42 protein-coding genes and 1 riboswitch (1 of these 43 running past the window's edge) are annotated in these 57671 nt (G+C 68.9%); of the genes, 23 read left to right on the forward strand and 19 right to left on the reverse strand.

All coding sequences use genetic code 11. The annotated features are described in order from the left end of the window. Window positions 1–178: 178 nt before the first annotated feature. The 4 genes from G1H11_RS17750 to G1H11_RS17765 form a co-directional block, all read right to left on the reverse strand. Window positions 179–2182: an acetoacetate--CoA ligase gene (locus G1H11_RS17750; protein ID WP_163819941.1), complete on the reverse strand. Its 2004-nt coding sequence runs from the start codon at window positions 2180–2182 to the stop codon at window positions 179–181. Between the two features lie 60 nt (window positions 2183–2242). Next, entirely contained in the window at window positions 2243–3322 is a 1080-nt protein-coding gene (locus G1H11_RS17755) for a glycosyltransferase family protein (protein WP_163819942.1), read from the reverse strand. A 60-nt stretch (window positions 3323–3382) separates the two neighbouring features. Further along, window positions 3383–4645: a nucleotide sugar dehydrogenase gene (locus G1H11_RS17760; RefSeq protein WP_163819943.1), complete on the reverse strand. Its 1263-nt coding sequence runs from the start codon at window positions 4643–4645 to the stop codon at window positions 3383–3385. A 111-nt stretch (window positions 4646–4756) separates the two neighbouring features. After that, window positions 4757–7000 (reverse strand): ATP-grasp domain-containing protein, encoded by a 2244-nt coding sequence (locus tag G1H11_RS17765; RefSeq protein WP_163819944.1) that lies wholly within the window; start codon window positions 6998–7000, stop codon window positions 4757–4759. Window positions 7001–7173: 173 nt separating this feature from the next. On the opposite strand from G1H11_RS17765, the gene G1H11_RS17770 reads away from it, so the two are divergent. From G1H11_RS17770 to G1H11_RS17800, 7 genes are all read left to right on the forward strand, one after another. After that, the gene (locus tag G1H11_RS17770) at window positions 7174–8850 is read left to right on the forward strand and encodes an asparagine synthase-related protein (RefSeq protein ID WP_163819945.1); all 1677 of its coding nucleotides are present in this window, start codon (window positions 7174–7176) and stop codon (window positions 8848–8850) included. After that, the gene (locus G1H11_RS17775; protein WP_163819946.1) at window positions 8847–9308 is read left to right on the forward strand and encodes a hypothetical protein; all 462 of its coding nucleotides are present in this window, start codon (window positions 8847–8849) and stop codon (window positions 9306–9308) included. Before G1H11_RS17770 ends, G1H11_RS17775 begins: the two co-directional genes overlap by 4 nt. 146 nt (window positions 9309–9454) lie before the next feature. Then, window positions 9455–11719 (forward strand): glycosyltransferase, encoded by a 2265-nt coding sequence (locus G1H11_RS17780; protein ID WP_163819947.1) that lies wholly within the window; start codon window positions 9455–9457, stop codon window positions 11717–11719. A gap of 16 nt (window positions 11720–11735) precedes the next feature. After that, window positions 11736–12932, forward strand: coding sequence for a sugar-transfer associated ATP-grasp domain-containing protein (locus G1H11_RS17785; RefSeq protein ID WP_163819948.1), 1197 nt, complete (start codon window positions 11736–11738; stop codon window positions 12930–12932). Between the two features lie 30 nt (window positions 12933–12962). Further along, entirely contained in the window at window positions 12963–13664 is a 702-nt protein-coding gene (cuyB, locus tag G1H11_RS17790; RefSeq protein ID WP_163819949.1) for a cysteate racemase, read from the forward strand. Window positions 13665–13819: 155 nt separating this feature from the next. Then, window positions 13820–16411: an acylphosphatase gene (locus G1H11_RS17795; RefSeq protein WP_163819950.1), complete on the forward strand. Its 2592-nt coding sequence runs from the start codon at window positions 13820–13822 to the stop codon at window positions 16409–16411. Then, on the forward strand, window positions 16401–17672 hold the full coding sequence (locus G1H11_RS17800; RefSeq protein WP_163819951.1) for an ATP-binding protein: 1272 nt from the start codon (window positions 16401–16403) through the stop codon (window positions 17670–17672). Before G1H11_RS17795 ends, G1H11_RS17800 begins: the two co-directional genes overlap by 11 nt. A 70-nt stretch (window positions 17673–17742) precedes the next feature. Here G1H11_RS17800 and G1H11_RS17805 read toward each other — a convergent pair whose 3' ends face one another. Beyond that, window positions 17743–21357 carry a CapA family protein gene (locus G1H11_RS17805; protein WP_163819952.1) on the reverse strand — a complete coding sequence of 1205 codons (3615 nt, stop codon included), beginning with the start codon at window positions 21355–21357 and terminating at the stop codon, window positions 17743–17745. 269 nt (window positions 21358–21626) lie between these two features. Continuing rightward, on the reverse strand, window positions 21627–22442 hold the full coding sequence (locus tag G1H11_RS17810) for a hypothetical protein (protein WP_163819953.1): 816 nt from the start codon (window positions 22440–22442) through the stop codon (window positions 21627–21629). Between the two features lie 357 nt (window positions 22443–22799). Between G1H11_RS17810 and G1H11_RS17815 the strand changes: the two genes are divergently transcribed. Together G1H11_RS17815 and G1H11_RS17820 are read left to right on the forward strand one after the other, a co-directional pair. Further along, on the forward strand, window positions 22800–24743 hold the full coding sequence (locus G1H11_RS17815; RefSeq protein WP_163819954.1) for an acylphosphatase: 1944 nt from the start codon (window positions 22800–22802) through the stop codon (window positions 24741–24743). A gap of 46 nt (window positions 24744–24789) precedes the next feature. Further along, complete coding sequence (locus G1H11_RS17820) at window positions 24790–25683, forward strand: ABC transporter substrate-binding protein (protein ID WP_163819955.1); 894 nt, start codon at window positions 24790–24792, stop codon at window positions 25681–25683. Between the two features lie 42 nt (window positions 25684–25725). On the opposite strand, the gene G1H11_RS17825 is transcribed toward G1H11_RS17820, so the two are convergent. The 8 genes from G1H11_RS17825 to G1H11_RS17860 all read right to left on the reverse strand — a co-directional run bounded on the left by G1H11_RS17825 (window position 25726) and on the right by G1H11_RS17860 (window position 37164). Continuing rightward, window positions 25726–26274, reverse strand: coding sequence for a hypothetical protein (locus tag G1H11_RS17825; RefSeq protein ID WP_163819956.1), 549 nt, complete (start codon window positions 26272–26274; stop codon window positions 25726–25728). Between the two features lie 69 nt (window positions 26275–26343). Continuing rightward, window positions 26344–28623 carry a glycosyltransferase family protein gene (locus G1H11_RS17830; protein WP_163819957.1) on the reverse strand — a complete coding sequence of 760 codons (2280 nt, stop codon included), beginning with the start codon at window positions 28621–28623 and terminating at the stop codon, window positions 26344–26346. A 36-nt stretch (window positions 28624–28659) separates the two neighbouring features. Next, window positions 28660–29388 (reverse strand): TIGR03089 family protein, encoded by a 729-nt coding sequence (locus G1H11_RS17835; RefSeq protein WP_216843882.1) that lies wholly within the window; start codon window positions 29386–29388, stop codon window positions 28660–28662. A 58-nt stretch (window positions 29389–29446) separates the two neighbouring features. Beyond that, window positions 29447–30814 carry a coenzyme F420-0:L-glutamate ligase gene (locus tag G1H11_RS17840; protein WP_163819959.1) on the reverse strand — a complete coding sequence of 456 codons (1368 nt, stop codon included), beginning with the start codon at window positions 30812–30814 and terminating at the stop codon, window positions 29447–29449. Window positions 30815–30884: 70 nt separating this feature from the next. Further along, window positions 30885–31850: a 2-phospho-L-lactate transferase gene (gene cofD / locus G1H11_RS17845; protein WP_163820097.1), complete on the reverse strand. Its 966-nt coding sequence runs from the start codon at window positions 31848–31850 to the stop codon at window positions 30885–30887. An 82-nt stretch (window positions 31851–31932) separates the two neighbouring features. Continuing rightward, window positions 31933–33945, reverse strand: a complete 2013-nt coding sequence (gene betT / locus G1H11_RS17850; RefSeq protein ID WP_343074885.1) for a choline BCCT transporter BetT — start codon at window positions 33943–33945, stop codon at window positions 31933–31935. Between the two features lie 58 nt (window positions 33946–34003). Next, window positions 34004–35659 carry a choline dehydrogenase gene (betA, locus tag G1H11_RS17855; protein ID WP_163819961.1) on the reverse strand — a complete coding sequence of 552 codons (1656 nt, stop codon included), beginning with the start codon at window positions 35657–35659 and terminating at the stop codon, window positions 34004–34006. After that, window positions 35656–37164 (reverse strand): aldehyde dehydrogenase family protein, encoded by a 1509-nt coding sequence (locus G1H11_RS17860; RefSeq protein ID WP_163819962.1) that lies wholly within the window; start codon window positions 37162–37164, stop codon window positions 35656–35658. Before G1H11_RS17860 ends, betA begins: the two co-directional genes overlap by 4 nt. A gap of 132 nt (window positions 37165–37296) precedes the next feature. Here G1H11_RS17860 and G1H11_RS27150 point away from each other — a divergent pair, with 132 nt between their 5' ends. The 4 genes from G1H11_RS27150 (at window position 37297) to G1H11_RS17880 (ending at window position 43861) form a co-directional block, all read left to right on the forward strand. Beyond that, window positions 37297–37911, forward strand: coding sequence for a TetR/AcrR family transcriptional regulator (locus tag G1H11_RS27150; protein ID WP_216843884.1), 615 nt, complete (start codon window positions 37297–37299; stop codon window positions 37909–37911). A 177-nt stretch (window positions 37912–38088) separates the two neighbouring features. Beyond that, window positions 38089–38355 carry a WhiB family transcriptional regulator gene (locus G1H11_RS17870; protein WP_163819963.1) on the forward strand — a complete coding sequence of 89 codons (267 nt, stop codon included), beginning with the start codon at window positions 38089–38091 and terminating at the stop codon, window positions 38353–38355. Window positions 38356–38498: 143 nt separating this feature from the next. Further along, a complete protein-coding gene (locus G1H11_RS17875; RefSeq protein ID WP_163819964.1) occupies window positions 38499–42344 on the forward strand; it encodes a glycosyltransferase in 3846 nt (1281 codons plus the stop codon). Further along, window positions 42344–43861: a DUF5719 family protein gene (locus G1H11_RS17880; RefSeq protein WP_163819965.1), complete on the forward strand. Its 1518-nt coding sequence runs from the start codon at window positions 42344–42346 to the stop codon at window positions 43859–43861. Before G1H11_RS17875 ends, G1H11_RS17880 begins: the two co-directional genes overlap by 1 nt. 149 nt (window positions 43862–44010) lie before the next feature. Here G1H11_RS17880 and G1H11_RS17885 read toward each other — a convergent pair whose 3' ends face one another. Continuing rightward, window positions 44011–44466 (reverse strand): metallopeptidase family protein, encoded by a 456-nt coding sequence (locus G1H11_RS17885; RefSeq protein ID WP_343074881.1) that lies wholly within the window; start codon window positions 44464–44466, stop codon window positions 44011–44013. 130 nt (window positions 44467–44596) lie between these two features. On the opposite strand from G1H11_RS17885, the gene G1H11_RS17890 reads away from it, so the two are divergent. Next, a complete protein-coding gene (locus tag G1H11_RS17890; protein ID WP_343074882.1) occupies window positions 44597–44947 on the forward strand; it encodes a DUF3499 domain-containing protein in 351 nt (116 codons plus the stop codon). Window positions 44948–44949: 2 nt separating this feature from the next. Here G1H11_RS17890 and G1H11_RS17895 read toward each other — a convergent pair whose 3' ends face one another. Genes G1H11_RS17895 through G1H11_RS17905 form a run of 3 tightly spaced genes read right to left on the reverse strand, consistent with a single transcriptional unit; the run spans window position 44950 to window position 48001 of the window. Beyond that, window positions 44950–45759 carry an energy-coupling factor transporter transmembrane component T family protein gene (locus G1H11_RS17895; protein WP_216843885.1) on the reverse strand — a complete coding sequence of 270 codons (810 nt, stop codon included), beginning with the start codon at window positions 45757–45759 and terminating at the stop codon, window positions 44950–44952. Beyond that, entirely contained in the window at window positions 45756–47375 is a 1620-nt protein-coding gene (locus G1H11_RS17900; RefSeq protein ID WP_343074883.1) for an ABC transporter ATP-binding protein, read from the reverse strand. Before G1H11_RS17900 ends, G1H11_RS17895 begins: the two co-directional genes overlap by 4 nt. 2 nt (window positions 47376–47377) lie before the next feature. Continuing rightward, window positions 47378–48001 carry an ECF transporter S component gene (locus G1H11_RS17905; protein WP_216843886.1) on the reverse strand — a complete coding sequence of 208 codons (624 nt, stop codon included), beginning with the start codon at window positions 47999–48001 and terminating at the stop codon, window positions 47378–47380. A gap of 114 nt (window positions 48002–48115) precedes the next feature. Continuing rightward, a riboswitch (TPP riboswitch) is annotated at window positions 48116–48223 on the reverse strand. A gap of 235 nt (window positions 48224–48458) precedes the next feature. On the opposite strand from G1H11_RS17905, the gene G1H11_RS17910 reads away from it, so the two are divergent. The 8 genes from G1H11_RS17910 (at window position 48459) to G1H11_RS17945 (ending at window position 55308) form a co-directional block, all read left to right on the forward strand. Continuing rightward, window positions 48459–49223, forward strand: coding sequence for a hypothetical protein (locus G1H11_RS17910; RefSeq protein WP_163819967.1), 765 nt, complete (start codon window positions 48459–48461; stop codon window positions 49221–49223). A gap of 115 nt (window positions 49224–49338) precedes the next feature. Beyond that, window positions 49339–50043 (forward strand): 1-acyl-sn-glycerol-3-phosphate acyltransferase, encoded by a 705-nt coding sequence (locus G1H11_RS17915; RefSeq protein ID WP_163819968.1) that lies wholly within the window; start codon window positions 49339–49341, stop codon window positions 50041–50043. A 269-nt stretch (window positions 50044–50312) separates the two neighbouring features. Next, a complete protein-coding gene (locus G1H11_RS17920; RefSeq protein WP_216843887.1) occupies window positions 50313–50747 on the forward strand; it encodes an HNH endonuclease in 435 nt (144 codons plus the stop codon). Window positions 50748–51317: 570 nt separating this feature from the next. Further along, the gene (locus G1H11_RS17925; RefSeq protein ID WP_174257747.1) at window positions 51318–51788 is read left to right on the forward strand and encodes a YflT domain-containing protein; all 471 of its coding nucleotides are present in this window, start codon (window positions 51318–51320) and stop codon (window positions 51786–51788) included. A 16-nt stretch (window positions 51789–51804) separates the two neighbouring features. Next, window positions 51805–52506 carry a DUF6758 family protein gene (locus G1H11_RS17930; RefSeq protein WP_174257748.1) on the forward strand — a complete coding sequence of 234 codons (702 nt, stop codon included), beginning with the start codon at window positions 51805–51807 and terminating at the stop codon, window positions 52504–52506. Between the two features lie 35 nt (window positions 52507–52541). Then, window positions 52542–53402, forward strand: coding sequence for a PHP domain-containing protein (locus tag G1H11_RS17935; protein ID WP_163819971.1), 861 nt, complete (start codon window positions 52542–52544; stop codon window positions 53400–53402). A gap of 29 nt (window positions 53403–53431) precedes the next feature. Then, window positions 53432–54271 carry a RecB family exonuclease gene (locus tag G1H11_RS17940; protein WP_163820104.1) on the forward strand — a complete coding sequence of 280 codons (840 nt, stop codon included), beginning with the start codon at window positions 53432–53434 and terminating at the stop codon, window positions 54269–54271. 170 nt (window positions 54272–54441) lie between these two features. Beyond that, window positions 54442–55308, forward strand: coding sequence for a L,D-transpeptidase (locus G1H11_RS17945; RefSeq protein WP_163819972.1), 867 nt, complete (start codon window positions 54442–54444; stop codon window positions 55306–55308). Window positions 55309–55434: 126 nt separating this feature from the next. Here the strand turns inward: G1H11_RS17945 and G1H11_RS17950 are convergent, their stop codons facing one another. Beyond that, window positions 55435–56931: a DEAD/DEAH box helicase gene (locus G1H11_RS17950; protein ID WP_163819973.1), complete on the reverse strand. Its 1497-nt coding sequence runs from the start codon at window positions 56929–56931 to the stop codon at window positions 55435–55437. Window positions 56932–57183: 252 nt separating this feature from the next. On the opposite strand from G1H11_RS17950, the gene G1H11_RS17955 reads away from it, so the two are divergent. Then, a protein-coding gene (locus G1H11_RS17955) for a ferritin-like fold-containing protein (protein WP_163820105.1) crosses the window boundary here: on the forward strand, window positions 57184–57671 show its 5' portion. 178 nt of this gene lie beyond the right edge of the window; only the first 488 of its 666 coding nucleotides appear in the window; the start codon lies at window positions 57184–57186; its stop codon lies beyond the right edge, outside the window.

Consider the following 57671-nt stretch of genomic DNA (forward strand, 5'->3'; position numbering starts at 1 on the left):
ACCCTCACGCCCTCATCGCCCTGGCCATGCTCTCCCTCGGCGGCTACCGCCCAGCCCTCCCGGGCCGCTAACCCACGGAAACGTCAGGAGAGCCCTAAATGATCATGTAAACCATGTTTTCTCGTGCTTCACCATGCCTGCAGCCCTGGTGAAGCACGAGAAAACATGGTTTACATGATCATTTAGGTGGGGGCTGGAGGGAACGGGCGAGGGCGACGAACTCCTCGATGGACTCGGGATTGCGCAGGGCCTCCCGGCTGACCGCAGTTCGCGGATCGCCGCCGGAGAGGATCTTCTTGACCGGTACCTCGCACTTCTTGCCGTTCAGGGTCCGCGGGATGTCGCCGACGACGACGAACCGGTCCGGCACGTGACGCGGCGACAGCCCGGCGCGCAGCGCGTGTCGCAGCCCGTCCTCGACCTCCGCCGGCCGTGCACCGTCTTCCAGGGCGAGGAAGCACAGCAGCTCGCCCTCCGTGTCCGCGCCGCCGGACGTGTCTATCACCAGGGAGTCGCGGACTCCGGGATCCGACTCGACCACCCGGTAGAACTCGGCGGTCCCCATCCGCACACCACCTCGGTTGAGAGTGGAGTCGCTGCGGCCGTGGATCACCGCGGAGCCGCGGTGGGTGATCGTGATCCAGTCGCCATGCCGCCAGACGCCCGGGAAGTCGGCGAAGTAGGCCTCGCGTAGCCGGGAGCCGTCGTCGTCGTTCCAGAAGGACACCGGCATCGACGGCATCGGCCGAGTCAGCACCAGCTCACCCACCTGGCCGACGACTGGGTGGCCGGATTCGTCGTACGCCGCGACCGCCGCCCCGAGCGACGGCCGGGACAGCTCTCCGAGCCATACGGGTACGTCAGGCGACGGGCCGATGAAGCCGGTACACAGATCCGTCCCGCCGGAGAAGCTGGCGATCTGCACGGAGGAGCCGAGGTTGGACTCCAGCCAGCGGAAGCCGTCGATGGACAGCGGAGCACCCGTCGAGCCGACGGTCCGGACCGACGACAGCCGCTGCCGGTCCAGGGTGAGACCGGCCTTCAGGCAGGCCTGGATGAACGGGGCCGAGGTGCCGAATACGGTGACCTGCTCGTCGGCGGCGACGTCCCACAGCGCGCTCATGCCCGGGTAGGCCGGACTGCCGTCGTAGAGCACCACCGTGCAGCCGACCAGGAGCCCGGAGACGACGAAGTTCCACATCATCCAGCCGGTGGTGGTGAACCACAGGAAGCGGTCACCGGGGCCGGCGTCGAAATGCAGCGCCAGAGCCTTGATGTGCTCCAGCGTGATGCCGCCGTGTCCGTGGACGATTCCCTTGGGAAGCCCCGTGGTGCCCGACGAATACAGGATCCACAGCGGATGGTCGAACGGTACCGCCTCGAATTCCAGGGTGGCGCCGTGATGGGAGTCGATCAGGTCCGGCCATGGGATCCGGTTCGCCGACGCGGGCGGGACCTCTGGGGCGTCGTCGCCTGTGCTTCGGAGGTAGTCGATGACGACGGTGCCCCGCAGCGTGGGCAGATTGGACTCGAGCTGGGCCGTCGTCGCGTGGACGTGATGGGTCTTCCCGTTGTAGACGTAACCGTCGATGGAGACGAGAACGGTGGGGTCGAGCTGCGCGAACCGGTCGGTGACGGCGCGGACGCCGAAGTCCGGAGAGCAGGACGACCAGATGGCGCCCAGGCTCGCCGTGGCGAGGAACGCGATCAGAGCTTCCGGTGAGTTCGGAACGAGGGCGACGACGCGGTCGCCGCGGCCGACACCCAGCGAACGCAGGCCCGCTCGGACAGCTGCCACCTTGCTCCGTAATTCACCGTGGGTGACGTGCTGGGCCTGGCCGTCCTCGCGGCGGAACACGACCGCCAGATCGTGGTCGTGCTTGCCGGGGGCCGGGCGAAGGGCGTGCTCGGCGTAGTTGAGAGTGCTGCCCGGAAACCAGCTGGCTCCCGGCACGGTGAGATCGCCGACGACCTCGGCCGGCTGCTCGTGGAACGCGACGCCGAAGTGCTCGGCGAGGGCGCCCCAGAAGGCCGCCGGCTCGTTGACCGACCATCGCCAGAGCTCGTCGTAATCAGCGGCGTCGACAATCCCGTGGGAGCGCAACCAGGCACGGAATCGACCCATCCCGCTCGAGGTGCTCTGCTCTGCTGTCGGCTTCCACACGACCTCGGGTTCGGTCATGGGCCAAATCTAGTGCAGGGCACGGCATGGGGCACCAGGGCCGGACACCGGCCGTGCCGCTCAGCCGGCGCCCGCGATGCCCTCCAGGGTGCGCACGAACAGCTCGGCGTCGGCGTCCCAGCTGTAGTGCTCGGTGACGGCCTTGCGCCCGGCGGCGGCCATCTGGTCGCGTTCGGCCCGGTCGGTGTCGAGACGGCGCACCGCGGCCTCCATCGCGTCCACGTCGCCGAACGGCACGACGACGCCGCAGCCGTGCCGCTGGACCAGATCGGCCGGAGCCGGATTTGGCGTGGTGACGATGGGCAGTCCGTAGGCCATGTACTCGAAGAGCTTCGTGCCCGGGGAGTGGGCGTAGTTCGGCTGATCATGCAGGAGGTTGAGCCCGGCCAGTGCGCCGGGAAGTGCGGCGAGCGCCTGGTCGTTGGGGACGAATCCGTGCCACCGGACGTGCCCGGCGCCGTGGGCGGCCCGAATCTGGTCAGCGCAGTCGGCGTCGGCGTTGCCGATCAGGTGCACCTCGATGTCCGGGGCGAGCCGCCGCCCGAGCTCGGCCAGCTCCGAGGCGCCTCGCGCCTGGGTGATGCGGCCGAGGTACACCACCCGGCCACCCGACTCGACGTCGAGGTCTTCGGGCTCGACGACGCTGTTCCGGATCACCGGATGGGCTTTGCGGAACCGCCGCACGTAACCCTCCTCGGCCAGGAGAAGGGTCATCCGGTGCTCGGCGCGCCGTTCGACGGCACCGATCAGGGCCGCGGCCACCGGCCGGACCGGCCGTGGCAGCCACGGCTTCATCCGGACCGCGGCCACCGTGTCCTCGTGAACATCCCAGACCAGGCCGGGGTGGCTGAGACCCGCGGCCGCGAACAGCAGTTCGGGGTCGTGCATGAGGATCACGTCGAAGTCCGCGGCGCGCCGGCGTAGGAGCGCGCGGGCGGCGCGTAACGCTCGAAGCCGGTGCATCCCGCGGGCACGCGGGATGTCGATCGACCTGATGTCGGCGGGGATCGCCCGGTCGTAGCCGCTGAACGGGGCCGCGAACGTGACCTCGTGCCCGGCGTCGCGCAGGGCGGCGATCTGCTTGTGCCGGATACGAGTGTCTTCGGGGTCGTGCACGACGGTCAGCACCAGGACGTTCACGAGAGCGAGCCTATCTGTTTCCGGTCCCAATGATCATGGAGAGGAAGGAGAGAGGCGGCGTCAGAGGTGCTCGACGTGGTCGGAGACGGGCGTGATGCCTCGGGTATCGAAGACCCGGCCGGCCTTCTTGGCGATCATCTCGCCGTCGTACTGGCTGTGGCCCTGCAGGACGACGGTGATGTCGGCCGCGGCGATCGCGGCGTCCAGATCCGGAACCCGCTCCAGGTCACCGTTGTCGACGCGCCAGGTCGCCACGTGCGGATCGTGGAAGACGACGTCGGCGCCGAGAGCCATCAGCCGGCGGGCAACCGGCACCGCCGGGGACTCGCGCTGGTCGGCGATGTCCTGCTTGTAGGTCACGCCGAGGAGCAGCACGGTGGAGCCGTTGACGGCCTTGCCGTCCCGGTTGAGCATGTTCTGGATGCGCTGTGCCGTGTAGGTGGGCATGGTCGCGTTGATCTCCTGCGCCAGCTCCACGAAGCGGAACGGGTAGCCCAGCCGGGCGCGTACGTTGTGGCTGAGATAGTTCGGGTCGATCGGGATGCAGTGCCCGCCTACGCCCGGGCCCGGATAGAACGGCTGGAAGCCGAACGGCTTGCTGGACGCGAGCCGGATGACGTCCCAGAGGTCGATGTCCAGCTCGTGGCAGAACATCGCCATCTCGTTCACCAAGGCGATGTTGATGTGACGGTAGGTGTTCTCCAGCAGCTTGGCGGTCTCGGCCTCGCGGGTGCCCCGCGCCTCGACGACGGTGTCGACGAAGTGCCGGTAGAACTGCGCCGCCCGGGCCGTGCACGCAGGCGTCTGACCTCCCACGACCTTCGGAGTGTTGCGCATGCCGAAGGTGGGGTTCCCCGGGTCGATCCGCTCCGGAGAGAAGGCGAGATGGAAGTCCGCACCGGCGACGAGCCCGCCGCGCTCGAGAATGGGCCGGACCACCTCGTCCGTGGTGCCCGGGTACGTGGTGGATTCGAGAATGACGAGCATGCCGGGCCGGAGGTGGGCAGCGATCGTCTCGCAGGCCGAGATCACGGCGCGCAGGTCCGGCCCGCCCTCGTCGGACAGCGGCGTCGGCACACAGACGACGACCGTGGACGCGGAGGCGATGCCAGCGGCGTCGGTGGTAGCCGTGAAGCCGGCGGCCAGCATCGACTCCACATCGGAGTCCTCGAGGTCGTCGACGTGGGAGCGGCCGGCATTCAAGCCGTCGACGACGTCCGGGTTGAGATCGAACCCGAGCACCGTGAGCCCGGACCGGCTCGCTTCCTGGGCCAGCGGCAAGCCGACGTATCCCAGGCCGATCACCGCGAGATCTGCGGCCATGCCTGCCTCCTTGTGCTTCGAAGAGCGCGCGCGCTCTTGACGTCGTCGTCCACTATGCCCGACTCGAGGGCAGAGAGCACGACCCGGCCTGGCCGGTAACGACCGCACACACTACTGTGCGGGCCGCCCCTCTATCGGCAGCACATAACGCTGGCAGCCGAGCAGCTGTTCCGCGGCGGCGTCGTATGCCGGCCCGGCGGACCCGTAGCCCGGGTACGCGAACTCGGCGAGAATGGGGTCGGTGTCGAAGCCGGAGACGGCCCAGGTCTGGCTCTCGCCCGGAGTGGCCGGCGCCTGCACCGCGAATGTGACCGCGGCCAGCGGCACCGTCCCGATGAATCCCAGCAGCACCCTCGCCGCGGGCGCCAGTTCGGGGTACGGGCAGCCGCTGAAACCGAAGGTGTCGGCCCCGACGGACATGAGCGGGGTCCGGGCCAGCCGGATCACGGTCCCGGCGGCCGGAACGTCGTCCTTGCGGAGACCCTTGCGGGCCAGCCCGTCCTCCGACAGCAGCGATGCCTTGACCGGGAAGTGACGCAGGTACGGGTGGGCCGCCCGGCCGGCGAGCTTCTGGTCGATCAGCTCGCCCAGCGACGACGTGCCGTCCCCGGTCACCACCGGGGGGCTGATCACGACCGATGACACCAGCTCACCACCGGCCAGCAGCAGCTTGCACTCCGCGCCCGCGGGCGCTTGCTGGACCGTGACGGCCGTGGTCCCCTGGGGTAGCCGGGACCAGGCCTGGTCCAGGTCGGCCGCGGTGGTGAACCGGATGGTACGGGCGTCGCCCTGGGTGTCTCGTCGAGCTCGCATCCGCCACGGTCCTGGATGCTCGCTGACGAGGGCACGCACGTCGTGCAGTGTTGCGGTATCGAACCGCTGGCGCACGAGAGCGGGCAGGCCGGCTGCCCTCAGCAGGCCACGGAGCACCGCCGACGCCGTCGATGCCGCGTCGGCGAACATGGTCCGGCCGCTCCGCTCGAAGATCTCTTCCCGATCCCCACGACGTGCGTAGACGAGTTTCCCCTGGTATTGGACATCGTCGAAGCCGCCTCGCAACAGCCGAGGCCGCAGCTCGCGCTGGTCGAGACCGCGGGGCGAGCCGGCTCTGGCGGCGTCACCGGGCCACGGCGTGCCGGAAATTTCGGACGACGACGCGGCCTGGTCGACGAGCTTCTCCGGAGCCGGGGCCGACACCGCGATCCGCTGCTCGGCGGCCGGGGTGGGATCGAGCCGGAAGGGACTGGCGCGCAGGTCGTCGCCGGCCCGGAAGAAGTAGCCTTCGACGGCCTCGTCGCCGGTGTCCACGGGCTCCCCGAACAGCGGGAAGATGTGGATCGGCATCTCGTTGTTGAGGTTGACCTCACAGACGATGCAGCGCTGCTCCTCCGGTGGGGCGTCGAACCGTTCCAGGAGGATGTCGATCCCGGCGTGATACGCGCTGGGCAGGCAGGCAGCCGCCCGCTCGGCCAGCCGGAGGATGCCGGGGTGCACCACGTCCACCAGCTCGTAGCTGTCACCACCCGACGAGAGATTCGCCTTGAAGTGCAGGAAGACGCGTTGTCCGGCCTCCGGGACGCTGTCCGGCGTCATTCCGCGCAGCTCGAGATGGTGCTCGGTGAAGGGGTTGATCTGGATGGGGCAGTGCCGCAGGTACGCGTTGCCGGCCCGGACCTCGTTCTTGCGCTCGATCAGTTGACGGATGCTCGACGTGCCGTCACCGACGACGTTGGCGGGGACCCGCAGCATCGCCGCGACCGCGCGTCCGGCGATGGTCATGATCCGCAGGTCGATCCCCGCGACCATCTCCTCGACAAGGACGCGTCGCGCCATGGCGAACGCCTCTTCCGCGGCCGGCTTCAGTTCGGCATCATCCCGGATGTCGACCGTGACCCCTCTGCCGCCGCTGCCGTTGATCGGCTTCACGACCGCGGGAGCACCGACTCGCCGGAAACTCTCGAGCGCGCCGTCCAAGCAGTCGACCACCTCGCCACGCGCGACGGGCAGGCCCTGATCGACCAGGATGCGCTTGGTGATGAGCTTGTTGTTGGTGACGATCCGGTCGAGCCCGGTCAGCCGCGAACTCATGTTCTGGAAGAAGCCCACGGCGAGATCGCCGTGCCGGATGATCTGAGTCTGGGGTGAGATCCGGATGGACTCCAGGCCCCGGCGGTCGGCTGCGCTGCGGAGCATGGCCGCGTCGAGAGCGCGCTTTCCTACCTTGTGCTCAAGTTCGTAGGAGCGGGGCTGGAGGTGTTCGAGTTTCGCGAGCGCCGCGTTGATCAGCGATTCGACGTCTGCGGGCGCGGCGGAGGGGCCGGAGCCCGCGCCGTGGTGCTGGGTAAGTGGGGGCATCTGCTTCTACTCGAGGGGGTCAGCGGATCAGGTCTGTGATGTATCTGTGACCCTACTCCTAGCCGACGCCATCAGCGGCAGGCGGTGACTCCTGGTGCAGCGCACGGTCACATTCGCGGGTGAAAGGTGGGGTTTGCGCGCGATCCGCCGGCAGGCAGGAGAGGATGGGGCACATGCAGGTCGAACGATCCAGACGGGCCATCGGAATGTGCGGACGGGCCGGCCCGGGTGACGCCACCCGGGTCGACACCATGTCCGAGCTCCTCGGCGGGGTGCGGTCACTGTTCGAGGGCACTATGGGGGCGTTGCGTGCCGACGCCGGCGCCGTGCGGTGGCCGGGCACTCGTCGTTCCGCCGTCTCCTGGTCGCCTACCCCTCTGCCGGCGAACCTCCCGCCCGACGCGGCGGCGGCGGCCGAGCACCATGACGCGTTCTCTCTGGTGACTGACCCCACCTCGGCCCGGATGTACGCCGGCGTCTCCGGTGCCGTGCCGGTCTACGCCGACATGGATGCCGGAACGAGCGACGGTGTGTTCTTCTGCACACGCCTCGAGCCGCTGGCCCGGACCCGCGGCGCATCCCTCCGCCCCGACTGGCACGCGTGGGCACACATCCTGGCGGCGGGGGGTCCCCTGGAGGGCAGGACGACGTTCGCCGGAATCCATCGGCTGCAGCCGTGGAGCCGGGTGAGTGTCGAGGCGGGCGGCCGGCCCGCGATGACGGCTTCGGGCTGGCCGTGGCTGGAGGTCGCTCAGTCCGGAAGCGCGTCGGTCGACGCGGTGGGCGACGCGTTGGCCCATGTCATCGCCGAGCTGAGTTCACGTTCCGCGGTGGCGTCCCTGCTGAGCGGCGGCTGGGACTCCCGCATCCTGGCTGCCCTGGCGGCCCGGTCCGCGGCGTCTCCGGGAGCCACGGGCGACCCGCTGGTGGCCTGGACCACCTCCTCCGACACCGGCACGGTGATGGAGGAGCTCGTGGCGGCGAAGGTCGCGGAGCACCTCGGCGTGCGGCATCGGGTGCTACCGCCACGTCACGAGGCGTTCGCCGAAGACCTGGACTATTTCGCCCGCTCGGCGGATTATCAGACCTCTTTCCATGTCTGGCTGGTGCCGCTCGCCCGGGCCTTGGTCGGCTCGTCGGCGACCGTTCTCGACGGACTCGGCGGCGGCCTGTTCGTCGGAGGTGCCTTTCCCGACGACGAGTCGGGCCGCCCGGCGGTCGATCAGCGGTTCGACCGGCTGGCCCGCTACCTGAAGGGTGCGGAGGAGATCTTGGCGCCCGGGGTCGTGGCGCAGGTCCGGGAGCGCACGTGGGCGGCCTTCGAGCAGGTCGCCGAGCCGCTCGCCAAGCATCCGTTCGGCAGCACGTTCACGGCGTACCTGACCCGGACGTTGCCGGGCATCAGCCTGGCGCCCTACGGCCTGATGGCGTCGTCCGCGCCCGTGGCGACGCCGTTCGTCAACAACGCCGTGGTGACCGCGGCATTGGCGATTCCGCCGGAGCTGCATCGCGCGGGCCGGCTCTACCCGCAACTCATCCGGCGCACGGACGCCTACCTGGCCGAGCTTCCGACCGCTGCGGATCTGACGCCGCGCGAGCGGCAGCTGCCCAGGCGGGTCTCCTCGGAGGCGGCCGCGCGGCACCTGCGGGATCTGGTGACGCGTGAGCCGGTCCGCGAACTGCTGGCTCCGGGACTCGCCGGCGCCGACATCGGGGTGTGGCGACGGCATCTCGACAACACCCGGCATCAGCATCTGATCCGCGGTCTGGCCACGCTCTCCCTCTGGCTGGACCACTATGCGGACGTGCTGAGCAGTGCCGATGTCGACGAGTTGATGGGGCGAGGATGAGCGACAGGTACGTGCTGGTCGAGGACGCGATCGCGGACCGGCGCGAAGGCAGGGACCCGGTGGCGGGAGCGTGCGTCGTCGTGCCCGGATCCGCCGCTGGTGGACCGGCCGAGCTCGTGGGCGCGATCGTCGATGTGCTGATCGAGGCCGAGCGCGCCGGCGCGGCCTGCGTGCTGCTCGCCGGGGAGAAGCGTGACCTCGATACGGCGGTGGCCGCCGTGTGCCGTTACGTCGTCGCGGACCGGCCGGAGGTCCTCGAGGAGGCGCGGCAGCTGTTCGGCCCGGACCGGGTCCAGCAGGTGGAGTCGGTCGCCGTGGACCAGATCCGGTCCTGGATCCGGCAAATTCCGGTGAGCAGCGCGGAGTCGGTAAGGTTACGTCGGCGTGTCGGAGCCGTCGCCGGACAGCTCAAGTCGGCACGATCGATATATGGAAGGATGCGCCGTCGGAGAACGTGAGAGATGGACGGCGTGCGACGTCGGGGCTGACCGGTCCGTACGCGGCATCGGGCGAGCGCACGGGCGGGCGCACGGGCCCCTGACCGGGCGTGCGCCACGCCGGCCACCTCTCCGGCTGATGTCGTATGAGTAGCGGAAAAGGTCTGATGACGAGTAGAACGATGCAGTTCGACGTCTTGATGGCGACCGACTGCCGGTTCCCGGGCGGCAACACGTCAAGCGTGGTCGAGGAGATCGAGGCGCAATACCGGGCCGGCTATCGGACCGGCATCCTGCACCTGCCGTCACCTGTGCTGAACAAGCCGCGCTCGTTCGCACCCAAGTTGCGCAAGGTGCTCGACGAAGGAAAGGCGGAACTCGTCGTCGGCGCCGACCGGGTCGAGGCCGGCTTGCTTCTCGTCCGGCATCCGACCGTGTTCACCGAACCGCCGCGCGACCTGCCCGCCCTCGATGCCGAGCACGTGATCCTCGCCGTGAATCAGGTGGCAGCGGACGATCGCGGTGTCGAGCCGTACTACGACATCCCGCACGTGCACCGCCAGATCGAGCGCGTCGTCGGGAAGCAAGCCACCTGGGCGCCGATCGGTCCCCGGGTGCGCGAGTCCTTGGAAGAGCACGCCGCTTCCGTGCCGGTCCTCGCGTGGGACTGGGAGAACGTGATCGACGTGAACAGCTGGGAGGTGCCGAGGTCCGGTTTCGTCTCGGACCGGCCGGTGATCGGACGGCACAGCCGCGGGCACTGGACGAAGTGGCCGGACACCAAGCAGGACATCCTGGCCGCGTATCCGGCTGACCCCCACTACACGGTCCGGATTCTCGGCGGGACCGACGCGCCCGGGCAGATCCTCGAGCGGATCCCGGCGAACTGGGTGAACCTGCCGTTCAACTCCGTTCCGGCCAAGGAATTCCTCGCCACCATCGACTTCTTCGTGTACTTCCACCATCCCGGGTTGATCGAGGCGTTCGGCCGGGTGGTGCTCGAAGCGCTCTCCGCCGGCACGGTCGTCATCGCGCCGCCGTATCTGGAGCCGCTGTTCGGCGACGCCTGCCTGTACGGCACGCCTGCCGACGTCAGATCACACGTCGACCGGCTCTACGCCGACTGGGGCGCGTACATCGACCGGTCGCAGACCGGCGTCGAGCTGGCGCGTAAACGCTTCAGCTACGAGACGCACGTGGAGCGGGTGGCGAAGCTGATCGGCGAGCCTTCGTTCGACGCGTCGGCCGGCGGTGGCACCACCTCATCGCGGACCCGCCGCGTGGCATCGGGCGTGAGCGCGCCGGCACTGAGTCAAACGGACGAAGAACCCTCGACGGGCGGCCGGACCCTCCTCCTGGACCTGCGCTGGGACACCGGCGACGAGCCACTGCTCGCCCAGGTGATCGCCGAGGCGAGGACGGACGCGGCCGGGCCTACCGCCGTGGTGGTGCCGGCGTGGCGAGCTGGCCAGGTCGGTGATCAGGCAAACGGCGCCGGTGCCGGGCGACGCGGCGGCCGGTCGCGCCGCAAGCCTGAGAAGCAGATTCTCGTCGAGACCTTTCCGTGGGTCCTCGCCGAGCTGTCCGCCGCGGAACGACGGCGTTACGTCGCCTTGCGCTTGTCCGGACTCCTCGCCACGCACCGCCCGGAGCGAGTCGTCATCCTGGACGGTGGCGGCCGGGACGCGCGCAGGGTCGCCGATGCCGTGATCGGCTCCGGAATCGACGTGCTGCTCGTCCACCGCGACTCCGCGACCGCCGGTGAGCTCGGGACGGCTCCTGAATGGGTGCTCCCGGAGCGATGGACCGTGTCCCGTGCCGTCGTCACGACCGCCGCGACCGCCCCTTCCGCTCGAACCGGCTGGGCGGCCTGGCGTCGCAAGGCGCCGTTGTGGACCCGGACACGGGCCCGGCGCACCATGAGCGCGCTGCGGCGCGGCCGGGTGCGCGCCCTGGAGCGGGTGGCGCCGTCGTCGGGCCTGATGCTGTTCGAGGTCGCAGATGCCGAGCTCGCCCTCCCGGTGCGGGCGCCGGTCAGCCACCCGCTGCCGGAGCGGCTCCCGATAGCGCTGGTCGTCGTCACCGGCGCCGACGTCGAGGCCGGGCCCACATTGCAGGCGGTGGCCGAACGAGCCCAGATGACCACAGCGTTCCGGCCGGCGGTCCTGGCGCCCGCGGACTGGGTGGGTGAGGCGACGAGCCTCGGGATCACCCTCGAGACGCTGATCCCCGAGGCGAACTGGTCCACCGTCTATGGTGGTGGGTGGAATGAGTACGTGCGCGGCCGGGTGAACGAGACCTGTCAGGTGATACACCCCACCACCGTGGTGTTCGCCGAGAGAACCATCCATCCGGCCGGTACGGCGGGGGACAACGGCGCGTCCGCGCTACTGGACGTCATGGAGGCGGCCAGAACTCGCCGGCGTGCGTGAGAACTGAAGGAACACCATGCGCAAGGTAGGCACAGCGGTGACCTGGGGGAGCGGCCGCCTGCGGGTGGCTGCCCGCTGGGGTCGCCGTCTCCCCAAGCGGACCCGGCGGCGGTATCGTGCGGGCCGATTGCAGCTCACCGCCATCCGCAAGCTCGTCAAGAAGGAACGCGAGTGGGACGCGCCGCTGCGGATGCGGCGCCCACGGTGGTGGCTCCGGGGCTTCCTGTCGCGCAGCGCCATCCTGTACGACCTCGACCACAACGACCCGGCGCAGTACGTCTCCGACCTGCAGCGGGTCTATCGAACCAAGCGCATGGTGCACGAGCGTCTGCAGGACGTCATCAACAACAAGCTCACGACCCACCTGCTGCTCGGCACCATGGACATCCCGTCGGCCACGCTCCTGGGCGTGTATTGGCGAGGAGCGGTCCACCGCTTCCCGCACGAGGAACGCGTCGAGCTGCCCGAGTACTTCCGCCGGCTTCCCGCCGGTCAGCAGATCTTCATGAAGGTCCTGGCGGGCGCCGAGGGCAAGAACATCTTCGCGGTCAAGCGCCTCGACGAGGACAGCTGGGGTGTCAACGGTGTGCCCAAAGACCTCGACGGCGCGGTGGCTGTCTTCCACGCCCAGAACCGGCCTCTGATCGTCGAGGAGGGACTGGCACAGCACGCCAAGCAGAGCGCGCTCTACCCGCACACAGTCAACACCATCCGGGCGCTGACCATGATCGATGTCACCAAGGGGCACGAGCCGTTCATCGTGATGGCGGTGCAGCGGATCGGCTGCCGGCGCTCGGAGCCCGCGGACAACTGGAGCCGCGGCGGGCTCAGCGCCCGGGTCGACCTGGACACCGGCCAGCTCGGCCGGGCTACCAGGCTCCCGGACCACGACACGGTGGAATGGTTCGACGCTCACCCTGACACCGGTGCCCCGATCACCGGGGTCGAAGTGCCGTACTGGAGCCAGATCCGGGACCTCGTGCTGCACTCCGCCCGCGTGCTGTCCTTCATGGAGTACATCGGATGGGACATCGTCGTCACGCCGGACGGTCCCGTAGTGCTGGAGGCGAACATCAACACCGGCATGAACGTGCTCCAGGCACACCAGCCGTTGTTCACCGACGCCCGGGCACGGGCGTACTACGCTGAGCGGGGGGTCACCACAGACCTCGCCCTCGATCCGCCGGCCGTCGAGATCGACGAGCCCATCTGAGATGCGCCGCCGTGAGGTAACGTTCGCATCATGATGTCGCCGCTGCTCGGGGTCCTCGGTGGGATGGGGCCTGCCGCCACCGCGGACTTCCTTGCCAAGCTCGCCGCGCACACCCCTGCCCAGCGAGACCAGGATCATCTGGCGACCATCGTGTACTCCGACCCCACCACGCCGGACCGCTCCGACGCGATCCTCGCCGGCGGCGAGAACCCGCTTCCGGCTATGTTCCGCGGCATCGCCTTTCTCGACGAGGCCGGCTGTGACCTGATCGCCATCCCCTGCAACACCGCTCACCACTGGTATGACGATCTCGCCTCGGCGACGACCGTCCCCGTGGTCCACATCGTGGATGCCGTAGCGGCGCAGGTGGAACGTGAAGCACCCGAGGCCAAGACCCTGGGCCTGATGGCCACCGACGGCACGGTGCGAGCCGGCATCTATGACAAGGTTTTGGCGCCCAGCGGCCGCAACGTGATCGACCTCACTGAGCTGGGGCCGGACAACCCCGTGATGGCCGGCATCCGCGCCGTGAAGGCAGGAGCCTTGGACGGTGCCCGCGACATCCTCACCAACGCGATGCGGGAACTGGTCGCCCGCGGTGCAGAGGGCATCGTCTATGGCTGCACGGACGTGTCCGCGGTCCTGGAGATCCCGGCCAGCGGCGTGAGCGTCCCGGTGTGGGATGCTGCCGACGCGCTCGCTATCGCCTGCGTGAACCGCCTTCGTGGGTGAACCCCCGGCATCTGATCGTCACCACGCGGAAACCGGTGGGTGGTCCAAGTGTGTTCGTGCGGAGGGATCCATCTACAATCGCCGCTGGCGCACCATGACGCGACGCCGGCGGCGCGCGCCGGCGGCGCATGACGAGTAACCACGAGAGGCACCGCATGGACCACACCGGGCGAGCGTTGACGGTGATCCGCGCTCACGCGATCGCGTACCGGACGCCCAACGGCGGCAACGGTCAGTCCAAGCAACCTGTCCGGGGCAACTACCTCGTCAAGCTCGAGGCGACCGCTGCCGACGGCGCCGCGCTCATCGGGCTTGGCGAGGCGCAGCCACGCGGGGGCGAGACCGGCGATCGCGGCAGTGCGTCGTGGGACTTCCTGCTGGCCTGTGTCAGCACACTGGAGAACCGGACCATCGACCTGGCGGACCGGAACGCGGCGCTTACGTCTGTGCGTTCGATCGTCGAGGAGCTTCACGCGCGTGCCTCGGCCACCGGTGCGGAGCTGTCCAGACCGACCTCGCTGCGCTCGACCGTACGGGGGTGGGCCAAGCAGCTGGCCGGTCGTTCCGGGCGAATCGATGACGTGATGCCGTTCCGTGGAACCCTGTTCGGCATTGAGACCGCACTTCTGGACGTTGCCGCTCGGGGCCTGGAGGTCTCGGTCGCGGAGCTCCTCGGCATTCACGGGGAGAAGGTAGCCACGTCATCACCGCTGGTCGCCATGTCGGCGCGCGCTGAGAACAATGTGGCGACGCTGGAAGAAGCCGTTGCGGAGCACGGCGGCGTGGACGAGCGCCCGCTCTGGGTAGACCTGCGTGGATCCATGACGCCACCGGCGGCGTCGGAGTTCATCCGCCTGGTGGCCGACGCGGCGGGAGATCGGCGACTGCCCCGGCGGATCATCGTTGAGCAGCCGGTCCGGAACCGCAATCGCCACCTCTTGGCTGGCCTGCAGAAGAAGGCCGACGCTGCGGCGGCCTCCGCGAATCTGCCCGGGGTCGAGATCCAGGTCATGGCAGGAGCCAGTGTGTCGAGCCGGCAAGGGCTGGATCGGCTGCTTGGCCGCGGCGGGGTGGGCGCGCTGAACGTGCGGCCGGCTGCCGTGGGCGGACTGATGGCGGCTGCCGACATCGTGGAGGCTGCTGTGACCGCACAGCCGGGCATCCGTGTCCACCTGAGCCAGGTTGACGCCGCGGGCGAGGTCGCGAGCGCGGCGTTGCACAACCTGGCGATGGCCGTCTCGCGGGTCGATTACCTCTTCACCGGCGACGACGCCGCCGAGTACATCACGGCCCCGACAGGCCCTGGTCTGGGGGCCGGGATGCCGTACGAGACCATGGTGGATCGCATCACCGAGTACGAGACGTTTCCGCCCCGAAACGCCCAGGAGGCGGTGCCGGGCCGCACCCCCAACGTGTACAGCGAGGTGCCGTTCCTGCAGCCGCTCGGGCCGAACGGAACAAAGGGGCACCTCCTGGAACGGGAAGCGCTGGCACTCGGCCTGTCGACCATACGGTTCTCCAAGGGTGCCTTTGTCGCCACCGACAACGTCCACGATCCGCTGGTGTTCAAGTGGAGCCGTTCCCCGCTGTCGAGCGCGGTGTCGCTCGCTCTGTGCACGCACAAGGAAGCGACGCGGATGCGGCTGCGCCGGGCGGGTGTTCCGGTCCCCCGGGGCCGGACGTTCACCAACGGCGACTACGGCGCGGCGCGTGCCTTCGCCGAGCGCATCGGCTACCCCGTGGTGGTGAAGCCGGCCATGGGCGTGCGCGGCATCGGCGTGGTGGCGAACATCCAGGACGAGCGGGAGCTGGATCTGGCTTTCCGGCAGCTGGAGGACAGCAAGCTCGGCAGCCAGGACTTCATCGTCGAGAAGCACGTCACCGGCCGGGACTACCGGATCGTCGTCATCGGCGACGAGGTGATCGCCGCGATCCTGCGGGAACCTGCCTCCGTGGTGGGCGACGGACAGCATTCGGTCGCGGAGTTGCTGGTCCGCAAGAACCTGGTCCGCCGGCTCAACCCGCACCTGTGGGGCCGTCCGATCAAGTACGACGACGCCGCTCGGTACCAGCTGGAGCGCGCGGGCCTGACCCTGAACTCGGTGCCGGCTGCCGGCCAGCAGGTGATGCTGTCGAACTCGTGCAGCCTGTCCCAGGGCGGGGACTCGATCGACGTGCTGGATGAACTGCATCCGTCGATCAAGGACGCGTGTGTCCAGGCTGTGAAGGCTGTGCCTGGACTCGCGTTCTGTGGCGTCGACTTCCTGCTCGAGGACCACACGCAGCCCATCGGCGAGCAACAGGCCGGCATCTGTGAGCTCAACGCCCACGCTGCCATCGGCAATTGCGAATATCCCCTGTACGGGACACCGCGGGAGGTGGCTCGGACCTTCATCCACGAGTGTGTCGACCGGTACAAGCTGGTGGCCAGTGACACGCGTGCCGAGAACCTGGCGCTGCGCCTGACCATCAAGGGCAAGGTGACCGGTGTCGGCTACCGGGGGTGGATGCGCAAACGCGCCGAAGGGTTCGGGGTGACCGGCTGGGTCCGCAATGTCAACGCCCGGACCGTCGAGGCTGTGCTCGTGGGTCCCACGGCGGCGACGAGCGCCTTGGCGGCGGCCTGTGTGCTCGGCCCGAAGAACGCGCTGCCGACGTCGGTGAGCACAGTCCACATCGCCCCACCGGACGTCACCGGTTTCGCCATCGTCGACCGCGCGCCGCAGGAGCTGACCCATGTCGGTTGATTCCGTCGAGTCCACATCCGAAACGCCGCTGGGCCGGCTCACCCCGGACGTCCGGGACGGCTTCGAGGTCCATCAGGCGGCGCTGCGCCGGGGAATGAACGTCCTGCTTTTCCCTCGCCAGGTGATGATGGCCAGCACTCCTGACGGAGATCGCGAGCTGACCTTCATTCACGGCATCCCCCAGTCCTCCACACTCGGCGCCGTGACCTACGCCCAGGACAAACGGATGCGGCGAGCACTGCTCGAACGTGCGGGCATTCCGGTGCCGAAGGGCGCCACCTTCTCGGTAGGCCGAGGCGTCAACGATGCCAAGAGTTTCGCGCGGCGCACCGGCTACCCCGTGGTGGTGAAGCCGGCGATGGGTGACAACGCCATCGAGACGTTCGCGGGAGTACATGACGAGGACCAGCTCGACGCCGCGATCGACTACCTGCGAACCCCGCCCGCCGAGCGAGCGACATTCAGCCGGGCCGCTTACGCGCTGACCGAGTTGCGCGAGCCGGGTGAGGAGGACGGCCGGGTGGTGGTTCCCCCCGGCTATCGGTTCCTCATCGAGGAACATGTGCCCGGCGAGTACCTCCGGTTCCTGGTGGTCCGCGGCCTGGTGCGCTCTGTGGTGCATTGTTTCGGCCAGCCTGGCAGCGCCGCCGTGCGCGGGGCCCGGGATATTTCCGCCGACGTGCACCCGACGCTCCAGCAGCTGGCCATCGACGCCACCCGGGCGCTGCCCGGGTTGAGCGTCGCTGCCGTGGACATGGTGGTCGCCGATCATCAGCGTCCCGCCGCGGAACAACGGCTCGCCATCGTGGAACTGTCCGAGCGCCCAGGCCTGGTGGCGCAGGCAGCAGTGTCTGAGCAGCTCAGCCAGCAGATGGGTGACGTCATACTCAACCTGCATGCCGAGGAGACAGGTGTCGGCCTCGGCGACGTGCGGGACGAGGTGTGCGTGGAGATCCACGCGGAGGCCATCCCGGACCTCGACGGCGCGGTCGAGGCCGTCGCCGCCGCGGCCCGCAGCCTCGGCCTGACAGGTATGGCGAAAGTGACCGACCGGATCGAGGGCGTGGCCGACGGCGTCCTGCAAGGTGCGCCGCACGACATCGCCTGGCTCGCCGAGGCTCTTCTCGACGGTAAGCTCGACGGTCACCGCGCGATGCTCGTCGAGGCTCGGCAGCGCCCGCTGGGCGAGGCGCACCAAGCCGCCGGCGGATCCGCCGGCGAGCCCGCCGAAGCAACCGCCGCCGAGCACGGCAAGGCCTGACAACGGGCTACGGCAGCGCCTGTGTCCGGACACCGGACAAACCGTCAGGCCCCGGGTGCCGCCCGCCCGCTTAGGGCAGGTTGTGGATGACGTGCTCGATGATCATCCCGGCGACATCGCGGGAGACGCCGACGCTGGGCTGATGGTGACCCCGTAGGCCCGGGGTCGTATTGAGCTCGATGAAGTGGTGGTTCCCATCAGCTGCTGGGACACTGATATCCGCGATCATCAGATCGACTCCGCACACGGCGATGTCCGGAATGAGGCTGGTGGCCTTCTCCACCACTGTGAGGTAAGACGGATGGACGTCGTCCGTGCAGTCGACGATCTCTGCCGCCGCATGCCGGTTGGACAGGGAACTGAGAAACACGCGATCGCCGTGGGCCGGAGCGGTCTGGTCGCTCAGGCCGTGGCGTTGGAGGAACTCGAGCTCATCAGGCCCCAGCCGGAGCCGAGAATGCCGATCAGCACCGCGACGGCGCAGGTCGGCGTTCTTGGCCGCGACGAGCTCTCGCACCGAGGACGTTCCGTCTCCAACCACGTGAGCAGGCACACCGCGCCTGGCGGCCACGACCTTGCTACCGATGTAGAGGAACCGCAGGACTTCTCCGGTCACACACTCCTCGACGAGAACCGTCTCGTAGCCGTTCGCTGCGATCGCGGCGAACGCGGCTGTGAGCTCATTGCGGCGCTGGATGTTGAGGTAGATGTTCTTGCCCTTGTTTCCGTTCGCCGGCTTGACGCACAGACCCTGAGGGGAATCGTGGATGACTGCGTCGAAGTAGAGCTTCGCCCCGGCGATGTCCCTCGACGCGAACGCCATCCCCCGTGGCACGCTGAACCCGTGCCGGCGCAGGATGGCCGCCGTGACGTCCTTGCGTTTGCAGATCCGCACCGCCCGGCCGTCGATTCCCGTTCCCGGCAGTCCATCCGCACGTGTGGTCGCAACGGTGCCCGAACGGACGAAGTACGTGCGATCCTTCACCGTGAATCGCATCACCGTGCGGGTCGTATCCGGGGAACTCGCCGGCCCAGGCACACGCATGATCTGGAAAGGCAGATCCTTGGCCGCAACCGCGTGGGCGAGCAGCGCGGTGGTGCTTCCTCGGGAGAAGACGTCGATGTCGTTGGGGAGCATCTCCACCATGGACGCGACGTCGGACCGGCTGGCGTCCGTAGCCGTCCCTGATGCTCCGGTCTCCGTGACCGCGGCGCCGGGCGCGTGGCCGAGGGCAGCGGAATAGTCGAATGCGATATGGAATCCGCGCGCGTCGCGAGCGGGACGTGCCTGTTCGGCGAAGGACCCATCGAGATCCATCGCGAGCAGAGCGTCCCACATCGACGTGAACTCGCCCTCCGACAATGGCTGGACACGGAAGCCGGTCTTCTTGTTGTCACTCGCGATCGGGTAAAGGCGCAGGCCGACGTCCCAGGTGCCGTTTTTCCATGCCAGGTTCACTCGCGCCACAAGACCGTACGGAGGAACGTCGTACTGCTCGAAACGGCCTGACCAGTTGAAGACGAAGTTTCCAAGCGAGTAGATGCTGGCGTGATGCTTGGCAAAGGTGAGCTGCTGCAGCATGTGGGCGCCGTGACCGACGACGAGATTGGCTCCGGCCTGTACGAACCGCTGGTTTGCGCGCTGCGCGGATTCCTTCACCCAGTGGTAGTTGCCGCCCCAGTGCGGGTACACGATGATCAAGGAGGAGGGATCCGACGATCGCAGCTCGTGGACGGCTCCCGCGACATCATCCACGGACATCGGATTCACACCAGGCCGTGATTCGCCTGCGTAGAACTGGTACTCGTCGCGGAGCTTCCGTTGGACCTCGCACGCGGCGATCAGGTGAACGCGACGTTCTGTTCCACCGAGGGTGAACGCAAAGGTCAATGGTTCCGCGGCCTCGGCAAGTGAGGCCCCTGCGCCGAAGGCGTCGATTCCACCGTCCTTGAGGTGCCCGATGGTGCGCGCAAGATTGTCGGCGCCGAAATCCATGGTGTGGTTGTTCGCCAAGCCCACCGCGTTGACGCCGAGACCCTTCAATACCCGGACCGCGCGGTCCGGCGAATCCCAGCCAAGGAAACGCTTCTTTCCCTCGAATGGACTGATCGGCGAGTCCGCTAGCACCGTTTCCAGATTGAGGATGAACGCGTCGGTGTCAGAGATGAGTGGTTGAAGCAGCTCAAAGAAGGAGAAGGGATCGCCATTGAGGCGGTCCAGTAGTGCGCCGCCCTTGGCGTTGATGTGGACGTCTCCGAGGCTCGTGTCACCTGCGAGGACCAGCGTCAGGGAAGCGTCGTCGTCTGCGGATTCGGCTTGCTGGGAGATCATGCTGTACTCGGACGAGGCGCGACGCGGTGTGATTGTGCTCGTCGCGGAGGTTTCCGCATTGGTGCCTGCCGTGTCGAAGCTCGCTTCGACATAGGGTTTGACGTTCTCCAGCACGAGGTCCGTACCCAGGCCGGGACGTACCTGGGCGGCGATGATGTTGCTATCTCTGGCGACGTACCGTGCCTTCGGTTCGGTGATGCGCTGCTCGACATTGGTCGGAGGCACTGCCGTGAGGTAATCGATCCGCGGGAGAGCCCTGGCGAGATTGTGCAGGGCCCACGCGGTAGCGTCGCTCGTGCCGACCATTCCGCCGATGCAGACATGGATGTCGGGATCCGCGGCGACGGCCGCTTCGGCGAGATCGAGGCTCGCGAGGAGGCCCCCGGCCTTGGGTGCCTTGATATTCAAAGCTCGGCAGCCGCCGGCGGCGTTGACACGTTCCAGATCCGTGACGTCCCACATGCCCTCGTCCGGCATGATCCGGAGGTCGAGCGGCTGTTCACCGCTCGCCTCGCGGGACGCGGCGTCGGCGTGGCGCTGAAGGAGAGGAAGGTCGGTCACCTGTGATTTCGGCAGGATCCCCTCGAGCACAAGCGATGCCGGCAGCCGGCCGGCCGCCATCCGGTCGACCATTCCGTCGATGAAGGCCATTGCCTGGGAGACATCGAGCGCCTCGTTGATATCCATCCAGATCGGTTTGTCACGCTTCGCCGAGCGATTCGCGTCAGTGACCGTCTCGAGTAGCGACCAATCGTGCTCCAGATCCCCGATGCCTTTCACTCGGGTCATCGGGAACCGGCTCTGTTTGATCACCTTACCGGCGACGTCATCCAGGGACGTGCTAGACGAAATGGTCGAGATGCTGACGCCGATCTCGTCGCGACGTTTTCCGAGCAGCTCGGCGATCTGGAGATTCAATGACCTGGCGACCACGTCAAGGAGTGCGACCTCAATGCCCAGCATGGTCCCGCGGAACGGCCGATCGCGATTCGTGTCGTCCGCGTGTTCGGCTGCGAGGACATCCAGCTCGGCCATGAGGCCGCGGATGGCGGCGAGAGCGACATGGCGGTCCTTGGCAGGAATGCTCCTGCGGTGCAGACGCTGAAGTGCAGGCACGAGGAACGACCATGCCGAGTTGCCCCGGCGGTCGCCGTCCCCCGTCAGTACATGCCGCGGCTGGCACTCGCCGTAGCCGGTGAAACGTTGCCCACCATGCTCAGCAGAGATGGCGACGACGATGTTGGTGGAGGCCTTCGTGACCCCACGAGCAGTCCCGTAGGCACGCTTGAGCGGCATTCGGTACCGATGAGCTTGGATACGGGAGATGCGCAGCTCCGTCACGACGCTCGTCAAGCTGGGGCTCCTTCGTCGGTCAACCAGTGTCTGACGTACCGGGCAGAGGGCAACCCCTGAATCGCGAGGCCGTCATCGCGCTCCGCCTGGCACCGCGAGAGGCAACCTGTTCCCAGTCGACCCAAGGTACTCGATGAACTCTGCGGATCATCCGGAGGGCTGGTCGTCATGGCCGCACCGAGAAGCGCTCACCAGTGGGCACCAGAAGGATGCGCACCCGCGGGATGGACGCGGATGTCGGTGCAGGACACCAGCGGTAAGGTGCCGAGCTACACGGTCAGGGGGAACATGGCGTCGAGGATGCGGGCTGCCGGCTCACGAGGCTTGCCGTGCCAGGGGAAGTGGTGCATGGAGATCATCGGTGCGAGGTTGGTCTCGAGGATGCACACGCCGTCGTGGCCGTCGTCACGGGGCAACAGGACGTCGAATCCCGCCAGCCGCACGCCCGGCAGCGCACGGGTGGCCAGCCGCACCACTTCGGCCTCGTCCGGCTGGAGTTCGTCGGTCGCGTCCATGGCGTCGCCCCCGCTGGAGATGTTCGACGTGCCGCGCAGGAAGACCTGCTGGCCTGCCTCCGGCACCGACGTGGGGCTCAGCCCACTCTCGGCCAGGTGTGCCACGGACGTGTCGTCTAAGGTCAGCATCTTGTGAATACGGTTACGACTGGACTTGCGTAGCTCGTTCTTCCGATCGACCAGTGTCTCCACCGTGGCGTGACCGTCGCCCACGACATGCGCCGGCACCCGCTTCGTGACGGCGACGATCTCACCGTCTACCGTCGTCACCCGATGCTCCACGCCTCGGCAGAACACTTCGATAAGAACGCCGCCGAACCTCTGCGCTACAGCGACGAACGCGCGATCGAATGCGGCTCGCTCCGTGATGTTGACGTACACCGCGTCGCCCTGGCTGCCATTGTGGGGCTTGACCACCACCGGAAGAACAGGTTCAGCCCATGCCCAGGCCCGATCGAGATCGTCACCATGGAAGTAGGTGTTCTCCGGCGCGGGGACGCCCCGGGCACGGAGCAGCCGGCTGGTAATCTCCTTTTGTCTACTGCACCGGACCGCCAAGCGCGTATTCAAGTTCGACCACCCGTTGTGGAAAAGCCATGCCTCCTTTCCCTTTCGCAGCCGGACCCGTCCGCGGCGGTCAGGGGCAACGTCGATGTGGCGCGCCAGCGCATGGGAAACGATTAGGGCATTGTTGGTGCGACCTCGAATGCCGTGCTCGCGCATATACGCCAGAGCCATGTCGACGTCCATCATTGCCCCACCCCCACATCGTCGTATCGAGGGACAATACTGGACACGACGGGCGGAAAGAAAGAAGGTGCTCGTCCCTTCTGCCTACCGGCGCCATTCGGGTGACCTGGACAAAGTGCAGGCACTACTCTTGCGGGCAGGTTTGCCCTTCTGCTGGACGCCTGAGAGGAACACTTGATGCGGCTCGCCGAGGTTCTGCTGACCGAGGTGGGGGATCGGGACGACCCGGGGCCGCGGTCCAGCCGGCCGGACTGGCTGAGCGTCGTGGTCTACCTGCGGGCCACTCACAAGGGTGAGGAGTACGTGGCCGGTAGTGCTCACACGCTTCCACCGGGCGTGGCTTCGCCGTGGAACCACCCGAGTATCGCGAACGGTCTCGCCGAGGCGGCAGAGGCGCTGTGCGGCACCGGTGTGGACAGCGAGGGCGAAGCATCGCAGGGCCAGGTCGGGCACCTGTTGAGCCGTTTCGACATGAACGTCACAGCGACGACGCGGTCCCAGGAAGCAGCGCTGGCGAGCGTGCGTGAGGCTGTGGAGGCGTGCCTCCTCGATCTGGTCTCACGTGCCGACCACGGCCTCGTGGGCGCCCCGGCCGGTGAGTCCCGATCCGGCCCGGGGTTGGAACTCCACGGTCCCGGCCGCCGTACGGTCTCCCTGGCGCGCGACGCCGCCGACGAGATCGACCGCGGATGGTCACCCGCGCCCGGCGAGCAGGCGAGGACGTCCGTGCCCAGCCTTCCCCGGATCGTGGCGCGGATGGGCCGCTGCGCGTGGGCGCGGCTCGATTCTTGGCCTGACCCGTGGGGGACAGCGGTAGCACATAACGAGTTTGATCTTCCCGGAACGGAGACGTTCGGGAAGAACTCGCTCGACAGCTACCTGCTGGAACGCGAGGCTCGCCGTCTCGGGCTGAACACGGTGCGGTTCCGAAGCGTCAACTTCCACGCCGAGGATCAGGCTGGGCGCTCTATCGGCTTCCACTGCACCACCGGGCCATCGACCAGCCGATTCACCGCCAAGGTGTGCGGCGACAAGCAGGTAACCCGGACGCTACTGGCGCGTGCCGGCGTGAGTGTCCCCGCAGGGCAGGTCTTCTCCGGCACGGAGTGGTTACAGGCGCGTGAGTTCGCCGCGTCGTTGGGATGGCCGGTGGTCGTCAAGCCGGCCGACGGCAAGGGCGGGGTCGGGGTCACGTCCGGCGTTCGCGACGAGGCCTCCCTGGAACGGGCGTTCGCCGAGCTGGCCCGGAACGGGCACCGCCGGATCGTCGTCGAGAAACACGTCGAGGGAGCTGACTACCGCTTCCTGGTCGTGGGTGACCGAGTCGTGTCGGTGATCCAGCGCGCCGCTGGCGCGGTGGTCGGAGACGGCCGGTCCAGCGTGGCTGAATTGGTATTGGCGAAGAACGACACCAGGCTGCGCAATCCGCACCTGCGCACCCGGCTCCTCGGGCTCGATGCCCTCGCGCTGGATCTCCTCCGCGGGGACGGCAAGACGCCGGACTCGATTCCGGAGAAGGGCGAGCGCGTCGTCCTCACCACGGCGGGGAACATCTCGCGCGGCGGCGACAGCGTCGAGGTCCTGGACGAGACCCATCCGTCGCTGTTGGACCTGGCCGTGCGGGCCGTGGCCGCGGTGCCCGGGCTCGACCACGCCGGTGCGGACATCCTCGTCTCGGATCACCGCCGCCCCCTCGATGAGCAGAGCGCCGCGATCTGTGAGTTGAACTCGCTGCCGGCCACCACGTCGCATCACTTCCCGGCCGTGGGACCGTCCCGGAACGTCTCACACGCGCTCGTGGAGTTCTACGCCCAGCGGTACGGTCTGGCCACAGCGATGCGGCCGGAGACGGTGTCGGTGGCCGTGCTGATCAGCGGCCGGGTACACGATGTGAGATACCGGCAGTGGTTCGCCGGGCAAGCGCGGCAGCTCGGGCTCAGTGGCTGGGTGCGCAGCGGCGACCGAACGGACCTGGTGGTGGCCGAAGCGACTGGTGGGCTGGATCAGGTGTCCGCGCTGAGCTTGCAGGCGATCTTCGGCCCGCGCGCCGCGCGTCCGGAACTGGTCGAAACCCGCCTCATCTCCGAACAGCACGACGGGTACTTCGAGGTTCTGCGCTGATCCCCACGCGCTGTTCTGGTCTCCTTACCGGGTTACGGTGGAACGTGTGCGGATCATCTCGCTCCTGCCATCGGCCACCGAGATTCTGTTCGCGCTCGGCGCGGGAGACGACGTTGTGGGCGTCACCTTCGAATGTGACTATCCGCCGGAGGCGCGCACGAGGCGGATCGTGTCCACCAGCGCGCTACCGGAAGGGCTTGACGATCCGGCGGCGATCGACCGGGCCGTGAACGAGCGGATGTCCGCCGGAGAGGACCTCTATCACCTCGACCAGGGTGCGCTCGCCGGCCTCGACGCCGACCTGGTCGTCACCCAGGACCTGTGCGCGGTCTGTGCCGTCGACGTCTCCACCGTCCACAACGCCCTGGACTACCTCGCCTGTGCGGCGGACGTCCTCACGACTGACCCGCGCACGCTGGACGAGGTCCTGGAGTCCGTCGTCACGGTGGGCGCCGCCGTTGGCAGAGATGGGGAGGCCGAGCGCGTGGTCGCTGGATTGCGACGACGCCTCGCCGCTGCGCGTGAACGCGTCGTCGGCCGAGCTCCGGTCCGGGCACTGGTACTGGAGTGGACCGACCCACCTTTCGCGCCCGGGCACTGGGTACCGGAGATGGTGGCGGCCGCGGGCGGCATCTCGGTGCTGGGCCGCTCCGGGGAGCGATCCTTCCGGGCCAGCTGGGCGGAGATCGCCGACAGCGCACCCGAGGTGGTCGTGTCGGCGCCGTGCGGATTCGGGCTCGACCCGTCGGCCGGCCTGGCGCGCGAGATGGTGGCGTCCGGCGTCCTCCCGGACGGACCGCCGGTGTGGGCGGTCGACGCCAACGCCTCCTTCGCCCGTCCCGGTCCACGACTGATCGACGGCGTCGAGACGCTCGCGGCGATCTTCCATCCCGATACCGGTGATGTGGTCGATCCGAGGATGGCGCGACGCATCAGGTGATGCTCAGCGGGCATCGACGCCTATACACACGAACTGGCAGGCTCAGGCGTATGCGCAGCTGGAGAGCAGAAGCCGGTCCGTGTGACCCAGGCCCTCGCCGCCCACCGTGATGGTGGCCGAACTCCGGTAGGTGGCGATGATCTTGCCGAGCCGGAGGCGCGCGTACTCGTCCCATGGCTGGTGCTCGTCGGCCCACGCGTGCTCGGCGGTGATCAGCTCGGCCGGGTAGCCATACCGGCGCACCGCGGCGAACTGCGGAGTGTCCAGGACGATCACCGGCCGGAACGCTGCGGTGAGCAACTGTAGCTGGGCGACGTCGTCGACAATCGGCTCGATCCGGTCCGCGGGGACGCCCAGCAGGAGAATGACGGCCACGGGGAGCCGTTCGGTGCCGACGCCGCCGATGAGATTTCCGGGCGCGACGTCGAGCGGTGCGACCTGTGATCCATCGACGTCGAAGACCCGCTTCACCAGCGATCGCGCACTCGGGCTCTGCCGAATTCGGGGCAGGATGGCCCGGCGGGCATAGCGGTAGCCCGGTAGCCGCCGGACATATCGGCCGGCCTTGCGCACATGGGGGTTGGTCGCCACGGGACCACGATAGCGGTCGTCGGCAATCCTGCGCGTGGGGTTGGCGGCGAGCGCGGCGTTCCGTAGGCGCTAGCCGGCCAGCCGGACGACGCGCGCCGCGCCCTCGGCTGCGCCGTTGCCGGGATCGAGCTCGCGCAGCCTGGCCAGCATGTCCGAACCGTGGCTGAGCAGGTCCGCGAGCAGCGGCTTGGCGGCGTCGACGGTCACCGCAGGCAGCTGGTGGCCCAGGCCCTGCTCTGCGGCGAACCGGGCGCGGGCCTCCTGATCGTCCAGAGCCGTCGCCCGGTTCGGGACGAACAGCGTCGGCACCCGGAAGCGGAGAAGTTCGTGGAACGAGTTGTACCCACAGGCGCTGATAGCCAGGTCGAAGGCCCGATAGTGCCTGGAGAGCGGGAACCGGCGGACCACGTGGACGTCGCGGTGCCCGCCGCCGCCGGCGGCGATCTCCGGACGAGTGACGCACACCTGCACACCGAGACTCCACAGCGCCGCGATGGAGGCGCCGACGTCTCCGCTCGTGTCGTTGATGTTCCCGGCGCCGAGCGACACCAGCGCCATCGGCGCGTCCGGGTCGAGCCCGAGTTCTGCCCGCGCAGTGGCGCGATCGTCGAGCTGGTCGAGGTCGAGCAGGGTCACCGGCCCGAGCCGTGCCGCCTCCGCCTTGGCCGTGGCGCCCCGGTCCTCGGAGGCAGCGAAATCGCCGGGCTCCATGACCAGGTCGAACCACTCGGACTTCACCAGCCGGTCCGCACCCTGACCGGCTTTCCACATTCCGCGCCTGGACCACACCCAGCGCACGTCCGGGAACGCCTGGCGAACGGCCGGGATGCCTTCATACGGCCAGGTGCCGTCGAAGACGACCACGGAGGGCCGGATCCGTTCAATCGCCTGTGAGACCGTCGCGGCGAAGTACGCGTGCCACCGCCCGGGAGCGAGACCCGTCGCGGTCATCGACGGCAGGTACTCGTACTGATAGCCGAAGGTCTCGACGACGGCCGCCGCCTGGGACAGGGAGAGGAAGTACGGCTCGAGCTCGGTGTCGGCGCGGGAGGCGTAGGAGAGCAGCCGGGTGAGGTGGCCCATGCCCGAGCCGTTGCTGGAGATGAACAACGCCCGGGGCGCGGCGGTGTCCGGGGGGACACCGGGCACGTCGGCGAATACGGAGGACGCCTGCCCGCCGGAGCCCTCCGTGTCTGCACCGGTGCTTGCCTCGACGGCTGTGACTGGCGTGCCGGTATACGGAGAAGACGCCTCGACGGCCGGTGGCGAAGCCTCGGCGCCCGCCGCCGGTGCTCCGATCAGTTGGGTCAGCCGGGTGATGTGCGCTTCATAGCCGAACCGGGAACGGACCTGTTGCTTGGCCTGTGCCACGTGCGCGTCGTATGCGGCGCGGTCGGCAAAGAGGTCATCGACCACACGCCGAACATCACGCGGCTCGGCATAGACGGCTGCGGGACCGAAGAGCGACTCGAAATGAGGGGGGATCACCGCCGGAATACCGCTCGCCACCGCCTCGAGGATGGTCCGCCCGAAGGCCTCGACCCATTTCGGGTCGTGGTAGTAGACGAAGAAGTCCAGGCCGGACAGGAACTCGTGCGGCGACATCGCACCGAAATCGTGCACCTCCCAGGTGGGCGGTAGCTCTCCGAGCAGCGCCTCGGCCGGCTCGGCACCACCCAGGATCCGGACGATCCAGGAGCCGTCGACCGGATAGACGGCGCGCAACGTCTCGGCGTCGCTCGGCCACTTCTGCGGAGATGACCGGCTGTGCCGCCCGACGACGGGGCGGTCGTCGTGCCAGCCGTCACGCTCCACGGCCCAGGCGTCGACGTCGATGACGTTCACCCAGTCCGAGTCCAGCAGCGAGCCCTGAGGGACCCGGGAGCCGATGGCCGCGCGCACCTGAGGCCCGATGGGCGCCCACAGCGGTTCCGGCCCGAACTGCCGCCGGGCAACCTCACTCACCAGTTCTGGCTGGTAGTGCTCATGACCGTCGATGTCATGCGGTGCGGCGTTGGCGACGATGACGACATGGTCGGCCTCGATCTCCGGCAGCTGACGCGCGGCGTCCTGGAGAACAGCCGGATGCCGGATGACCACCACGCCGGCCCGGATCGGGTCGCGCCGTACCAGGAGCTCGGCGTGGCCCAGCTCGACCTCGTTCGTGATCTGCGGATTGATCGGGCAGACCTTGGCCACCAGCGGCCCGTTCACGTGGACCAGGCCGGTGGAGTATCCGGCCGCGTGCTGGGCTTTGACCTCCTCGGCGATGCTGTGCGACGTGCCGCCGGCGAAACGCAGGTCGGATACGTCGAGCACATCTACGGTGCGGGCGTCGGTGGAGGACACGGGAGACGATAATGCCATGAGTGTCCCGTGGTCGCGTCATGCCACCGCGGTGACTCGCTCCGCCGCCAGGCGCTCATCCCGCCCGCTGCGTCGTTCGTTGCGCACCAGCACCGCCGAACCGCCGGTGACCAGCGGCACCAGGAGCGCGTCCAGCAGGGCGTCCGGAAGCTCGTCGGCGGTTACCAGAAGGCGCGGCCGATCGCCCACCCCGAGTTCTTCGGCTCGCGCCCGGGCACGAGCCACCAGTTCGCCGAGATCCAGCTCCTGACCTGCCATCTCGTAGGCCGGCGTGTGGGCGGGCGGTGGGGCGTACGGGCTGAAGACGTCCGGATGGGCGGGCACCTCGACGGCGTAGTCGAGCACGCCGATCGGCAACGGTTCGGTGAAGCGGCCGCCGAGAGGACGCAGGGACAGGGCCACCACTTCACCGACGCCGGCCACGGCTGCCTCCTGCAAGGTGTCGGGTCCGGTCACCAGGACAGCGGCATCGTCGGTGGAGTCCACGACGCTCGCCCCGAGCGCCCAGCACGCGCCCGCCCACACCAGCGACTGCCAATGCGGCGGCAACAGCAGGCCGACGCGGTCCCCGGCATCGGCGGACAGGTCGTCGCGCAACAACCCCGACGTCTTGGCGACCCAGTTGTCGAACGTGGTGACCGAGAGCTCAACCCGCTCACCGGTGGCGTCGTCGTAGAACGTGACCAGGGGCCGGCTGCCGTCCCGGGCGAGTTCGCCGCGCAGCAGTTCATGGGGGGTCGAAACCATGACACCGAGGCTACGTGTCGGGTTTGGTGGCCGGGACATCTCCCTCCCCCGGTAGGCGCTAGCGTTCGATGGTGAACTCGTCCACCGGCAGCGCCGGGTGAGCGGCGCCCGGGGCAGCGGGCCTGCCCACGGCGACGGCGCCTACCGGCATCCAGCCGGGCGGCAGGTCCAGCGTGGCGGACGCGGCGTCCGTCAACGCCGGATCCGGGAAGATCCACACGGCTCCGAGCCCATCAGCAGCCAGCGCGATCAGCATGTTCTCCACGGCAGCGCCGGCAGCCAGGATCATGGCCGGGTCGGCGTCGGCCTGGAAAACGGCGTTCGATCCCATCCGGTCGCGGGCGGCGGCGTCGTCGTTCGCCAGGCACGGAATCACCACGCAGGCGGCGGCTGGCAACGCAGGTTCGGTAGCGCCGGCGGGTTGCCGCCCGGCCAGCGCGGCGGCCAGCGACGTGCGTGCGCTGTCCGATTCCAGGATCACGAACCGGACGGGCGGTTGATCGGCGGCGCCGGGACTGGGAGCGGTCAATGCGGCGCCGATCGCCCGCCTGATCATCGCCGGATCGACTGGATCCGCCGTGAAGGAGCGCACCGTGCGGCGGTTGGCCACGGCCTCGCGCATGGACTCCGGAGTGCCGAGCCGGAACCGGTCCTCCGCCGACGGCCGGACCAGGACGGAGGCGCCGGGATCGGGGATGCCGCCACCGCCGGTGCCAGCCTGCGCACCGGCCGCACCGGTGAGAGGAAGGACAAGGTGGGACAGGCCCCGCACCACCGCTACGGGCACCCCCGAGAGCTTGGTGCGCACCAGTTCCGTGGCCCCAGCGATCTCGTCGGCCACGGCCACCATCGTGACGCCCAGGTCGTTTCCGTACGGGTCCGCGCGTCCGCGCAGGTCGTCGAGGGTGACGACGCCGGCCGCGCCGATCGCGAGGTCGACGACGCCGTTGCGCCACACCCTGCCCGCTGTATCCGTGACGATCACTCCGACCCGCACGCCCAGGCGGTTCCGGATGCCGTCGCGAAGCCGGCGCGCCGACGTGTCCGGGTCCTCCGGCAGTAGCACGATGGTGCCTGGGGTGACGTTCGACGCGTCGACACCGGCCGCGGCCATCACGAAACCGTGCCGTGTCTCCACCACCCTGGTCCGTCCCCGGGGCGTCGCCCACTCCGAGACGGTGCGCACGGCCTCGGCGTCGATGGCCTCGTCCCGGTCCACGCCGGTCCTGATCCGGCCCTCGGCCTTGCTGACGATCTTGCTCGTGACCACGAGGATGTCACCGTCCGCGAGCCCGGCGCCGGCGTCATCGCCGGATGTGGCGGCGTCGTGCAACGCGGCAGCGACAAGGCCGGCCAGGTCGTCGCCCGGGCGCACCTCGGGCAGGCCGGGGATACCCCACACCTCGAACCGGGCGGGCGGGCTCATGCGTATCTCCTTGTGTTGGCTTCATCGTCGCCGGATTACTACCCCTATAGGGGGTGCAACTCGGCAATGATCAAGGCGAGTGGCCGACGAGATCCAAGGCTTCGCGGGCCATCGCGGCGGTGGCCTCGAGATCGGTCATCAGCAGCGGCACCGCGCGGCAGAGTATCCCGTTCTTCTCGATGCCCTGGACAGCGCCGGCGTCGGCGGTGTCGACGAGCCAGCCGTCCAGGATGTCGGCGAAGAGGCCGGCCACGCCCGCGGCACTGACGTCGACGCCGATGGTGCGCAGGACGGCGTCGGCCATGCCCCGCACGGGTGCGCCGCCGATGACCGGGGACACGCCAACCACCGGCGCGTCCGACGCCCGCACGGCGTCGCGTACGCCGGCGACGGAGAGGATCGGCCCGATGCTCACCACCGGATTGGACGGCGGCAGCACGATCACGTCGGCCGAGTGGATGGCGTCCAGTACGCCGGGAGCTGGGGCGGCCGACTCGATCCCGGCGAGCACGATCCGCTCGGCCGGAACCGCGGCATGCAGCCGCACCCACCACTCCTGGAAATGGATCGCCCGCGGCTCGCCGCTGTCGGCGATCACGACGTGGGTCTCCACCCGGTCGTCGGTCATGGGCAGCAGGCGGACACCCGGACCCGGTGTCCCGCGCAGCCAGCGGTCGCACAGGGCCTCGGTCACCGCGGAGAGCGGATAGCCGGCGCCGAGCATCTGCGTGCGTACCAGGTGGGTGGCGATGTCACGGTCGCCGAGCGTGAACCATTGCGGGTGAGCACCGTAGGCTGCGAGCTCCTCCGCGACCGTGAACGACTCGTCGGCCCGCCCCCAGCCCTGCTCCTCGTGGGCGCCGCCGCCGAGGGTGTACATGACGGTGTCCAGGTCGGGGCTCACATGCAAGCCATGCAGGATGATGTCGTCGGCAGTGTTGCCGATCACGGTGACCTCGGCGTCGGGTACGGCATGCAGGAGGCCGCGGAGGAACCGCGACCCCCCGATGCCGCCGGCCAGTGCGGCGATTCTCAGCACGGCTCGACGCTACCCTACGGTCCTCCCATGATCATCATCGACGATTCGCCGGGTGATGGCACCCGCTCACCGCCGGTGATCACGGGGAGGTGGGGGAGCCGTGGAGGCGGAGGAATTCCAGGTGCCGCTCGTACTGGTCGAGGATGTCGCCGATGAGCTGGTCCTTGCTGTAGCCCATCACGTCGTACCCCTGGCTACCGTCGATGAGGTACACCTCGTACCGGACGTAGGTCTCGGTGGTGCTGAGGTGCCGCGGGGCGAACGACGGGGTGGGGCTCTCCTTGGGCCAGATCCGGTAGGTGAACTCCTCCTCGTCGCCCATCCGGACGGTGAGGGTGAGGTAGGCGAGGCCGAGTTCGGGGGCCACGTCCTCCTCCACGACCGCGTTCGCCCCCTGGGATCGCAGCTCGTCTGCCACCTCGGTAAACGCGGGACGAGCCGAATCCGTGACGAACGTGGCGGCTGCTTTCCGGTCGGGGAAACTCATAGCCCTCGCCAGGCGTTGCCGCCAGCTGCGGTGCACGCCGCGCGGCTCCACCGTGGTGCGTTCCGACAGGGACGACGGCATGCTGGTCCGGATCGCGTCCTCGCGGAAGCGCTCGATCCGCAGCGCCCGGTACAACCCCCACATGATGAGGAACATCACGAACGAGAACGGCAGCCCCATGATGATGGTGGCGCTGGTCAGGGCGTCCACACCGCCGACGAGCAGCATCGCAAGGGTCAGCAGGCCGGTGGCGGCCGCCCAGAAGATGCGCACCCAGCGGGAGGCGTCCGTGGTGGGCGAGGCCAGCCGGGAGGTGAAGTTGCCCATCACCAGCGCGCCGGAGTCCGCCGATGTCACGTAGAACAGGAGGCCGACGAACGTGGCCAGCCCGGCGCTGAACGTGACACCGGGGTACTGGTCGAGGAGTGTGTAGAAGCCCTGTTCGGGCGCGTTCGCCGCGATCTCGCCGAACTCGGCGTTGCCGGCGCGCACGATGCTCAGCGCGGAGTTGCCGAAGATCGACAGGAAGGAGAGCGTGAACAGGAACGGCACCACGAGCGTGGCGGCGACGAACTGGCGGATGGTGCGCCCGCGGGAGATCCGCGCCAGGAACAGCCCGACGAACGGCGCCCACGCGATCCACCACGCCCAGAAGAAGAGCGTCCAGTCGTTGAGCCAGTCCACCGGCGGGTCGTAGGCGAACGTGTTCAGGGTCATGCCTGGGAACCGGCTCACGTAGTCGCCGATGTTCAGTACCAGCCCGTTGAGCAGCTCGATCGGGTCCTCCTGGACGGCCACGTAGATCATCAGGGCGATCGCGAGCACGATGTTGAGCTCGGACAGGCGCCGGATGCCCTTGTCGATTCCGGCCACCGCGGAGACCGTGGCCATGGCGACGGCGACGGCGATCAGAGCGATCTGCGCGGCCGTACCCACCGGCACGTCGAACATGAAGTTCAGGCCGAAGTTGAGCTGGACGACGCCGATGCCGAGGGAGACGGCGATGCCGAAGATGGTCCCGAGCACAGCCGCCAGATCCACCGCGTCGCCGATCCCTCCGTGGATCCGCTTGCCGAAGATGGGGAAGAGCGCGGACCGGATCGACAGGGGCAGGCGGTGCCGGAAGGCGAAGTACCCGAGCGCCATGCCCATCAGCGCGTACATCGCCCAGCCGGTGATTCCGTAGTGGAACAGCGTCCACACGATGCCCTGGCGGGCCGCCTCGATGGTCTCAGGATCGCCTTCCGGCGGCGCGAGGTAGTGGCTGACCGGCCCGGCTACCGAGAAGAACATCAGATCGATGCCGATACCGGCGGCGAAGAGCATCGCTCCCCAGGCGAACAGGCTGTAGTCCGGGGTCGAGTGTTGCGGCCCGAGTTTGATCTTCCCGTACCGTGACGCCGCGATGAACACCACGAACACGAGGAAGAGGGTCGCCGCGAGGAAGTAGTACCAGCCGAAGCCGTGGGAGATCCATCCGACGACGGTGCCGATGGTGTCGGACGCGCCCTCGGGAGTGATCATCGCCCACACGGAGAACGCGATGATCAGCGCCGACGAGCCGAAGAAGACGACGCGGTTGATGCGGTTGCGCGGTGCTGCGATCTCGGGCTCGGCCGAATCCGCCTGGCCTTCTTCTCGTTCTTGGTTGACCGCCACGGGTTCACCCCTCCTGTGAGTGCCGGTAGAAGCCGGTCGTGGAAGCGGGCAGCGGAGTGTTGCCGAGAATGAGGTCCGCGGCCTTCTCGGCGAGCATGATCACGGGTGCGTAGATGTTGCCGTTGGTGAGATAGGGCATCGCCGAGGCGTCGACCACCCGGAGCGCCTCGACGCCATGTACGCGCATCGACGTCGGGTCCACGACGGACATCTCGTCCACGCCCATGCGTGCCGAGCACGACGGGTGATACGCGGTCTCGGCGTCGCGGGCTACCCAGTCCAGGATCTCATCGTCGGACTGGACCGACGGGCCCGGCGAGAGTTCTCCGCCGTCGAACGGGCGCATCGCGGGCTGGGCGAGGATCTCCCTGGCCACCCGGATGGCCTCGACCCATTCCCGCCGGTCGTTCTCCGTGGACAGGTAGTTGAACCGCAGCGCTGGATGGCGCCGGGGGTTCGCCGAGGTGATCTTCACACTGCCCCGGACGTCGGAGTACATGGGCCCGATGTGCACCTGGTAGCCGTGCTCGGCGTTCACCGGCGTGCCGTCGTAGCGCACGGCGATCGGCAGGAAGTGGAACATCAGATTCGGGTACTTGACGGTGTCGTTGCCGCGCACGAACCCGCCGGCCTCGAAGTGGTTCGTCGCCGCCGGACCGGAACGGCTGAGAATCCACTGCAACCCGATCTTGGGGCGGTTGCGCAGCTTCAGCGCCGGGTTGAACGAGATGGGCTGCGTGCAGGCGTGCTGGATGTACACCTCGAGGTGGTCCTGCAGGTTCTCTCCGACGCCCGGCAGGTGGTGCACCATGTCGATGCCGAGCGGCGTGAGCTCGTCGGCGTTCCCGACGCCCGACAGCTGAAGGAGCTGTGGTGTGTTGATCGCGCCGCCGGCGAGGACGACCTCGCCACCGTAGACGTCGTGCTGCCGGCCGCCCGGGCGGCTGTAGCGCACCCCGACGGCCTGATTGCCACGGAACAGGACCCGGCTGACCGGTGCAAGGCAGCGGACGGTGAGATTGGGGCGACGCTTCACCGGATGCAGGTACGCCCGCGCGGCCGACCAGCGCCGGCCCTTCTTGATGGTGCGGTCGAACCGGGCGAAGCCCTCCTGCTGGTAGCCGTTGACATCGCTGGTCAGCGGATACCCCGCCTCCTTGGCGGCGTCGAGGAAGGCGCCGAAGAGCGGGTTGGTCCCCGGACCCCGTTCCAGCCACAGCGGTCCGCCCTGGCCGCGCCACTCGTCGCCCCCGGCGGTGCAGTTCTCCATCCGCTTGAAGTAGGGCAGGCAGTGCGCGTAGTCCCAGGTCTCCATGCCCGGGTCGGAGGCCCAGCGCTCCAGGTCGAGCGGATTGCCGCGCTGGAAGATCATCCCGTTGATGGAGCTCGAGCCGCCGAGGACCTTGCCCCGGCCATGCGAGACCCGGCGCCCGCCCATGTACGGCTCGGGCTCGGAGACGTACCGCCAGTCGTAGAGGGGATTGCCGATCACCATGGTGAGCGCGGCCGGCATGTGGATGAAGATGTCCCAGATCCAGTCGGGTCTTCCTGCCTCGAGGACCAGGACCTTGACCGAGGGATCGGAGCTGAGCCGGTTCGCCAGCACGCACCCGGCCGATCCGCCGCCCACGATGATGTAGTCGTACCGCTCCGTGCTCATCGGGGACCTCCGGCGTCGGCATCATCGGTGAGACCCGTGGTGAACCAGCGCATGGGCGTGGGCCTGATGTTGTGGTAGATGTGCTTGGCCTCTCGATACTCGTTCAGGCCGGACGGGCCGAGCTCGCGGCCGATGCCGGACTTGCCGAAACCGCCCCACTCGGCTTGCGGGACGTAGGGGTGGTAGTCGTTGATCCACACGGTGCCGTGGCGGAGGGCGCCGGCTACCCGCTGGGCGACCGAGGCGTCGCTCGTCCACACGGCGCCGGCGAGTCCGTAGTCCGTGTCGTTGGCCAGACGGACGGCCTCCTGCTCGCTCTGGAACCGCTCGACCGTCACCACCGGCCCGAAGACCTCGTTCTGCACGATGTCCATCTCGGTCGAGCAGTCCGCGAAGACGGTGGGGCGCAGGAAGTACCCGGAGGTGAGGCCGGGGTCGTCAGGACGGCGTCCGCCGGTCACCAGGCGGGCACCCTCGGCGATCGCCCGCTCGATGTGCCCTTCCACCTTGTCCCGGTGGTCGGAGGAGACGAGCGGTCCGCACTCGGTCTCCGGGTCCAGCCCGTTGCCCAGCTTGATGGCGTCGGCGCGGCGTGCCAGCTCGTCGACGAAGGCGTCGTGGATCGACGCCTCGACGATCAGGCGCGACCCGGCCGAGCAGACCTGGCCGGAGTGGACGAAGGCAGCGGCGAGTGCATAGTCGACCGCGGTGTCGAAGTCGGCGTCGGCGAAGACGACGTTGGGGTTCTTCCCGCCCAGCTCCAGGGCCACCCGCTTGACGTCTGCGGCGGCCGCTTCCATGATCGCTCGGCCGGTGGCCAGGCCGCCGGTGAAGGAGACCAGATCCACGTCCGGGTGGGACACCATCGACGAGCCCACGGACGGTCCGCCTCCGAGCACGAGGTTCACCACGCCCGGGGGGATGCCTGCCTCGGCGAGCAGGCGAACCAGGCGGATCGTGGACAGGGGTGTGACCTCGCTGGGCTTAAGCACGATGGTGTTCCCGGCGGCCAGTGCTGGCGCCACTTTCCAGGACATCTGCAGCAAGGGGTAGTTCCACGGCGCGATCAGTGCGCAAACCCCGACCGGCTCGTACACGATCCGGCTGATCACGTCGGGACTTCCGGTGTCCACGATACGTCCGGCATCGGTCTCGGGCAGGGCCGCGTAGTAGTGGAAGACGTTGGCGACGTCGTCGATGTCGATCCGGCTCTCGGCGAGGGTCTTCCCCGTGTCCAGGCTCTCGACGCGGGCGAGTTCCTCGCGGTCACGAAGAAGTGCCGCCGAGACTTTGCGGAGGAGGTCGCCGCGTTCCCTGGCCGTGGTGGCGCGCCAGGGGCCTTCATCGAAGGCTCGCCTGGCGGCCGACACCGCGGCATCGACGTCGGTGGGGCCTGCCTCTGACACGGTGGCGAGTTCCGAGCCGTCGAACGGATTGAGTACGACGCGCCCGGATGCGGCGTCTCCCGCCGCCACCCAGTGGCCGTCGATGAAGAGATCTTTCATGCGACCGGTTCCTCCCGATTCGGTCAGCGTGCCGGCGGTTGGAATGTGGACGAGCGTACACAAGATATGTACGATCGTCCACAAGTGATCAGCCGTGTCGGCGTGTCCGGCGGGGAGGGATAGCGTGTGGGTGTGGATCACGTAGGCCTCGACGACCCGCAGGCCGACACGTACCCCGACAAGCCGGTCGTGAAGCGCCGGCAGCGCGGTCCCGCCGACCCGGACCGGCGTGAGCGGATCGCTCAGGCCGCCGTCACGCTCGTCGCCGAGTACGGGGTGCACGCTCTGACGCACCGCAAGGTGGCTGCCGAAGCGGGGGTGCCGCTCGGCTCCACGACGTACTATTTCGCGTCACTGGACGATCTCGTCGCCGCCGCTCTCAACAAGGCGGCCGAGCGGAGCGTGGCCGATCTGCGGGAATGGGAGCGCGGCCTGCCGGCGGATGTGAATCTCGCCACGGCCCTGGCCGACTTCGTGGTGCGGTCGGTGGGCGAGAAGCGGGCCGACACCATGGCGGAATACAACCTCTACGCACTGGCGCTGCACCGTCCTCACCTGCGCCAGGCCGCAGTGGACTGGGACAACGCACTGGCCGAGGTGCTGCAGGGGCGTACTGACCCGCTGACCGGCCGGATGGTCGCGGTACTGTTGTGCGGGCTGCTGATGCAGGCCGTGCTCTCGGATGAGCGGCCTGTGCGTTCGGACATCGAAGTCCTGATCAGGCGGGCACTCGGCGGGCAGGGCTGATTTTCGGTTATTGATCTTGAACTGAGAACATTTACCATGGTTCCGCTTGACGAGCACGTATTGCAGCCATGTAATTTCGTACGTGTCGTTAGGTGTTCCGTGGCTTCGACCACCACGGTGCGCCACGGGGGCCGGTTCCCGTAAGGGGATCGGACACGGTCGAAGGAGGCGAGCCATGTGAGTGAGTGGGAAGAGTTCGAGATCCTGCTCGAAGGCGACGCCGAGGAGGCGAGCTGGCAGGAGCAGGCGCTTTGCGCCCAAACCGACCCAGAGGCGTTCTTCCCGGAGAAGGGTGGGTCCACCCGTGAGGCCAAGCGGGTGTGCCTGTCCTGTGAGGTGAAAGCGGAGTGCCTGGAGTACGCCCTGGCGCATGACGAGCGGTTCGGCATCTGGGGCGGGCTCTCCGAGCGTGAACGGCGCAAACTGAAGAAACGCGCGGGTTAACACGCTGGGAGGTGGGTCGCTCCGGCCCGTGCGCGTGGTCTCAAGCTGCTCGGAGGGCGAATTCGGCGTAGGGTTGTCCGTCGGCGCACCCGGTGCGCGCTACTGGACCTCATCACCGACACCCGCTGAACCGACGACGAGGCATGGCAACTGACCGACACATCTCCTCCGCCACCGGCGTGAGCGTTTCTAGCGGCGACGTCAGGCCGCGTGACGGCGGTACCCAGGATCCGACGGGTCCGCCTGGGATCTACGACGACCCCGGCTTCGGCAGCGACGCGGCGCTGGACGCGTTCGCCGGGCAGCCCACCGAGCCGGCTCCTGTCGACCCCACGGAGCTGCAGGCCCACGACGTCACGGCCGTGCTCGTCGCGCACGACGGCGAGCGTTGGCTGCCGCGGGCGCTGCAGGGGCTCGCCGAACTCAGCCACGGGCCGGACCGGATCATCGCGGTCGACACCGGAAGCCGGGACGACACGCCGCGGCTGCTGACCACAGCGCTGGGTGCGCCGGCCGTCGTCACCGCGTCACGAAACACAGGATTCGGCGCCGCCGTGGCGGCGGGACTGATCGCGGCCGACGAGATGATGGCTGCGTCGACGCACGCCGGCCGGCTCGGCGCGGACCGCACCGAATGGATCTGGTTGCTGCACGACGACAGCGCCCCCTCGCCGGACGCGCTGCGGAAGCTGCTCGAAACCGCGGTCCGCCGCCCCGACGCGGGCGTGATCGGACCGAAGGTGCTCGGCTGGCGGGACGACCGTCAGCTGCTGGAGGTGGGGCTCACGGTCTCCGGCAGCGGGCGCCGGCACACCGGCCTGGACCGCCGCGAGTACGACCAGGGCCAGCACGACGTCTCCAAAGACGTGCTGGCGGTGGGCAGCGCGGGCATGCTGGTCCGCCGGGACGTATGGGACGAGCTCGGCGGCTTCGACCCGGTACTGCCGATCTTCCGTGACGACATCGACTTCTGCTGGCGAGTCAACCAGGCCGACTACGCGGTGGTGATCTCGCCGGAGGCCTCGGTCCACCACGCCGAGGCGGCCGCACATGGGCGGCGCCGGCTCGGCGCGACGCGAGACCGGGCGCATATGGCGGACCGCCGTCACGCCCTCTACGTGCTCCTCGTCAACTCCCGCGCCGCCTTGCTTCCCCTGCTCTTGCTCCGGGTGTTCTTCGGCGGCCTGGCCCGCTCCTTCGGCTTCCTCGTGGGTAAACAACCCGCGCTCGCGCTGGAGGAGCTGGTAGCGGTGATCGCCGTGCTGGGCCGCCCGGACCGGCTGATCCGGGGCCGGGCCCGGCGAGCGCGGGCCCGGCGGCGATCTCATTCGCAGCTTCGCCCCCTCTTCCCTCCACGGGGCCAGCAGCTCAGGAATGCCGGCGAGAACGTTCTGGCGATGCTCACCGGTTCCGGATCGGGCCACGACGTTCCCGGCGCTCAGCGCCGTTCCACGGGCACCGCCGACGACGAGATGCCGGACACCGACGACGCCTTCCTGCTGCGCCTGGCGCTGCACCCGCTGGTCCTGACGGTGCTCAGCCTGTCCTTGATCACCATCGTGGCGGTGCGCGAACTGATCGGCACCGGCCGCCTGATGGGTGGCGCGATGCTGCCGTCGTGGACCGAGACGGCGGAGCTCTGGCAGACCTACACCGAGTCGTGGCATGGAGTGGGCCTCGGCAGTGCCACCCCCGCACCGCCGTATCTGGCCGTCGTCGCGGTCGTGGCCTCGGTGGTGCGCAGTGCCACGCTGGCAGTGGATCTGCTCCTGCTCGCCTCTGTTCCCCTTGCGGGGATCACGGCGTATTTCCTCCTCCGGCGTCTCGTGGCGGGCCGGTGGCTCCGGCTGTGGGGCTCGGTCACCTACGCCCTGCTGCCGGCCGTGACAGGCGCCATCGCCGCCGGCAGGTTCGGTACCGTCGTAGCCACCGTCCTGACGCCGCTGGTGGTGCTGGCGCTGTACCGGACGTTCGGCCGGCCGGGAGAGCCGGGTCCGTTCCGCGCAGCCTGGAGCGCGGGGCTGATCCTGGCCGTGATCGCGGCATTCGTCCCGCTGGCCTGGCTTCTCGTCCTTGTGCTGGGCGTGGTCGGCCTCGTCACCGTCTACCGCGACCGGGCGGCTCTGTGGCGGTTCGCGGTGGTGCTTGGTGTGGCGCCCGTGGTGCTCATCCCGTGGAGCGGCACGGTTTTGCGTAACCCGGTGCTGCTCGTGACCGAGGCCGGCATGCCCGGCCCAGGGCTCTCCGCCGATGCGCTCGACCCGTGGTCGGTTCTGTTCGTGAACCCTGGCGGCCCCGGCACGGCGCCGGTGTGGCTGGGCGCGGGCCTTGCCCTGGCGGGATGGGCGGCGCTGCTGCGAGCCGAGCGCCGGTTGGTGGTCACGGCGGCGTGGGCGGTCGCGGGCGTGGCCCTGGTGCTCGGGATCGTCGTGTCGAGACTGCCGGTCACCGGCCCCACCTTGCAGACACCGGTGTCGGGCTGGCCAGGCTATCCGGCCGTGGTGCTCGGGGGAGCGCTGATCGTCGCCACCGTCGTCGCCGGTGAGGGTGCCCGGGCCTGGCTGGCGCGGAGCACGTTCGGCTGGCGCCAGCCTCTGGTAGCGCTCGCCACCGCTGGAGCGCTGGTGCTTCCGGTCGCGGGCGCCGGCTGGTGGGCGGTCCGGGGTGCCGACGGCCCATTGGAGCGGCGCGATCCCCAGGTTCTTCCCGCCTACATCTCCGACGAGGCCGAGCTCCCGGAGCGGATCCGCACCCTGGTGCTGGGGCGCGCGGACGACGGACGCGTGACCTACGCACTGCTGCGCTCCTCCGGACCCCGCATGGGCGATGCCGAATCGGGACCTCCGCCGGAAGAATACGGGCCGCTCGACGACGTCGTGGCCGACATCGTGTCCGGCCGGGGCGGAGCCGACGGCTCGCGACTCGCGGAGTTCGCCGCAAAGTACGTCTACCTGTCAGCGCCGTTCGACCCGGACCTGGCCGACATCCTCGACACCGTCCCCGGCTTGGTCCGGTCCAGTGCGCCCGAGGGCGCGGCGATGTGGCGGGTCGACCAGCCCGTCGGACGGATCTGGATCGCCGAGCCCGAGCCCGCCGACGACGCCGAGGAAGAGGCGGTGGAAGCGGAGCTGGTGGTGGTGCCCAGCGACGAGATCGATTCGCGTGGCACCGTCCCGGACGGCGCCGATGGACGGCTCCTGGTCATCTCCGAGCTGGCCGACAGCGGATGGTCGGCCACACTGGACGGCGCGCCCTTGATGCCGGTGGTGTACGACGGCTGGGCCCAGGCGTTCGAGCTGGGCCCCGAGGGTGGTGAGCTGAGCCTCTCGCACCTCGGCAACCGGAGGGCGGGTGTTCTCCTCGTTCAGCTCGGTGCTGTGATCCTGGTCGCGATCCTGGCTCTGCCCGGCATGCGGCGGGAGCGTGGGGCCGTCGACGACGCCTCGGAGATCGACCCCGACGATCCGACCTCTCCCGGCCTTCCCGTCGTGCCCGACGAGCAGGTTCAGCCGGCGACGCCGGTACCCGCCGCGATGCCTGCTCCGCCGCGTGCCGAGGATCACGTCCCCGAGGTGTCGTACGAGTGGCTCGATTCGCCCGATCCGGCTCCTGCCGCCAGGTCCGGCCGCCGACGCGGCGGGAGCACCGACTCCGGGCAGGGGCCTTCGACGCCGGCCGATCGACCCGTACCTGTCGGGTGGGAGACGCCGGAGGAGCGGTCCGCGCCTGCAGGGCAGCAGGAGCCGATCGAGCAGCAGGAGCCGATCGAGCAGCAGGAACCCATCGAGGGACCCTCGCCGGAGGCGGCTCACCCGGAGACCGGCGAGACTCGCTCGTCTCGCGGCGGGTACCGGGGCCGGCGAGCACGCCGCGCCGACGACGAGAGCCCCACCGAAGAGGGCGGCGGTTATCGAGGCAAGCGAGCGGCCGGTGGACGGCGGGCCGCCGGCCGGAGATCACGCGACCGCGGTGATGGGAGCGAGTCCTGATGCGTAGCGGTGTGGCCGCGCTGACAGTGGTGGTGGCGGTGGCCGGAACGCTCGGCGCCGCGTCCCTCGTCGGCCCCCCGGATTCGGTGGTGGAAGAGCATCCCGAGGTCGAGGAGCCGGTGGTCCGGACCTCGCTCGTGTGTCCGTTCGTCGGAGGCGAAGAGGAGGGCCGATCCCACGTGGGAGCGCTGGCCCTGCCTGGAGTTTCCGCGGTGGACGACGACGAAGGACCGATCACGGCGCGCGCCCTCGGATTCGTCCCCGAGCCCGGAGCGACGCCCGAGCCCACACCCACGGACACCGCGCCGCCGGAGCCGGTCTTCACCCTCGAGGAACGCGGCGTCCTCGACGTCAACCGGATCGACATGGACGAACCCACGTCGATCGCGGTCGAAGGTTCCGGCACACTCGCGCCCGGGCTGGTCGCCGAGCAATCCCTGCTCGTCAGGGAGATCGACCTGCGGGGGCTGAGCACCACGTCGTGTGGTCCTGCGGCCCGCGAACACTGGTTCGTGGGCGGGTCCGGCGAGGTGGGCAAGCGAGGGCGGTTGGTCCTGGCCAATCCGACGTCCGTCGCCGCGGTCGTGGATGTCGAACTCTGGGACGAGGCCGGCCCGCTGGACGCACCCGCCACACAGGGCATCGGCGTTCCGGCGCGCAGCCAGCAGGTGCTGCTGCTGGATGCCCTGGCGCCGGAGTCCGAGCGGGTCGGCGTCCGGGTCACGACCTCCCAGGGCAGGGTCTCAGCAGCCTTGGAGATCCGGGAGTCCGAGGAGACAACGCCATTGGGGTTCACCTTCCTGCCCGCCACCGTGGCACCGCAGGAGCGAGTGGTCATCCCCGGTGTTCCCGGCGAAGGCGAGCGGGTGCTGCGTATCCTCGCGCCGGGACAGACGGACGCCATCGTGTCGATGCGGGTGTTCGGCGCCAACGGCCCGTTCACGCCGCTGGACCACGAGGTGGTGACGGTTCCGTCGGGCAGCGTCTACGAGGTGGCACTCGACGGCATCGGCGAGTATCCCGTCGGCGTCGAGCTGGACAGCGACGAGCCGGTGACGGCGTCGGTGCGGGTGGTCCGGGAAGCCGACGACGGCCTGCCGGACCTGGCGTTCACCGCGGCCACTCCACCGCTGGCAGGCCCCGCCGCGGCGCTGCTGGGACGGTCGTCGTCGAGATTCAGTACCACTGTGCACGTGAGCTCGGTCATCGACAGCGCGAGCCGGGTGAGCGTCGCGGTTCTGGATGGCGACGGGGCCGTCGTGTCGGAGGAGGACGTCGCCGTCCCGGCGGGCGCCACGGTCCCGGTGGAAGTGGAGGCGCCTGACGACGCCGACTTCGTCACGGTCGTGATCGACCCGTCGCAGGCCGACGCCGTGGTGGTGGCACGGGAGATCGTCGGTGCCGACGACGACGGTGCCTACCTCGACATCATGCCGTTGTGGTCGCCGATCGTGCACGTAGACGTGCCCCGCGTGGTGGGGGAGCTTCCGGGCGTGCTCGACCCGAACGTCGACTAGCGATCTCGGTTTTCTCCTGGCGCGTGCGCCACGGGCTCGAACAGTGGAAGTCTCTTTCAAGACTGGAAGCTTGCGCGGGCCAGGACCCCCAAGACCTTCCACCGTGGAAACAATCTTCCACCGTTGCCAGGACGGCCTGTAGCGGGTTCTTAACCGTGATGGCCGTACGTGGGATCGACGTCCTGCGGGTCGACTCCGAGCATCTCGCCCACTTGCTCGGCTATCACGTCGCTGACCAGGTCGCGTAGGCGGAACTCGCCCTTGGCGCGGGTCTCCAGGGGGCGCCGGAAGACGACGATCCGAGCGGGGAGCGCGCCGGTGCTGGCGAATGCGCGGGCCAGCGGGACCCAGTCATGTGGCCAGTCGTCGAGCACAGGCACGTCCTCGACGGCGAACTCCACCTTCGCGAGCTCGTCTTTCCAACGGCGGTCGAGGCGCTCGACGCTTTCGAGCACGAGATCGTCGAACCGTTGAGCCCGGGACCGGCTCAACGGCGATTCCGGTGGCGCCAGGGGAGTGCGCAGGCCGCGTCCGTGCCTGTCTCGCCGCAGCGGCGGCAGGACCATCGCGGGTAGGTCGCTCTTCGGGGAGCGGTGTCGCGTCACTCTGCGCAGATTAGCAGCGCGGGCCTGTCGCCCGGCGGCCAGATCCGGCGGGACGTCCGCCGAGGCGGCCGATCACTTCATGGCGTGCCGCGGGGACGGACGCCACATCGGGGCGTTAACCTTGGCGATTGTGAGCCCCATGCGTCGTTGTTCCCGTTCGGCCTGCTCTCAGGTGGCCGTCGCGACACTGACGTATGACTACGCGAGTTCCACTGCGGTGCTGGGTCCTCTCGCCACCTATGCCGAGCCGCACGCCTACGATCTCTGCGCCGCGCACGCGGAGCGGCTGGTAGCCCCACGCGGGTGGGAGGTCATCAGACTGGCTCCGGATCCGGCGGCGTTGGGTCCCACCAGTGACGACCTCCTGGCGCTGGCCGATGCGGTCCGCGAGGCGGCCCGGCCGGCCGAGCCGGAGGAGGAGCCGATCGGGGAGCCCACCCGGCGTGGGCACCTCCGGGTCCTGCGCAACCCCGACATGTGAGATCACGACGAGAAGACCGGGTTCCAGGCTCCTGTCACCACGGCGAGCGCTACTGCGGCGGCGGTGAGCGCCACCGAGCAGCCGAGGAGCACGGCGTCGGCGGGACCGAACCGGCTGATCCTTGCCGTGGTGCGCGCACGCTGGCTGTCGAAGCCGCGCGCGTCCATCGCCACCGCCAGCTGGCTTCCCCGCCGGACGGCGCCCACCAGGAGGGCGAACAGCTTGCCGCCGAACAGCCTGATCGCGGCGAGCGGGTTGCCGCCCGGTTCCAGCCCGCGGGCACGGCGCGCCCGGCCGAGGATCTCCCACTCGGTGGCCATCAGCGGCGCGAGCCGGAGCGCGGCGAGGGAGCCGTAAGCGAACCGGGCCGGCACTTTCAGGTGCCGGACCAGCGAGTCGGCGAGGTCCACCGGGTCGATGGTGAGGACCGCCAGGACACCGGGTAGGGCGATCGCCGCCAGCCGCATGCCTGCCGTGCTGCCGGCGGCGACGCTTTCCGTGGTGAGCAGGAACGGCCCCGCGTCGACGAGGACGGCTCCGCCCTTGCGAGCGGTGAACAGCGCGTTGCCGAGGCTGATCGTCGTCACGCCCAGCAACAGGGGCCAGCCGCGCCGGAATACCTCCCGCCACGTCAATCCCCACGCGGGCACGCTCAGGAGGGCCGCGATCAGGATGAGCCCGGAGGAGACCGGATCCACGCCCACGAGCAGGGTGAGCGCCGGGATGAACGCCGCGCCCAGCTTGGCGACGGGGTTGCGGCGGCCCAGCACCGCGCCGGTGGTGCGTCCGACGGCTCCGGCGGCGATGATCACAGCTCGCTCCCAGTGCCTCGCGGGACGGCTCGCGCAGCAGCGCTGGGCGAACTGTGCGTGCCGGTCGCGGGCCGCGTCGTCGTTCCACCGTGCCGGTGAGCCTCGTCGTCGGCGGGCCGGGCCCGGACGTCGGTGATCCGGCCGCCGCGCATGGTGACGTGCTGGTCGGCGAGTGCATCGGCGAACGCGGCGTCGTGGGTGACGCTGACGAGGGTGGCGCCATCGTCGCGTAGCTGTGCGCAGAGCCGGACCAGTTCCCGCCAGGTCCGGGCGTCCTGGCCGAAGGTCGGCTCGTCGAGCACGACCACGTCCGGGGCCGTCGCCAGCGCGGTGGCCACCGACAAGCGACGCTTCTCCCCGCCGGAGAGCGTGTACGGATTGGCCCCGGCCAGACCGTCCAGGTGAAGCCGGGTGAGCAGGTAGTCACAGCGTTGCTCGGCCGCGGCGGTGGGAATACCGGCCCGCCGAGGGCCGATGAGAAGCTCGGACCGCACCGTCGGTGCGAGGAACTGGTGCTCCGGATCCTGGAAGACCATCCCGATGCTGCGGCACAAGCGCCGGGCTCGCCAGCGGTGCAGCGGCCGGCGCGGATCGGCGGCGAGGAACACACCGCCGGTGTCCGGGCGTGACAGCCCAGCCAGGATCGTGGCCAGTGTCGACTTTCCACTGCCGTTGGGGCCGAGCACGCAGGTCGCCTCACCCTCCCGCAGCTCGAGGTCGGTGACGTCGAGCGACGGTGCGGCGGCGCGCCGGTAGGTCCGGCTGACTCCGCCGGCACGCAGCCGGATCACTCCGGACGGCCCCGGCGTGCGGCGAGGCGGCGCCGGCGCCCATCGTCGGGGCACCCACACCCCGTCGTCGGACAGCGCCGAGCCGTGCCGGGCGAAGACGTCGTCGGGGGAACCGTCGGCCACGACGCCCCCGCCCGGTTCGAGGACCACCACCCGGTCCACCAGGCCGGCGGCGACGTCGACCCGGTGCTCCACGATGAGAAGCGTGGTGCTGGCGCTGTCCGTGGTGGCGCGCACCGCGTCGAGCACCAGCTCGGTCCCGGCCGGATCCAGGTTGGCCGTCGGCTCGTCGAGCACCATGAGCGACGGCCGCCGGACCAGCGCCCCGGCCAGCGCGAGGCGCTGCTGCTCGCCGCCGGAGAGCTCGGCTGTGGAGCGGCTGAGCTGATAGCCGAAGCCCACGCGCCGCAGTGCCGACTCGACGCGCGGCCAGATCTCCTCCCGCGGGACACCCGCGTTCTCCAGGCCGAACGCGACGTCATCGCCCGCCCGGGACATCACCAGTGAGGCTTCCGGATCCTGCAGGAGGACTCCCACCCGGTCGCGGGCCTGGGCGGCCGGCTCGCCGTCGACGGTGACGCTTCCCTCATGCTCCGCGGCGGTCTCGGGGTCCAGGAGTCCGGCCACGGCGCGCAGGAGCGTCGACTTTCCCGCGCCCGACGAGCCGACGAGCAGCACGCGCTCTCCCGCATCGATGTCGAGATCCACGCCGCGACACGCCCACCTTTTCCGCCCCGCGTAGCGCCAGCCCCAGCCGCGGATCCGGACGCGACTCGGACCCCGCTCGCCGACCGCGCCGGTGACCGTGTCCAGGCTTGCCCGCACGGTCAGACCTCCGCCTGCACGCGGCCCGAAGCGAACGGAGCGAGCACCCCCGTGCGGGCGAGCGCCCGCACCAGGAACCAGCTCAGGATTCCCGCGACCAGGCCGGCTGTCACCGCGGCGAGGACGTAGACGGCCTTCCAGCCGAGGCTGAACTCCGGCACCGTGACGATGCTCTGGTTGATGCCCATGGCCAGGCCGGCGGCGCCTCCGGCGAGCAGCGAGCCGAACACGCCCCAGCGCCGATACGCGAGCAGGGCGAAGACCAGTTCGGCCCCAAGCCCCTGCCAAACACCGGACATGAACACCGACAGCCCCCACACCGAGCCGAACAGCATGGACGTGGTCGCGGCGACCACCTCGGTGTACAGGGCCGCCCCGGCGCGGCGGATCACCAGCCCGCCGATGACGGCGGGCATCAGCCAGACGGCGCCGATCACCGGACTGAAGGGGGTGGCCTCCAGAGGGAGGCTGACGGTGGGATAGACGAAGTTGTTCCACGCGGCGAAGATGAGGCCGAAAGCGACCCCCAGCACGGACGCGACCACGATGTCGACGGTGCGCCAGGTGCGCCGCCTGGTGCCCAGGCCCGTGCCCGCACGGTGGGAGACGTTGTCGGTCGGGCTCACGGTGGACTCCTTGGCTGTTCCGTCGTGGAAAGTGACAGGCGAGGGAGCGCCGCTGAGCGTGCCGTCGGGCACAGTTACGGCGCATCCGCGAGGTCTTCTCGCGAACGCGCCGCTGACGTGTCGATATCGACTCCCTGCGCCGGCATGACCCGGATCAGGTTCTGAGGGTCTGCGGAGTTTCCCGCACTCTCAGCGCCCTGCAGCGCTCCCCTGTCTTGCGGGCCAGGTGGCCCATGGGTATGAAGTTGTGGACTAGTCGGGACGGTAGCGGTTTCCTGGCATTTCGGTCAAACAGGCGGAGGGGAATCGTCCGAGTGGCTGGTACGTCGCAGCTGTTCGCCGGCGGCAATGAGGGCGGTTTGCGAGGTAGACTCCGTGTCGGCAGTCACCGGGCCGAGCCCGCGCGCTGCCTTTCCGTCCCTTGTCCCGAGTCTGCGAAGTGTGAGGTCCGACGCCGATGCAGCTGGCATCAGGCCAAGTGATCGGTTTAGGCCTGGCGGCCCTGCTGACCGTCACGCTGACCGCGTGTGGTGAGGAGGAAACTCCCCCAGGCCCAGCGCCTTTGGCCCAGATCGCGTCCAGTTCCGAGACGGCTCCGGCCGAGAACGGCGTCGACCAGTTGCCTCCCGAGGAGGCTCTGCGCACGGCCGTCAAGAACCTCGCGGAGGCCGGAACCTACCGGGTGAGCGGTATGACCTCCGCGGGCAGCGCCATCGACATCGCCTTCAAGACCGGCGTGGGCTCGGTCGGCACGGTCACCACCGACAGTGAGGTGAGACTCGTGGCCTCCGACGATGTGGTGTACATCACCAGCGATCCGGCGACGCTCGCCGACATCGTGGATGCGGATATCGAGGACACCATCGCCGACAAGTGGCTGCTCATCTCATCCGAGTCGAGCTCCAACTACCGGATCTTCGTCGAGGGAAGCGACTTCGCCGAGGCGGTACTGGGGTCCGAGGTCAAGGGGGACCCGACGGCCGTCCAAGAGGTCGACGGCGTACCTGCCGTCGGTATCGAGTTCGCCGAGAGCGGCGGCATGCTGTGGATCTCGGCTACCGGGGACCCGTTGCCGCTGCGTTTCGAGGAGAAGGGCGCATCCGGCGGATCCGGCGTGCTGACCTTCAGCGACTTCGGTGAGGACGTCGAGGTGCCCACGCCGGACGAGGACGATGTCGTCGATCTCTCGACGCTGCCGGTCCAGGACGACGAGGACGAATAGACGATCTCCGGCCGCTGCCCGGGACGCCGGGGGTGCCGGGCCTGCCGGGGGTGCCAGGCCTGCCGGGGTGCCGGGACGCCGGGCCAATCGGAGATAATGGTCCATCGTGGAGCTTGTGGGATCAATTGCGGTCGGCCTGACCAGGTTGTTCGGCAGCGTCCAGCCCGAGGGGCTCGAGAATCTGCCGATGAACGGCCCAGCCATCATCGCTGTCAATCACACCACCATCGCCGACGTTCCCCCGGTGCTGTCGACGCTGTACCGGGCCGGTTTGCGTCCCAGCGTGCCGTGTGCCGACGACGAGTGCGGGACCGTGCACGGCCACGTCCGGTTCATGGCGGCGTCGCAGGTGTTCAACAACACCTTCATCGGACCGCTGGCCCGGCACGCCGGGATGGTTGAGGTCGGCTGGCGGCAGGCCGGCTCGGTGGCGCTCGGAGCGGCTCGGGAAGCGCTCGGCAGAGGCGAGATCATCGGCATCTATCCCGAGGGCGACGTCTCGGCGACCGAGGACGGGTCACCCCGCAGATTCCGGTTCGGCGTGGGGCGCCTAGCCCTGGACGCGCAGGTTCCGGTCATACCGGTGGCGCATCATGACGCACGGACCATCGGCTCCGGCTCCGTGCCCAGGAGCCTCGCGGGGGCGCTGACCTCCATCGTGCGCAGGCCGACGATCAGGTTACGGGTTGGGCCTCCCGTGCTGCCGGAGGAGTTCGCGGGCATGGCGATCCGTGACGTCGTCGATCTGATCCAGGCACGTGTCACCGATATCTGGCGCTCCCTGGCGGGCGAACATGCCCCGCGGATTCACGAAAAGTAAATCGATTGCCCTGCCACAACCCGCCGTCGCAAGCTGTGATGGTGGTCCACTGGAGGCGGCCGCCGAGTTTTTAACTACAATTCGCCCATACGGACGGCTGTGGACATCCGCCCGGGACATGATGCCGGACACTGAGAAAGAACGAGGGAAGCCGAGACGAAGGAGCGTAGGCCAATGTCACGGAAGGGGACGGACAGGTGCAGACGTTGGTGTTGAATGCTTCGTATGAGCCCCTGGCCGTTGTTTCCGTCCGTCGGGCCATCGTCTTGGTGCTGACCGAGAAGGCCGTCATGGAGCACGCCGACTCGGCGCGGGTCATCCGCTCGGCCACCAAGGAGTTTCCCGCGCCACTGGTGGTGCGTCTGCTCAGGTTCGTCCGTGTGCCGTATCGCCGTCGGCTGCCGTGGTCTCGGGCCGGTGTCCTGGAGAGAGATCGACGTCGGTGCGGCTACTGCGGTGGCCGGGCGGACTCGATCGACCACATCCTCCCCACATCTCGCGGTGGCGATCCACGGAGCTGGCTGAACACCGTGGCCGCGTGCGTGCCGTGCAACCAGGCGAAGGCGAACCACACGCCGGACGAGGCGGGGATGCAATTGCGCATCGAGCCGTTCGAGCCGAAGGTTCAGCGCGCGCTTGTGCTCGCACTGGGTGTCACCCAGGCGGAGAGCTTGCCGCCGTGGCTCGCTGCGTCCCTAGCCTGAGCCCGCCGTCCCTGGGCCCACTATTTCGGGGCCGCTATCCAACCCATGGCATGGGTTGTGGTCCCACAAATCGGATAAAACGCCGTCAAATAGCGACCACAACCCATGCGAAGCTCCCCTCAGACGTCGGCCACCGGGTCCTCCGGCTGGCGCGAGCGTCGGTGTGCGTTCCAGGAGCGCGACCGTGCCGTCGTGTTGTCCGTCGTGTAAAACGAGCCGGAAACTGGGGGAATCCTGGGGTTGTGACATGTGCCGTGCATATCTGAGCCGACCGCGTCGGCGCGCTCTTGCACGGCACATGTCACGGCCACCGTGAGGATCCTCGTGCGAGAAATAGCCGGCGCAACAGCCCTGGTCGGCACGTCGTGAAGATCCTCGTGCGAGGAGCAGCCGGTGAGTGGACCGTCGGGAAGATCGATGCTCCTATTGATGTCAAGTGGTTGTGGTGGGGGTTGTGCGGAAACGAACCGGCAAATCGTGGGCGTCGACCCCGGCGTTGTGCTGGAGCACCGGCTTTCTCCCGGTGGACGTGGGATCATGGGGGCAAGACGCTCACCGAGGAGGTACATCATGGCCAGTCCGGTGCCAGGGCTGCCGACAGGGCTGGTGGTCGGGGCTTATGACGGCTATCCGGATGCTCAGCGCGCGGTCGACTACCTGGCCGACCAGAAGTTCCCGGTCGAGCACCTCGCGATCGTCGGCACCGACCTGCGCCAGGTCGAGCGCGTCACCGGGCGTATGAGCTGGGGCAAGGCGATCCTCGGTGGATTGGCCACGGGGGCATGGCTGGGGTTGTTCGTCGGCTTGCTGCTGAGCTTGTTCACCGACGAAGGATGGGCTCAAATCATCATTATGAGCGTGGTGTGGGGCGCCATCTTCATGATGATCTTCGGTGCAGTGGGCTACGCATTCACCGGTGGCCGCCGCGACTTCGTGTCCAAGAGCGTCATCGTCGCCGGTCGGTATGAGATCTACTGTCAGCACCAGCACGCCGAGGAAGCGCGAAACCACCTGGCCAGGTTGTCGCTGAAGACGGGGTAGTCGTCGACCGGATGGCATGCTGTGCCCGAAGCGCTTGACTGGACCGGCCGGAAGAGGAAGCGTCAACAGGGTGAAGGGTGAACTGAGATGCCCGCGTTGCGGTGAGCGCCCGGAGCCGCCCGGAGCGTGGTCCAACCGTTGGACATGCGGCAGACATGGCGAGGTCTTCCCGCTTGCCCCGATGACGACGCCCAGCGCGGACTTCACCAGACAACTCGGCGAGCGCTCGGAGGTGCCGCTGTGGCTGCCGTGGCCATTGCTGCACGGGTGGGTGATCGGTGCCGTTCTGCACGCCGGCGACGACGTCTCGGGCGTGCAGGCGACCGCCGTGGCGATCAGCGGCCCCAATCCGCTCGGCGGACCGGCCGACCTGGTGCTGGTCGCTGAGGAGCAGGGGGTCGGACTGGGGTCGGGCATCGCGGGTGTACGCGGGACCGATCCTGGTGACGTCGTGAAGAGTGAGCCGCACGCGCGTGTGCACGCCGAGGGGCGTCCGGTGCCTCTCTGGTGCGTGTCCGGGAAGCCCGAGCACGCAGTATACGTGGGGCAGTGGGACAGTCGCTGGCTGTGGATGATCTGGAACCCGCACACCGCTGCCGCTCTGCTGCTGGAGGACTTGGTCCTCGCGGATCTGCGCTCGCTGGGCAGGGAAGCCGATCTGCTGCCGTACGGCACGCCGCCACCGTGGCTCATGCGCCGTTCCGGTTACGATCTCTGACGAGAAACCCCGCCGACATTTCAGGAACCCGCCGCTTGCGCATCGATCTGCACACTCACAGCAGTGTCTCCGACGGCACGGAACGTCCGGCCGACGTGGTACGACGTGCTCACGAGGCAGGACTGGACGTCGTCGCGCTGACCGACCACGACACCTTCGACGGCTGGCCGGAAGCATTGGCCGCGGGGCGGCAGTACGGTGTCGACGTGGTGCCGGGTGTGGAGATCTCCACTCAGCTCGGCGGTCGCGGAGCCCACGTGCTCGCCTATCATGTCGACACCGCGCACCGGCCGCTCGCCCGTGAACTGGCTCGGGTGCGAGAAGACCGGCGGGAGCGGCTGCAACGCATCGCTGTCCGGCTGACCAAGGCCGGCATCGCCGTAGATCTCGCCGAGATCCTCCACGCGGCCAACGGTGCCTCTTCGGTGGGCCGTCCGCACGTGGCCGATGTGATGGTGGCCAAGGGATACGTCAAGACCAGGGACGAGGCCTTCGCCTCGTGGCTGTCGGTTGGCGGCGTGGGCTTCGTCGAGAAGTATGCTCCTGGGATCGTCGACGCCATCGGCCTGGTGCACGCCGCCGGCGGGGTCGCGGTGCTGGCCCATCCCTGGGGTCGCGGCTCGCGGCACGTCTTCAGCGCCGAGGCCATCGGCGCGCTCGCCGACGCCGGGCTGGACGGTATCGAGGCCGATCACCAGGATCACGACGACGCCGCCCGCGCAGAGCTTCGCGCGGTAGCCGCGGCCCATGGCTTGGCGGTCACCGGATCCAGCGACTACCACGGCACCGGGAAGGTCGGCCACGAGCTGGGCGTCAATACCACGGCCGAGGCAGAATGGGAACGGCTGCTGGCGCGAGTCGGCAGGCGTCCCAGCCAGACCGGACACGAGGGCTGACGGTGACCGAGCAGCAGTCGTTCGACGGGATGCCGCGCAGGTTGTACAGCGCCACGCCCACGCGCTTGACCACGTGGCTGGACTGTCCTCGGCGGTACCGGTTCACGTATCTGGACAGGCCACCACCGGTCAAGGGTCCACCCTGGGCGCACAACACGGTAGGCGCCGTGGTGCACAACGCGCTGGCGCGGTGGTGGCGGTTGCCGGTGAACGCCCGAACGGTGGCGCGGGCGGGGGCGCTCGTGGACGAGTACTGGACGACGGAGGGCTTTCGCGACGACGACCAGGCGGCCGCGTGGCGGACCAGGTCCCGCGAGATGGTCCAGCGCTACGTGGAGACGCTCGATCCGAACGACGAGCCCCGCGGCGTAGAACGAACGGTGACCGTGATGCACGGTGGCGCGGCCCTCTCCGGGCGGATCGACCGGGTCGACGAACGCTCGGACGAGCTCGTGGTGGTCGACTACAAGACCGGCCGGCACGTCCTGACCGTCGATGACGCCCGCTCGTCGCTGGCCCTCGCCGTCTACGCGGCCGCTGCAGCGCGGACGCTGCGCCGGCCGTGCCGCCGTGTCGAGTTGCATCATCTTCCGTCCGGGGACGTCGTCGCCTGGGAGCACGACGAGCACGCCCTGAATCGGCACCTCGCCCGCGCGGAGGACGTCGCCTTGGAGTGCTCGCAGGCGGACCAGGCGTTCAAGGCCGGTCAGGCCACGGATGCGATGTTCCCGCCGCGTCCGTCGTCGTCATGCGGATGGTGCGACTTCCGGGCGCACTGCGCCGAGGGGCGAGGCGCCGCCCCGTCACGGCCGTCGTGGTCCGGGCTGGCGACGTATGCGCCGAACGGGGAACTCCACCCGAGTTCCTAGGCGTTCTCATGCTGGAGCGCCGGTCCGGCAGACGAGGTGCTCTGGTCCCGGTACTGTGGTCCGGAGAAGATTGCGGTGCCGTTGGATGTTTGAAAGGGCGATCTTGGTGGAATTGTCCTCAAGGGACCGGTTGACGGTGTCGTCGATCGTGCCGATGACGAGGAGTGTGGATGGCTGGACGTTACGGAGTCGCTGATCAACAGGCTCCGCGCCGGCATCGCTCCCGGAAGAGCCGGCGACCACGGTTGCTCCGTCTTGCCGGGACAATCACCGGCGCTACCTTGATCGGGTTCGGCGTCGTCGCTCTTCTCGATCCAGCCGATTCCGCACAGTCGCAGGACAACGTCGCCGGTGGTCAGACGCTGGAGGGTGAGACCCTGGCCGAGTTGCGAGACTCCGACAGTGTGTCGCGCTCCGCCGACAGAGGGCCGGGACGGCTGGTGGCCCTGCTGCCGAAGGACAGCGGGTCCGACGACGAGCAGTCCGAAGACGCTGACGCATCGGAGGCCACACCGGCTGAGGAGCCCGACGACGAGCGGTCCGACGACGAGCGGTCCGACGACGACGCCGACGGCGACCCGGGTGCGTCGGAGCCCGACCCGGATCAGAAGCCCGAGGCAACGGGCTCATTGCCTGCCGACAGCGGCGATGGCAAGCGGATCGTCTTCGACATCACCCAGCAGCAGGTGTGGCTGGTCGAGGAGAACGACGAAATCGCGCGTACCTACATGGTCTCCGGCAGCCGTTACGACCAGTTGCCCGAGGGAACCTACGAGGTGTTCTCCAAGTCGGAGGAGGCCGTCAGCTGGACCTATGAAGAGACCATGCGGTACATGGTCCGGTTCCACCGCGGCGAGAACTCCAACATCGGGTTCCACGACATCCCGGTGTACGACGACTCCGGGAAAGAGGTCCAGACGTTGTCCGAGCTGGGCACACCGTTGTCGGACGGCTGCATCCGGCAGGATCACGAAGACGCCAAGGCGCTGTGGGACTTCGCGCCCGTCGGGACCACGGTGGTGGTCGTCCGCACGTAGCCGCCGCCACCGCGTCGCGCCGATGGTTCGCGTGTTCGTTTCCCTGGCGGCCGCTGCGTGGAGAGGTATCACCCCTCTACGCAGCAGCCGTATGGGCTGCGGATGTGAGAACGCCGAGGGGGCTGTCTACTCCCCAGACTTGCTGTCCACAGGCTTCCCGCCGCGGGTCCGCCGGCGATTGCGGCGGCGAGGACGCGTCTCGGCGGAGCGGCTCTCCGACGTGGACTCCGAGGCCGGCGTCCCGCGACCCCGGCCGCGTTGTCCGCCTCGGTTGTCGCCCTGGCCGTCTCGGCCGGAGCGAGACCCCCGCGAGCTGCTGCTGCGCCGGGGCTTCTTCTTCTCGCCGCCGACATCTTCGAGCGTCTCCGCGCGGAGCCCGGCGCGGGTCCGCTGGTCTCGCGGCAGGGTGCCCTTGGTGCCTGGTGGGATCCCGAGGTCGTGGAAGAAGCTCTCGCTGCTGGAGTACGTCTCGGCGGGCTCCTCGAAGGGCAGGTCCAGCGCGGCGGCGATCATCTTCCAGCGTGCCAGGTCCTCCCAGTCGACGAAGGTCACCGCGATACCGGAAGCACCGGCGCGGCCGGTCCGGCCGATCCGGTGCAGGTAGGTCTTCTCGTCTTCGGGACAACTCAGGTTGACCACGTGCGTGACGGCTTCGACGTCGATGCCTCGGGCCGCGACGTCAGTGGCCACGAGAACGTCCACCTTGCCCGAACGGAACGCTCGCAACGCCTGCTCGCGTGCGCCCTGACCGAGGTCACCGTGGACCGCGGCGACGGCGAACCCGCGATCGGCCAGATCGTCGGCGAGGCGTTGCGCGGCACGCTTGGTACGGCTGAAGATCATGCTCAGCCCGCGGCCTTCGGCCTGCAGGAGCCGGGCGATCATCTCTTCCTTGTCCAGGTTGTGTACGCGGTAGACGAACTGAGCCGTCAAGGGAACGGTCTGGGTGGCGTCCGAGGACTCTGCCCGGATGTTGAGCGGGTGGCGCATGTACTTCCTGGCCAGCCCCACGATGCCGCCCGGCATGGTCGCGGAGAAGAGCATGGTCTGGCGCAGCTCATGGGTGTTCGCGATGAGCTTCTCGACATCAGGCAGGAAGCCCAGGTCGAGCATCTCGTCGGCCTCGTCCAGAACCAGCACCTTCACGTGGCTCAGGTCGAGCAGACCCTGGCCGGCCAGATCGAGCAGCCGGCCGGGCGTTCCGACGACGACGTCCACACCGGTGCGCAGCGCTTTCACCTGAGGCTCGTAGGCCCGGCCGCCGAACACGCTCAAGATGCGCACCCGGCGGACCGTCGACGCGGTCTCCAGATCACCCGTGACCTGGATCGCCAGCTCACGCGTAGGGACCACCACGAGAGCCTGGGGCTTGCCCGGCTCGGTGGCCTCCGCGTAGTCACGCTCGTCCGGTGCGACGATGCGCTGGAGCAGCGGGATGCCGAACGCGAGCGTCTTACCGGTGCCCGTACGTGCCTGGCCGATCAGATCGCTGCCGGTCAGAGCTGCAGGCAGAGCGAGTTCCTGAATCGGGAATGCTTCGGTGATGCCGACGCGTTCCAACGCGTCGGCGATTGCGGGGAGTACCCCAAGGTCTCTGAAGGTTGTCAGAGCGTTTCGCCTCATTAGCTCGGAGGATTCCTGAGCTCCGGTGTCCTTTGGCCGCGGGGCCGCTCGCCCGCTCAAAACTGGCGGGAGGCGCCACGCCGCAACGTATTCAGACGGCCGATATGCCCTCAGGAGCGCCCTTCGGTCAACGGGCGCAAGCTGTTATCACGGGCTAGTTTACGGTACTGGACGCCAATCCGCAGATCGAGGGCGTCCGGGCGCGCCGTGACGGCCGGCGGCCGGGCTATCGTTGCGATCGTGGAACAGCTCATGGACGACCCCGAATACCGCGCCGGAATCATCGACTTGCTGGGCGCGCTCGCCGTCGGCGAACTCACCGCGTTCCAGCGTCTGGCCGCCGACGCCGAGCTCGCGCCCACGCGGGCCGATCAAGCCGCCCTGGCCGGCATGGCGGTGGCCGAGTTCCACCACTTCGAGCAGATCAGGGACCGGCTCACCGAATTGGGCGTGGCGCTCGACGACGCGATGACGCCGTTCCACGAGCCGTACGTCGCCTTCCATGCCAACACAGCGCCCTCGAATTGGCTCGAGGGACTGGTCAAGGCGTACGTGGGCGATCAGATCGCTACAGACTTCTATCGGGAGATCGCCGCAACCGTCGACGATGACACCCGGGCCCTGGTCAACGACGTTCTCGCCGAAGCCGGGCATGCGGACTTCGTCGTCGACCGCGTGCGCGCCGCCATCGACGAGGACCCCAGTGTGGCCGGTCGGCTCGCGCTCTGGGGACGCCGGCT

Source organism: Phytoactinopolyspora alkaliphila (assembly GCF_010550695.1).
Lineage (GTDB): Bacteria > Actinomycetota > Actinomycetes > Jiangellales > Jiangellaceae > Phytoactinopolyspora > Phytoactinopolyspora alkaliphila.

Excerpts from the sequence above, each read along its gene's own strand:
- G1H11_RS17925 (WP_174257747.1), top strand. The coding sequence starts at position 51,318 with ATGGCCAGTCCGGTGCCAGGGCTGCCGACAGGGCTGGTGGTCGGGGCT.
- G1H11_RS17750 (WP_163819941.1), bottom strand. The coding sequence starts at position 2,182 with ATGACCGAACCCGAGGTCGTGTGGAAGCCGACAGCAGAGCAGAGCACC.
- G1H11_RS17880 (WP_163819965.1), top strand. The coding sequence starts at position 42,344 with ATGCGTAGCGGTGTGGCCGCGCTGACAGTGGTGGTGGCGGTGGCCGGA.
- G1H11_RS17765 (WP_163819944.1), bottom strand. The coding sequence starts at position 7,000 with ATGCCCCCACTTACCCAGCACCACGGCGCGGGCTCCGGCCCCTCCGCC.
- G1H11_RS17770 (WP_163819945.1), top strand. The coding sequence starts at position 7,174 with ATGCAGGTCGAACGATCCAGACGGGCCATCGGAATGTGCGGACGGGCC.
- G1H11_RS17800 (WP_163819951.1), top strand. The coding sequence starts at position 16,401 with ATGTCGGTTGATTCCGTCGAGTCCACATCCGAAACGCCGCTGGGCCGG.
- G1H11_RS17795 (WP_163819950.1), top strand. The coding sequence starts at position 13,820 with ATGGACCACACCGGGCGAGCGTTGACGGTGATCCGCGCTCACGCGATC.
- G1H11_RS17780 (WP_163819947.1), top strand. The coding sequence starts at position 9,455 with ATGACGAGTAGAACGATGCAGTTCGACGTCTTGATGGCGACCGACTGC.
- G1H11_RS17875 (WP_163819964.1), top strand. The coding sequence starts at position 38,499 with ATGGCAACTGACCGACACATCTCCTCCGCCACCGGCGTGAGCGTTTCT.
- G1H11_RS17835 (WP_216843882.1), bottom strand. The coding sequence starts at position 29,388 with ATGGTTTCGACCCCCCATGAACTGCTGCGCGGCGAACTCGCCCGGGAC.
- G1H11_RS17815 (WP_163819954.1), top strand. The coding sequence starts at position 22,800 with ATGCGGCTCGCCGAGGTTCTGCTGACCGAGGTGGGGGATCGGGACGAC.
- G1H11_RS17860 (WP_163819962.1), bottom strand. The coding sequence starts at position 37,164 with ATGAAAGATCTCTTCATCGACGGCCACTGGGTGGCGGCGGGAGACGCC.
- G1H11_RS17945 (WP_163819972.1), top strand. The coding sequence starts at position 54,442 with ATGGCTGGACGTTACGGAGTCGCTGATCAACAGGCTCCGCGCCGGCAT.
- G1H11_RS17940 (WP_163820104.1), top strand. The coding sequence starts at position 53,432 with ATGCCGCGCAGGTTGTACAGCGCCACGCCCACGCGCTTGACCACGTGG.
- G1H11_RS17910 (WP_163819967.1), top strand. The coding sequence starts at position 48,459 with ATGCAGCTGGCATCAGGCCAAGTGATCGGTTTAGGCCTGGCGGCCCTG.
- G1H11_RS17775 (WP_163819946.1), top strand. The coding sequence starts at position 8,847 with ATGAGCGACAGGTACGTGCTGGTCGAGGACGCGATCGCGGACCGGCGC.
- G1H11_RS17930 (WP_174257748.1), top strand. The coding sequence starts at position 51,805 with ATGCTGTGCCCGAAGCGCTTGACTGGACCGGCCGGAAGAGGAAGCGTC.
- G1H11_RS17760 (WP_163819943.1), bottom strand. The coding sequence starts at position 4,645 with ATGGCCGCAGATCTCGCGGTGATCGGCCTGGGATACGTCGGCTTGCCG.
- betA (WP_163819961.1), bottom strand. The coding sequence starts at position 35,659 with ATGAGCACGGAGCGGTACGACTACATCATCGTGGGCGGCGGATCGGCC.
- cuyB (WP_163819949.1), top strand. The coding sequence starts at position 12,963 with ATGATGTCGCCGCTGCTCGGGGTCCTCGGTGGGATGGGGCCTGCCGCC.
- G1H11_RS17840 (WP_163819959.1), bottom strand. The coding sequence starts at position 30,814 with ATGAGCCCGCCCGCCCGGTTCGAGGTGTGGGGTATCCCCGGCCTGCCC.
- G1H11_RS17785 (WP_163819948.1), top strand. The coding sequence starts at position 11,736 with ATGCGCAAGGTAGGCACAGCGGTGACCTGGGGGAGCGGCCGCCTGCGG.
- G1H11_RS17950 (WP_163819973.1), bottom strand. The coding sequence starts at position 56,931 with ATGAGGCGAAACGCTCTGACAACCTTCAGAGACCTTGGGGTACTCCCC.